The 57,102-nt window shown below is 73.7% G+C and carries 45 protein-coding genes and 2 pseudogenes (1 of these 47 running past the window's edge); 30 read left to right on the forward strand and 17 right to left on the reverse strand.

Annotated elements, in window-relative coordinates; genetic code table 11:
- A protein-coding gene (locus ACGF5C_RS19165) for a protein meaA (RefSeq protein WP_393303320.1) crosses the window boundary here: on the forward strand, positions 1–756 show its final stretch. 1,251 nt of this gene lie to the left of the window's left edge; 756 of the gene's 2,007 nt are visible here — the last part of the coding sequence; its start codon lies off the left edge, out of view; the stop codon is at positions 754–756.
- Between the two features lie 62 nt (positions 757–818).
- Here the strand turns inward: ACGF5C_RS19165 and ACGF5C_RS19170 are convergent, their stop codons facing one another.
- Positions 819–1,118, reverse strand: a complete 300-nt coding sequence (locus ACGF5C_RS19170) for a DUF1540 domain-containing protein (RefSeq protein ID WP_393303322.1) — start codon at positions 1,116–1,118, stop codon at positions 819–821.
- Between the two features lie 62 nt (positions 1,119–1,180).
- Positions 1,181–2,086 (reverse strand): polysaccharide deacetylase family protein, encoded by a 906-nt coding sequence (locus ACGF5C_RS19175; RefSeq protein ID WP_393303324.1) that lies wholly within the window; start codon positions 2,084–2,086, stop codon positions 1,181–1,183.
- An 809-nt stretch (positions 2,087–2,895) separates the two neighbouring features.
- Here ACGF5C_RS19175 and ACGF5C_RS19180 point away from each other — a divergent pair.
- A complete protein-coding gene (locus ACGF5C_RS19180) occupies positions 2,896–3,495 on the forward strand; it encodes a hypothetical protein (RefSeq protein WP_393303326.1) in 600 nt (199 codons plus the stop codon).
- Between the two features lie 144 nt (positions 3,496–3,639).
- On the opposite strand, the gene ACGF5C_RS19185 is transcribed toward ACGF5C_RS19180, so the two are convergent.
- Positions 3,640–4,257 carry a DUF4126 domain-containing protein gene (locus ACGF5C_RS19185; protein ID WP_393303328.1) on the reverse strand — a complete coding sequence of 206 codons (618 nt, stop codon included), beginning with the start codon at positions 4,255–4,257 and terminating at the stop codon, positions 3,640–3,642.
- Positions 4,258–4,328: 71 nt separating this feature from the next.
- On the opposite strand from ACGF5C_RS19185, the gene nucS reads away from it, so the two are divergent.
- The gene (gene nucS, locus ACGF5C_RS19190) at positions 4,329–4,988 is read left to right on the forward strand and encodes an endonuclease NucS (RefSeq protein WP_350678158.1); all 660 of its coding nucleotides are present in this window, start codon (positions 4,329–4,331) and stop codon (positions 4,986–4,988) included.
- 18 nt (positions 4,989–5,006) lie between these two features.
- On the opposite strand, the gene ACGF5C_RS19195 is transcribed toward nucS, so the two are convergent.
- Positions 5,007–6,503 (reverse strand): aldehyde dehydrogenase family protein, encoded by a 1,497-nt coding sequence (locus ACGF5C_RS19195; protein WP_393303330.1) that lies wholly within the window; start codon positions 6,501–6,503, stop codon positions 5,007–5,009.
- Positions 6,504–6,827: 324 nt separating this feature from the next.
- On the opposite strand from ACGF5C_RS19195, the gene ACGF5C_RS19200 reads away from it, so the two are divergent.
- The 7 genes from ACGF5C_RS19200 to ACGF5C_RS19230 all read left to right on the forward strand — a co-directional run bounded on the left by ACGF5C_RS19200 (position 6,828) and on the right by ACGF5C_RS19230 (position 13,323).
- Positions 6,828–7,373 (forward strand): FHA domain-containing protein, encoded by a 546-nt coding sequence (locus ACGF5C_RS19200; RefSeq protein WP_393303332.1) that lies wholly within the window; start codon positions 6,828–6,830, stop codon positions 7,371–7,373.
- A 74-nt stretch (positions 7,374–7,447) separates the two neighbouring features.
- The gene (locus tag ACGF5C_RS19205; protein WP_393303334.1) at positions 7,448–8,515 is read left to right on the forward strand and encodes an alpha/beta fold hydrolase; all 1,068 of its coding nucleotides are present in this window, start codon (positions 7,448–7,450) and stop codon (positions 8,513–8,515) included.
- A 137-nt stretch (positions 8,516–8,652) separates the two neighbouring features.
- Complete coding sequence (locus tag ACGF5C_RS19210) at positions 8,653–10,443, forward strand: 3-hydroxyacyl-CoA dehydrogenase family protein (RefSeq protein ID WP_393303336.1); 1,791 nt, start codon at positions 8,653–8,655, stop codon at positions 10,441–10,443.
- Positions 10,444–10,483: 40 nt separating this feature from the next.
- On the forward strand, positions 10,484–10,978 hold the full coding sequence (locus ACGF5C_RS19215; protein ID WP_393303338.1) for a SigE family RNA polymerase sigma factor: 495 nt from the start codon (positions 10,484–10,486) through the stop codon (positions 10,976–10,978).
- Complete coding sequence (locus tag ACGF5C_RS19220) at positions 10,975–12,054, forward strand: hypothetical protein (RefSeq protein WP_393303340.1); 1,080 nt, start codon at positions 10,975–10,977, stop codon at positions 12,052–12,054. The genes ACGF5C_RS19215 and ACGF5C_RS19220 overlap by 4 nt, the downstream gene beginning before the upstream one ends.
- Positions 12,055–12,120: 66 nt before the next feature.
- Positions 12,121–12,447: a hypothetical protein gene (locus ACGF5C_RS19225; RefSeq protein ID WP_393260973.1), complete on the forward strand. Its 327-nt coding sequence runs from the start codon at positions 12,121–12,123 to the stop codon at positions 12,445–12,447.
- A 66-nt stretch (positions 12,448–12,513) separates the two neighbouring features.
- Positions 12,514–13,323, forward strand: a complete 810-nt coding sequence (locus ACGF5C_RS19230) for an alpha/beta hydrolase (RefSeq protein ID WP_350708697.1) — start codon at positions 12,514–12,516, stop codon at positions 13,321–13,323.
- Between the two features lie 66 nt (positions 13,324–13,389).
- Here the strand turns inward: ACGF5C_RS19230 and ACGF5C_RS19235 are convergent, their stop codons facing one another.
- The 5 genes from ACGF5C_RS19235 to mce all read right to left on the reverse strand — a co-directional run bounded on the left by ACGF5C_RS19235 (position 13,390) and on the right by mce (position 20,899).
- Positions 13,390–14,682: an AI-2E family transporter gene (locus ACGF5C_RS19235; protein ID WP_393303342.1), complete on the reverse strand. Its 1,293-nt coding sequence runs from the start codon at positions 14,680–14,682 to the stop codon at positions 13,390–13,392.
- A 160-nt stretch (positions 14,683–14,842) separates the two neighbouring features.
- Complete coding sequence (locus ACGF5C_RS19240; RefSeq protein WP_393303344.1) at positions 14,843–17,080, reverse strand: hypothetical protein; 2,238 nt, start codon at positions 17,078–17,080, stop codon at positions 14,843–14,845.
- Positions 17,081–17,254: 174 nt separating this feature from the next.
- On the reverse strand, positions 17,255–18,514 hold the full coding sequence (locus ACGF5C_RS19245; protein WP_357703984.1) for a cell division protein DivIVA: 1,260 nt from the start codon (positions 18,512–18,514) through the stop codon (positions 17,255–17,257).
- Positions 18,515–18,791: 277 nt separating this feature from the next.
- Complete coding sequence (ccrA, locus tag ACGF5C_RS19250) at positions 18,792–20,147, reverse strand: crotonyl-CoA carboxylase/reductase (protein ID WP_393303346.1); 1,356 nt, start codon at positions 20,145–20,147, stop codon at positions 18,792–18,794.
- Between the two features lie 281 nt (positions 20,148–20,428).
- Positions 20,429–20,899, reverse strand: a complete 471-nt coding sequence (gene mce, locus ACGF5C_RS19255) for a methylmalonyl-CoA epimerase (RefSeq protein ID WP_393260958.1) — start codon at positions 20,897–20,899, stop codon at positions 20,429–20,431.
- A gap of 62 nt (positions 20,900–20,961) precedes the next feature.
- Between mce and ACGF5C_RS19260 the strand changes: the two genes are divergently transcribed.
- The 6 genes from ACGF5C_RS19260 (at position 20,962) to ACGF5C_RS19285 (ending at position 28,226) form a co-directional block, all read left to right on the forward strand.
- Positions 20,962–22,161: an acetyl-CoA C-acetyltransferase gene (locus ACGF5C_RS19260; protein ID WP_393303348.1), complete on the forward strand. Its 1,200-nt coding sequence runs from the start codon at positions 20,962–20,964 to the stop codon at positions 22,159–22,161.
- Between the two features lie 236 nt (positions 22,162–22,397).
- The gene (gene meaB, locus ACGF5C_RS19265) at positions 22,398–23,333 is read left to right on the forward strand and encodes a methylmalonyl Co-A mutase-associated GTPase MeaB (protein ID WP_393303486.1); all 936 of its coding nucleotides are present in this window, start codon (positions 22,398–22,400) and stop codon (positions 23,331–23,333) included.
- Positions 23,334–23,417: 84 nt separating this feature from the next.
- A complete protein-coding gene (locus tag ACGF5C_RS19270) occupies positions 23,418–23,831 on the forward strand; it encodes an Asp23/Gls24 family envelope stress response protein (protein ID WP_357699960.1) in 414 nt (137 codons plus the stop codon).
- A 109-nt stretch (positions 23,832–23,940) separates the two neighbouring features.
- Complete coding sequence (locus ACGF5C_RS19275) at positions 23,941–25,629, forward strand: methylmalonyl-CoA mutase (protein ID WP_393303350.1); 1,689 nt, start codon at positions 23,941–23,943, stop codon at positions 25,627–25,629.
- A 191-nt stretch (positions 25,630–25,820) separates the two neighbouring features.
- Entirely contained in the window at positions 25,821–26,738 is a 918-nt protein-coding gene (locus ACGF5C_RS19280) for a tetratricopeptide repeat protein (protein ID WP_393303352.1), read from the forward strand.
- 66 nt (positions 26,739–26,804) lie between these two features.
- The gene (locus tag ACGF5C_RS19285) at positions 26,805–28,226 is read left to right on the forward strand and encodes an arginase family protein (protein ID WP_393303354.1); all 1,422 of its coding nucleotides are present in this window, start codon (positions 26,805–26,807) and stop codon (positions 28,224–28,226) included.
- Positions 28,227–28,418: 192 nt separating this feature from the next.
- Here the strand turns inward: ACGF5C_RS19285 and ACGF5C_RS19290 are convergent, their stop codons facing one another.
- Positions 28,419–30,383: a penicillin-binding transpeptidase domain-containing protein gene (locus ACGF5C_RS19290; RefSeq protein ID WP_393303356.1), complete on the reverse strand. Its 1,965-nt coding sequence runs from the start codon at positions 30,381–30,383 to the stop codon at positions 28,419–28,421.
- 286 nt (positions 30,384–30,669) lie between these two features.
- On the opposite strand from ACGF5C_RS19290, the gene ACGF5C_RS19295 reads away from it, so the two are divergent.
- A complete protein-coding gene (locus ACGF5C_RS19295; protein WP_393303358.1) occupies positions 30,670–35,721 on the forward strand; it encodes an NAD-glutamate dehydrogenase in 5,052 nt (1,683 codons plus the stop codon).
- A 198-nt stretch (positions 35,722–35,919) separates the two neighbouring features.
- Here ACGF5C_RS19295 and ACGF5C_RS19300 read toward each other — a convergent pair whose 3' ends face one another.
- Both ACGF5C_RS19300 and ACGF5C_RS19305 read right to left on the reverse strand, forming a co-directional pair.
- Entirely contained in the window at positions 35,920–36,594 is a 675-nt protein-coding gene (locus tag ACGF5C_RS19300) for a class F sortase (protein ID WP_393303360.1), read from the reverse strand.
- Position 36,595: 1 nt separating this feature from the next.
- A complete protein-coding gene (locus ACGF5C_RS19305; protein ID WP_393303362.1) occupies positions 36,596–37,582 on the reverse strand; it encodes a hypothetical protein in 987 nt (328 codons plus the stop codon).
- A gap of 369 nt (positions 37,583–37,951) precedes the next feature.
- On the opposite strand from ACGF5C_RS19305, the pseudogene ACGF5C_RS19310 reads away from it, so the two are divergent.
- A pseudogene (locus tag ACGF5C_RS19310) lies at positions 37,952–38,497 on the forward strand (glycoside hydrolase family 6 protein); the annotation flags it as partial.
- A 90-nt stretch (positions 38,498–38,587) separates the two neighbouring features.
- On the opposite strand, the gene ACGF5C_RS19315 reads toward ACGF5C_RS19310, so the two are convergent.
- From ACGF5C_RS19315 to ACGF5C_RS19325, 3 genes are all read right to left on the reverse strand, one after another.
- Entirely contained in the window at positions 38,588–38,971 is a 384-nt protein-coding gene (locus tag ACGF5C_RS19315; RefSeq protein ID WP_393303364.1) for a hypothetical protein, read from the reverse strand.
- 409 nt (positions 38,972–39,380) lie between these two features.
- Positions 39,381–40,430 (reverse strand): hypothetical protein, encoded by a 1,050-nt coding sequence (locus ACGF5C_RS19320; protein ID WP_393303366.1) that lies wholly within the window; start codon positions 40,428–40,430, stop codon positions 39,381–39,383.
- 10 nt (positions 40,431–40,440) lie between these two features.
- Positions 40,441–41,034, reverse strand: coding sequence for a hypothetical protein (locus ACGF5C_RS19325; protein WP_393303367.1), 594 nt, complete (start codon positions 41,032–41,034; stop codon positions 40,441–40,443).
- A 173-nt stretch (positions 41,035–41,207) separates the two neighbouring features.
- On the opposite strand from ACGF5C_RS19325, the gene ACGF5C_RS19330 reads away from it, so the two are divergent.
- The 9 genes from ACGF5C_RS19330 to ACGF5C_RS19370 all read left to right on the forward strand — a co-directional run bounded on the left by ACGF5C_RS19330 (position 41,208) and on the right by ACGF5C_RS19370 (position 51,958).
- Entirely contained in the window at positions 41,208–41,339 is a 132-nt protein-coding gene (locus tag ACGF5C_RS19330; RefSeq protein ID WP_393303369.1) for a hypothetical protein, read from the forward strand.
- 32 nt (positions 41,340–41,371) lie between these two features.
- Positions 41,372–42,862, forward strand: coding sequence for a catalase (locus ACGF5C_RS19335; RefSeq protein ID WP_393303371.1), 1,491 nt, complete (start codon positions 41,372–41,374; stop codon positions 42,860–42,862).
- A 229-nt stretch (positions 42,863–43,091) separates the two neighbouring features.
- Positions 43,092–45,824, forward strand: coding sequence for a nitrate- and nitrite sensing domain-containing protein (locus ACGF5C_RS19340; protein ID WP_393303373.1), 2,733 nt, complete (start codon positions 43,092–43,094; stop codon positions 45,822–45,824).
- The gene (locus tag ACGF5C_RS19345; RefSeq protein WP_393303375.1) at positions 45,824–46,246 is read left to right on the forward strand and encodes a roadblock/LC7 domain-containing protein; all 423 of its coding nucleotides are present in this window, start codon (positions 45,824–45,826) and stop codon (positions 46,244–46,246) included. Before ACGF5C_RS19340 ends, ACGF5C_RS19345 begins: the two co-directional genes overlap by 1 nt.
- Positions 46,236–46,625, forward strand: coding sequence for a DUF742 domain-containing protein (locus ACGF5C_RS19350; protein ID WP_393303377.1), 390 nt, complete (start codon positions 46,236–46,238; stop codon positions 46,623–46,625). The genes ACGF5C_RS19345 and ACGF5C_RS19350 overlap by 11 nt, the downstream gene beginning before the upstream one ends.
- The gene (locus ACGF5C_RS19355; protein WP_350708658.1) at positions 46,606–47,208 is read left to right on the forward strand and encodes an ATP/GTP-binding protein; all 603 of its coding nucleotides are present in this window, start codon (positions 46,606–46,608) and stop codon (positions 47,206–47,208) included. Before ACGF5C_RS19350 ends, ACGF5C_RS19355 begins: the two co-directional genes overlap by 20 nt.
- Positions 47,209–47,331: 123 nt before the next feature.
- Positions 47,332–48,369, forward strand: a complete 1,038-nt coding sequence (locus tag ACGF5C_RS19360) for a lactonase family protein (RefSeq protein WP_393303379.1) — start codon at positions 47,332–47,334, stop codon at positions 48,367–48,369.
- A gap of 132 nt (positions 48,370–48,501) precedes the next feature.
- Positions 48,502–50,262, forward strand: a complete 1,761-nt coding sequence (locus ACGF5C_RS19365) for a VWA domain-containing protein (protein WP_393303381.1) — start codon at positions 48,502–48,504, stop codon at positions 50,260–50,262.
- 214 nt (positions 50,263–50,476) lie between these two features.
- Complete coding sequence (locus ACGF5C_RS19370; protein ID WP_393303383.1) at positions 50,477–51,958, forward strand: sugar transferase; 1,482 nt, start codon at positions 50,477–50,479, stop codon at positions 51,956–51,958.
- Between the two features lie 15 nt (positions 51,959–51,973).
- On the opposite strand, the gene ACGF5C_RS19375 is transcribed toward ACGF5C_RS19370, so the two are convergent.
- A complete protein-coding gene (locus ACGF5C_RS19375) occupies positions 51,974–53,104 on the reverse strand; it encodes a PP2C family protein-serine/threonine phosphatase (protein WP_393303385.1) in 1,131 nt (376 codons plus the stop codon).
- Between the two features lie 97 nt (positions 53,105–53,201).
- On the opposite strand from ACGF5C_RS19375, the gene ACGF5C_RS19380 reads away from it, so the two are divergent.
- Positions 53,202–53,741, forward strand: a complete 540-nt coding sequence (locus ACGF5C_RS19380) for a MarR family winged helix-turn-helix transcriptional regulator (RefSeq protein ID WP_393303387.1) — start codon at positions 53,202–53,204, stop codon at positions 53,739–53,741.
- Between the two features lie 79 nt (positions 53,742–53,820).
- Here the strand turns inward: ACGF5C_RS19380 and ACGF5C_RS19385 are convergent, their stop codons facing one another.
- On the reverse strand, positions 53,821–55,086 hold the full coding sequence (locus ACGF5C_RS19385; protein WP_393303488.1) for an ROK family protein: 1,266 nt from the start codon (positions 55,084–55,086) through the stop codon (positions 53,821–53,823).
- Between the two features lie 49 nt (positions 55,087–55,135).
- Between ACGF5C_RS19385 and xylA the strand changes: the two genes are divergently transcribed.
- Both xylA and ACGF5C_RS19395 read left to right on the forward strand, forming a co-directional pair.
- Positions 55,136–56,323, forward strand: coding sequence for a xylose isomerase (gene xylA / locus ACGF5C_RS19390; RefSeq protein WP_393303389.1), 1,188 nt, complete (start codon positions 55,136–55,138; stop codon positions 56,321–56,323).
- A gap of 12 nt (positions 56,324–56,335) precedes the next feature.
- A pseudogene (locus tag ACGF5C_RS19395) lies at positions 56,336–57,102 on the forward strand (FGGY family carbohydrate kinase); the annotation flags it as partial.

Raw genomic sequence — 57,102 nt, forward strand, 5'->3', positions numbered from 1 at the left:
CCGCTGACCGCGGCCGGCGCCGAGGCCGTCGAACAGGTCGACCCGGCGGTGGAGGCGGCCGCTGTGGCCTCGGTACGCGAATGGCGGGCCGGGCGGGACGCGGCGGCCGTGGACGCGGCGCTGGCCCGACTGCGCGCGGACGCCGCGACCACCACGAACCTGATGCCGGCGACACTCGAGTGCGTGCGGGCCGGCGTGACCACCGGCGAGTGGGCCGGCGCGCTGCGGCAGGTCTTCGGCGAGTACCGCGCCCCCACCGGCCTGGCCGGCGCCGCCGGGGCCGGCGGGGACGCCACCCTGGCTGCCGTCCGCGAGCGGGTCGCCGCCACCGCCCGCGAGTTGGGCAGCGGCCGGCTGCGGCTGCTGGTCGGCAAGCCCGGCCTGGACGGGCACTCCAACGGCGCGGAGCAGATCGCGGTACGCGCCCGCGACGCCGGCTTCGAGGTGGTCTACCAGGGCATCCGGCTGACCGCCGGGCAGATCGTCGCCGCCGCCGTCGAGGAGGACGTGGACCTGGTCGGCCTGTCGGTGCTCTCCGGCTCGCACCTGGCCGCGGTGCCGGCGGTGCTGGACGGGCTGCGCGCGGCCGGCCGGCCGGACCTGCCCGTGGTGGTCGGCGGGATCATCCCGGCCGGCGACGCCGCACAACTCCGGGCCGCCGGGGTGGCCCGGGTCTTCACGCCGAAGGACTTCGCCCTCACCGGCATCATCGACGACCTGGTCACCGTCGTTCGCGAGGCCAACGGCCTGAGCTGAAAGGAAGGGCCCCCTGTTAACGCTAGGCGTTAACAGGGGGCCCTTCCTTTCACTCTGGGCGGTCAGCGGCTGATGTAGGTCATGCAGTCGGCCATGTCGTTGTCCGGGCCGACCTTGATCGCCGGCGCGTGGCACTCCAACTGGTCGTTGTGCCGGCAGTCGGCCCGCTGGCAGGCGCCGACCTGCGCGATGAGGCCGTCCACGCCGGCCTGGACGGCGGGCATCTCGATGAACGTGTGGCAGTGCGCGTGGTCCATGCTGCCGATCGTGATGGCGAAGGCGTGGCAGTCGCCGGTGTGGTTGTACGCGCAGGCCGTCACCACACACTCCTGGACCCGTGGCATCTCCATCGCTGCGGTCATGCCAACCTCCTCTAGAGTCTTTGCCCCGACTTTAGGCTTTTGGTGGGGTTGGCGAGGCGGATTCAGCCCTGCCCGAGCACCTCCGACAGCGGAGCCGGCTCCAGGCCGCGCTCGGCCAGCCCCGCCAGGATGTGCGGCAGCGCCTCGTCCGTCATCGGCGCGTTCGCCTCCGTCACGTGCAGGACGATCACCGACCCGGGGCGCACCCCGTCCAGCGCCGCCCGCACGACCGGCCGCCACGACTTCGCGAACGGATCGCCGCTCACCACGTCGCCGTCGACCACGGTCACCCCCAGCGGCGCCAGCGCGTCCAGCGCCTTCCGGTCGTGGCACAGCCCCGGGAAGCGGAAGTACCGGGTCTGCCGCCCGCCGTACGCGGCCACCACGTCGAACGTCCGCGCCACGTCGGCCGTCATCTCCCGCTCCGGGATGCGGGGCAGGCCATAGCAGTCCGGGGTGAAGGCCAGGTGCCCGTACGTGTGGTTGGCCAGCTCGAAGCGCGGGTTCGTGGCGAGCCGCCGGGTCACCGCCGGGTACTGCTCGACCCACCTGCCGGTCAGGAAGAACGTGGCCGGCACCCGCTCCCGCTCCAGCAGGTCGATGATCTTCAGGTTCGCGTACGACCGCACCGCGCCGCTGCGCAACTGGTACCGCATCGCGTCCGTCATGTCCGCGTCGAAGGTGAGCGCCACCCTGTTCCCCACACGCGGCCCGTGGTCGACGACGGGCGGCCTCGTGCCGGGCGGGGTCGCGCCCGGGGTCGTCGGGACGGGCGGGGTCGCGCCCGGGGTCGTCGGGACGGGCGTGGGCCCCGACGACGGGGACTGTGGCTGCGCCGCGGGGATCGGGACGATGCCTGCGGCGGTCGGGGTGCGGAGGGGGGCCGGGCCGGCGAGGAGCGCCGCGACGGCGATCACGGCGGCGGCGGTGGCGGCGGCGAGCGGAACGCGGGGGGTCTTCACGGGCACCGGGAGATGATGTCAGCGCTTCGTGTTCTCCGTGTGCCGGGCGTGGGTTGCTTTGCGGTCGTGGTGGGGTGTGGGTTGCGGTGCGTGGTGGTGGGGGTGTGGCCCGCCGTGCCCGGCTCCGGGCGGTCAGGCTTGATCCCTGCGCCAGGCACGGCGGGCCACACCCCGTCGGTGGTCGCGCGTCGTCCGTGCCTGGATGTCGGTTGTGCGGCACGGCTGCCGCGAAGCGTCGGTGAGGCGTCGGCGAGGCGTCACCGTGGGTGGGTCGGGTGCTGTGGGCGCTGTCGAGCTGCCCCAGCTGTGGGGCCACCCATCACACCAGGCTCGGCCGCCTCCGGGCGGCACGTCGTGCCGCGTCTGTGAGGGCAGCTCGACAGGGGCCGGGTGGCGGCACCCGTGGAGTCCGGTTGTGTCCCGTTTGTGAGGGCAGCTCGGCAGGGCTCGGGTGGGCGGTGTCCCGTGGGTCCGGTTCGGGGTGTGACCGGGGGCATCGTGGGGGCGGAATCGTGGCCGGGGCGGGGTCGATACACCCTGCGTACGGCCGAGCAAGGCCGCCCCCGGCGGGCTGGCGTGCAGGCCCCCGGGCCCCGGAATGTTGGTGGGTCGCCGGTCGTTACACATGGTCCCGGCCAATGGAGGGCGACCCCCTCGCCCCGCGCGAATGGCCGGTGCTCCGGTCCTCACGGCCGGTCTGATTCTTCCCGGCGCGTGACGCCGGATCTCCCCCGAGTTTTGTTGAGCGCCGGACGGTGCTTGCGCCCCGCTGACCCCCCTCAGCGTGTGGTGCCAACCCCCGAATGGAGCGTCTGATGAACACGATCATGCGTAAGAGCGTTCTTGGTATCGCTGGTCTGGCTGTTGCCGGTGGTCTGGCCGCCGGTCCGCTGAACCACACCGACACCACCCCGGTCGAGGCGGCGACGCCGATCACCGCTGTGGCGGTGCAGGCTGAGAAGCCGGGTATGGACGGGTCGAAGCTGGTTCCGCATGGTGTGCAGGGTGCGCAGTCGCGGATCGATCTGTCGGATGAGCAGGTTGGTAACGTGAAGGCGATCATTGCGGCGACGAAGAAGGCCGGGATGGACGAGCGGGCCGCGGTGGTGTCGATCGCGACGGCGTTGCAGGAGTCGAAGCTGGAGAACCTGGGTCATCTGGGTGACCGCAACGACCACGACTCGCAGGGTCTGTTCCAGCAGCGCCCGTCGAGCGGTTGGGGCACGGTGGAGCAGATCACCGACCCGGAGTACTCGACGACGGCGTTCCTGAAGGGCCTGAAGCAGGTCGACCGGTGGCAGGACATGCCGCTGACCGAGGCCGCGCAGACGGTGCAGGTGTCGGCGTACCCGGACCACTACGCCCAGTGGGAACAGCAGGCCGCCGACCTGGTCGCCGAACACTGGAACAGCTGACACACAGACATTCACCACAAGGGGGATCGCTGGCCGGCACCCGACACGGGCGCCGGCCAGCGGCACATCTCCACCACACATCGTCACCACCGACGACGGCCGGCACCCCCACGCGGGGTGGCCGGCCGTCGGTGCGTACGAGGGTCAGACGCGGAAGCCGGCGGCCCGGGCCGCCTGACGTTCGCGGCGTCGGTCGGACCGGCGGCGCAGGAACGAGACGACGAAGAGGACCAGCCCGAGCAGGAACGCCAGCACCAGCACCGGCAGGATGATCGCCACCACCGACATGACCACGCTGGTGGCGTCCTCGGCGGTGCTGGCCACCGGGGCGCCGACGCCGGCCGTGGTCGCGTTGACGACCGGTCGGGCGGCGGACTTCAGCAGGTGCACGCCGAGGGCGATCAGCACCCCGGTCACCACCGGGACCCACTGGTGGGAGGAGAAGAAGCTCCCCGGGTCGCTCACCGTCACCGTCTCCGACGACGAGCCCGCGCCGAAGGCCAGGCCACCGGCGGTGGGCCGGACCACGGTCTGCACCACGTCGTTGACATGGTCGACCACGGGCACCTTGTCGGCCACGACCTCGATGACCAGCAGCACCGCCAGGATGGCGAGCACCCAGCCGTTGCCGAGCCACTGCCAGCCGGCGGGCAGGTCGATCAGGCTGGTGTAGCGGGCCAGCAACCCCATGGTGAGCAGGGGGATGTAGGCGTTCAGCCCCGCTGAGGCGGCGAGGCCGGTACCGGTGAGAACTTCGAGCACCGTCTCAGCATCCCACCGCCACGCCAGTGCCGCTCGGTGGCGCGGGCCGGGGCCTCGGCTACCCTCTTCGGGTGCGGTTGGTGATTGCGAAGTGCTCGGTGGACTACGTCGGACGGCTCTCGGCCCACCTGCCGCCGGCCACCCGGTTGCTGATGGTGAAGGCGGACGGGTCGGTGTCGATCCACGCCGACGACCGGGCGTACAAGCCGCTGAACTGGATGAGCCCGCCCTGCCGGTTGGAGGAGGCCCCCGGCGTCTGGCGGGTCGTCAACAAGGCCGGCGAGGAGCTGCGGATCACCCTGGAGGAGGTCTTCCAGGACACCTCGTACGAGCTGGGCGTCGACCCGGGCCTGCGCAAGGACGGCGTGGAGGCGCACCTCCAGGAGTTGCTGGCGGCCAACCCGGAGACGCTCGGCGAGGGGTTCACGCTGGTCCGCCGGGAGTACATGACGGCCATCGGCCCGGTGGACCTGCTCTGCCGGGACGCCAACCAGGGTGCCGTGGCGGTGGAGGTGAAGCGGCGCGGCGAGATCGACGGCGTGGAGCAGCTCACCCGGTACCTGGAGCTGATGAACCGCGACCCGCTGCTCGCGCCCGTCGCCGGGGTGTTCGCCGCGCAGGAGATCAAGCCGCAGGCCAGGGTGCTCGCCACCGACCGGGGCATCCGCTGCGTCGTCGTGGACTACGACAAGCTGCGGGGCATCGAGCGGGACGAACTCACCCTCTTCTGACGCCCTCCGCACCATGGCTCACCGGCCGTACATCGCCTTGATGGCCCTGACGAGCCGGGCGACGTCGGCCGGCGTCCGCTCGAAGGTCGTGGAGGCCAGCAGCGACCGGGCCCGCCGGCGGGTGATCGCCTTGGCGCGGCTGAACTCGCGCAGCCCGTCCTCACCGTGGATGCGACCGAAGCCGGAGTCGCCGACGCCGCCGAACGGCAGCGTGGACATCCCGGCGAAGGTCAGCGTCGAGTTGACCGACGCCATCCCCGAGCGCAGCCGCCGGGCGATCGCCACCGCGCGTCGCCGGCCGAAGACCGAACCCCCCAGGCCGTACGACAGGGCGTTGGCCCGGGCGACGGCCTCGTCGGCGTCGCGGACCCGGTTGACGGTCAGGGTCGGGCCGAAGGTCTCCTCGCGTACGGCGAGTGAGTCCTCCGGGACGTCCACCAGCACGGTCGGGCGCACGTACGGCGGCTGCACCGCGTCGGCGCCGCCCAGCACCGCCCGGCCGCCCCGGGCCAGCGCGTCGTCGATGTGCCGGCGGATCACGTCGAGCTGGCTCGGCATGGTGATCGGGCCGATGTCGGCGTCGTCGGGGCCGACGGTCAACCGGCCGGCCCGCTCGACCACCTTCCCGACGAAGGCGTCGAAGACCGGCTCGACCGCGTAGACCCGCTCGATGCCGATGCAGGTCTGGCCGGCGTTGGTGAGCGCGCCCCAGACGCAGGCCTCGGCGGCGGCGTCCAGGTCGGCGTCGGCGTCGACGATCATCGCGTCCTTGCCGCCCGCCTCCAGCAGCACGGGCGTCAACGACTCGGCGCAGGCCGCCATCACCTTCCTGGCGGTGGCGGACGAGCCGGTGAAGGCCACCTTGCCCACCCCGGAGCGGCAGAGTGCTGCGCCGACGTCGCCGAGCCCGTGCACCGCGGTGAACACCGGGTGCTCCGGCACCACCTCGGCGAACGTGTCGACCAGCCACTGCCCGACGGCGGGGGTGTACTCGCTGGGCTTCAGCACCACCGCGTTCCCGGCCGCGAGCGCGTACGCGACGGAGCCGATCGGGGTGAAGACGGGATAGTTCCACGGCCCGATCACCCCGATTACCCCGTGCGGCTGGTATTCGAGGTGGGCGGAGAACTCGGCCAGGACGAGCCGCGAGCGGACCCGGCGGGGGCCCAGCACCCGGCGGGCGTTGCGGGCCGCCCAGTCGACGTGCTCGACGGCGGTGACGATCTCCACGACGGCGTCGGCCAACGGCTTGCCGCCCTCGGCGTGCACCAGCGCGGCCAGCTCCTCGATCCGCTGGGCGAGCAGGGCCCGCCACCGCAGCAGCCGCGCCCTGCGCTCGGCGAAGCCGAGCCCGGCCCACCACTCGCCGGCCGGGCGGGCGCGGTCGACCGCCCGCGCGACGTCCTCGGCGGTCGCCACCGGCAGGCGACCGACCTCCGCGCCGGTCGCCGGGCTCGTCGACACCAGCCGACCGTCCTCGATGACCGGGGTTCCCGGGACATGCACAGCCGTCATGACGGAAGTCTAGACCCGAGGATTACTCGCCGGTAGGGTGGCGGGCCTGCTGGTTCCGGTCCGCCGGGCCGTCCGTACGGAAGAGGTCACGGCCCCGCCGCCCGGCCTCGTTGAGCGCGGTGGTGCCCGATCTCGTGGACGTGGTCGGGGCGTCCGGCCGGCCGGGACTGTTTTGCGGTCTTTGTCAGCCGGTGGACACCGAACCGGCGAACGGGAGGTGTCCGGCCGGGGGCGTGGAGGTGACCGCCCGGCGGTCGAGGGCGACTACCGTGTGGTGGCAGGCTGGCGCGCAGGGTGACCGTGCGGGTGGGGGGCTGACTGTCCATGGAGGAGCGTCCGGAACTGATGCCGTTGCTGACGGTGGCGGGTGGGACGATGCGGGGGCTGAGTTTCCGGGTCGGTCCGGCGCGGCAGGTGATCGGCCGGGTGCCGACGGCCGACATCGTCGTGCCCGACGCGCACCTGAGCCGCCGGCACGCCGAGGTCTGGCTGACGGGCGAGGGCGCCTGCCTGGCGGACCTGGGCTCGACCAACGGCACCTGGCTGAACGACCGACGGATCACCGGCGTGGAGCAGTTGGCAGACGGGGACGTGATCCGGGTCGGGCGCACCGAGCTGCGCCTCTTCGACCCGGGCGTGGCGCGGACCGATCCGGTGGGGCTCAGCTTCGGCCGGCCGCGCCGCGACCACCGCCCGACGCTGCCGCTGCCGATCGCGACCCCGGCCCTCCCGGGCGCCGACCCCCTCGCGGCCCCCGCCCTTCAGGCGGCCCAGCCGGTGCCGCCGCTGTCGGCCGCGATGCCGGCCCTCCAGGATCCGGGCGCGGTGCCGCCGCTGCCGGTGGGCGTGCTGGGGTCCGCCCCGTCCTGACCTGTCGCCACACACCTCCCGACCAGGGAACATGGCGGGAGGACCCATGGACGCGGCCGGGGCGTCGTGGCAGCATGCCGCGGATGGAGACCGGACAGCATCTCGTGTCGGCGAACGGGATCACCCAGGCGGTGCGGGTGGCCGGGCCGCCGGACGGCGTGCCCGTGCTGCTGATCCACGGCAACTGCTCGTCCGCGGCGTTCTGGGAGCCGCTGGTGCGGCGGCTGCCGGACACCCTCCGGGTGGTCGCGCCCGACCTGCGGGGCTACGGGTATACCGACACCGCCCCGGTGGACGCGACCCGGGGGCTGACCGACTTCTCCGACGACCTCGCCGCGCTGCTGGACGAGCCGTCCCTGTTCGCGCCCGGCGCCCGGCCGGTGGTGGTCGGGCACTCGCTGGGTGGGGGAGTGGCCATGCGGCTGCTGGTCGACCACCCCGACCGGGTGGCCGCGCTGCTGCTCGCCGCGCCGGTCTCGCCGTACGGCTACGGGGGCACGCGCGACCTGGCCGGCACCCCCACCACGCCCGACTTCGCCGGCACCGGGGCGGGCACGGCCAACCAGGAGTTCGTCAAGCGGCTGGCCGCCGGTGACCGGGGCGCGGACAGCCAGGCCAGCCCGCGCAACGTGCTGCGGGCCACCTACGTGGCGGACCCGGCCTCGCTCGGCGACGACGAGGAACTGCTGCTGGACACCCTCCTCACCACCGCGACGGGCGACGACAACTACCCGGGCACGGCGGTGGACTCGGCGAACTGGCCCGGCACCGCCCCGGGCCGGCGCGGCGTGCTCAACGCGCTCTCCCCGGCGTACTTCCGGGTCGCCGACGAACTCGTGGCCGTCGCCGGCAAGCCGCCGGTCACCTGGATCCACGGGGACGCCGACGTGATCGTCTCGGACACCTCGCTGTTCGACCTGGCCCACCTGGGCTCGCTCGGCGCGGTGCCGGGCTGGCCGGGGGCGGACGCCTGCCCGGCGCAGCCGATGGTGGGGCAGACTCGGGCGGTGCTGGAGCGTTACGCGGCGGGCGGCGGCGCGTACCGGGAGGTGCTGTTGCCCGGCTGTGGGCACAGCCCGCACCTGGAGCGGCCGGCCGAGTTCGTCGCCGAGCTGCTCCGGCTGACCGGCGGGGCGGCCTGACGACGGGCGGGCCGACGGGCCGCACCGCTCGTGAAATACCCCACCGCGTCTCGACAACCGAACGTCACGTGGCAGACTCGCGCGCATAACCTTAGTGGCCGTTCACGCGGCTGTGCGGAGCATTGGGGAGGCCGGTCGTGGCGCGCGAGTTCACCAGCGTGGGCGTTGTGGGTCTGGGCACCATGGGTGCCGGCATCGTCGAGGTATTCGCGCGCAACGGCGTCGACGTCGTCGCGGTCGAGATCTCCGAGGGTGCGCTGGAGCGCGGCCGGGCCACCCTGACCGGCTCGACGGACCGGGCCGTGGCCAAGGGCAAGCTCGCCGAGGCGGACCGGGACGCGCTGCTGAGCCGGGTCCACTGGCAGGTCGGGCTGGACGCGCTGCACTCGGTGGACCTCGTCATCGAGGCGGTGCCCGAGCACCTGGACCTCAAGCAGCGGATCTTCGCCGAGCTGGACCGGGTCTGCAAGCCCGAGGCCATCCTGGCCACCAACACCTCGTCGCTGAGCGTCACCGAGATCTCCGTCGCCACCAGCCGGCCCAACCAGGTGATCGGCATCCACTTCTTCAACCCGGCCCCGGTCATGAAGCTCGTCGAGGTGGTCCGGACGGTGGTCACCTCCGCCGACGTGGTCGCCGACGTAGAGGCGCTCTGCGAGCGGCTCGGCAAGGTCGACGTGACCATCAACGACCGCGCCGGCTTCATCGCCAACGCGCTGCTCTTCGGCTACCTCAACCACGCCGTCGGCATGTTCGAGTCGCACTACGCCACGCGCGAGGACATCGACGCGGCCATGAAGCTCGGCTGCGGCCTGCCGATGGGCCCGCTGGCGCTGATGGACCTGATCGGCCTGGACACCGCGTACGAGATCCTGGACACCATGTACCGGCGCGGCGGCCGGGACCGCCGGCACGCCCCGGTGCCGTTGATCAAGCAGATGGTCACCGCCGGGCTGCTCGGCCGCAAGTCCGGCCGGGGCTTCTACACCTACGAGCGGCCGGGCTCCCCGAAGGTCGTACCGGACGAGCGGACGCCCGTGGCCGCGGAGCCGGCGCTGGCCGACGGCGCGCGCGCCATCGCGAAGGTGGGCGTGGTGGGCTCCGGGACGATGGCCACCGGGATCATCGAGGTCTTCGCCAAGGCCGGCTACGAGGTCGTCTCGGTGACCCGGGGCGCGGAGAAGTCCGCGAAGGTCTGCGAGGCGGTCAAGACCTCGCTCAACAAGGGCGTGGTGCGCGGCAAGGTCAGCGAGGCCGACCGGGACGCCACGCTCGGCCGGATCAACTGGTCGGCCACCCTGGAGCACCTGGCGGACGTCGACCTCGTGGTCGAGGCCGTGGTGGAGGAGCTGAGCGTCAAGAAGGCCCTCTTCGCCAGCCTCGACGAGATCTGCAAGCCGGGCGTCGTGCTCGCCACCACCACCTCGTCGCTGCCGGTGATCGACGTCGCGATGGCCACCCAGCGGCCCGCCGACGTGGTCGGGTTGCACTTCTTCAACCCGGCCCCCGTCATGCCGCTGGTCGAGATCGTGCAGACCATCCGGACCTCGGCCGAGACGACCGCCACCGCCCGCGCCGTCTGCGCCGCGCTGGGCAAGACGGGCGTGGTCTGCGGCGACCGGTCCGGCTTCGTCGTCAACGCGCTGCTCTTCCCGTACCTCAACGACGCGGTCAAGATGCTGGAGGCCAGTTACTCCACCGCCGACGACATCGACTACGCGATGAAGCTGGGCTGCGGCTACCCGATGGGCCCGTTCGAGCTGCTCGACGTGGTCGGCCTGGACGTCTCGCTGGCCATCCAGCGGGAGCTCTACCTGGAGCTGCGCGAGCCGGGCTTCGCGCCCGCGCCCCTGCTGGAGCACCTGGTCACGGCCGGCTACCTGGGCCGCAAGAGCGGCCGGGGCTTCCGCGACCACACCCGTCGCTGAGCGGGTCAACGCCCGGCGCCGGTGACGGCGTCTGCATGGTGTGACCTTCGAGGAGTACGTCGGCAGCCGCGGCCCGGCCCTGTTGCGCCTGGCCCGGCTGCTGACCGGGGACGCGCACCGGGCCGAGGACCTGACCCAGGACGTGCTGGCCCGGGCGTACGTGCACTGGCGGAAGATCGCCCGGGCGGACCGGCCCGACGTCTACGTACGCCGAATGCTGGTGAACGCGAACGCCTCCTGGTGGCGTCGCTGCTCCAGCCGCGAGCTGACCGTGGACACGTTCGCCGAGCGGGCCCACCGCGGCGACCTCGGCGGCGAGTCGGCCGACCGCGACGAGATGTGGCGGTTGATCCGGGCGCTGCCCGACCGGCAGCGTGCCGTGCTGGTGCTGCGCTACTACGAGGATCTGGACGACGCCACGATCGCCCAGATCCTCGGCTGCTCGCAGGTCACCGTCCGCACCCACGCGATGCGGGCGCTCGCCCACCTACGGGAGCGCTGTGGCCTTCCGACGACCAACGGGAGCCGGCCGTGACCGACCTCGACGAACGGATCTCCTCGGTGCTGCGGGAGCGCGCCGAGGGGGAGACCGACACGCACCGACTGCTGCGGGCCTCGCGGGCCCGGGGCCGCCGCCGCCAGTTGCGCCGCCGGGCCGCCACCGGCACCGCGCTGGCCCTGGTCGGGGTGCTCGGCTTCGTCGGGGTGACCGGCACTGACCTCGGCGGGCTGACCGGCCGGCTGCCGTGGACGGCCGCCACGCCCGGCGTCACCGCCCCGGTGCCGCCGAGGGCCGACGGGGTGCCAGGCGTCGCCCAGCGACCCGACCTGGTGGGCACCGACCCGGGGATGCTCCACCTCGGCGTCGACCCCAGCCAGGCTCGCTACCTGCGCTGGGCCGTCCACCGCTCGATCCAGGTCGAGTCGATCCAGTTCAGCGTCGGAGGCGGGCAGCCCGTCCTGGTCGAGGTGAGCCGCTCCGCGCAGGCGATCAACCAACGCCCGATCGAGGGCGTTCCCATCCGGCAGGCCGTGGTCCGGCTGACCTTCGACGGCGCCGTCCGGCAGTTCGGGGGTACGGCCGGCGGGCTGGTCAAGGCATGGCAGCCCGTTCCCGGCCTGTACGCCCGGGCGAGCACGCTCGGCGGCGACCAGAGCGCCCTTGCCAGGGCCGTGGATGCCATCCGCTGGGACGAGGCACGACGGTGCGCGGCGCCGCTGCGGCTGAGCACCCTGCCGGCGGGCACGACGATGAGCGCCTGCTCCGTCGACGTCAGCGCCTACCCGGGCGTTCTCAGCGTCGACTTCACCCTCCAGCGGGAGCCGTCGGCGGCCATGTGGGTACGGCTGCTGTACGGGGCGCAGACCGGGGAAAACACGACCGAGAGCAACCGCGCGGTGGGTGGTCGTCCCGCCTACCTCTACCCGGACGGTACGAAGCTGGAACTGCTCGGCATTCCGAGAGCGCACCTGACCGCCGAGTTCCGTTCGCCGTTGCCCGGGACGGACCCGCCCGAGGGCGACCCGGGCTTCACGGTGGCCGACGCGACGAGCGTGCTGGCCGGGGCGCAGGTGGCGAAGGACCTGACCGATCCGGACACCTGGGAGTGACCGGCGTCGCCGGCCGGGCCGCCCGACCCGGGCCGGTCCGGCCGGCGGCCCGTACGCTTGGTGACCGTGAGCCCCCGTCGCAACCGACCCCGCCGCGATGACACCGCGCACCTCGACTCCGACCGGGCCCGCCAGGGCGTCGCCTCGGTGCAGCAGTGGCGCGACGGCGAGTGGCAGGTGCGCGGGATCAGCGGCGGGGCGTCCACCAAGACGTACCGCTGCCCGGGCTGCGACCAGGAGATCCGGCCAGGGGTGGCGCACCTGGTGGCGTGGCCGGCCGACGGGCGGGGCGACCTGACGGACCGGCGGCACTGGCACAGCGGCTGCTGGCGCGCCCGGGACCGGCGCGGGCCGGTCGTCCAGCGCGGTCGCGGCGCCCCCCGGTACGGCTGAGCGATCTGGATCACCCTGTTTCCGCCCCGCCCGGCGGTCCCCGGCCGCACGGGTGAGACTGGACGGGTGAGCACACCGATCCGCGCGTCCACCATCCTGCCCGGGCGCCGCGAGGACATCGAGCTGCACACCGCGGACGGACTGCGGCTGGTCGGCGAGTTGGCCCGACCGCTGGACCGGGAGCCGGTGGGCACTCTCGTCTGCCTGCACCCGCTGCCCACGCACGGCGGGATGATGGACAGCCACGTGTTCCGCAAGGCGGCGTGGCGCCTGCCGGCCCTGGCCGATTTGGCGGTACTCCGCTTCAACACCCGGGGCACCAGCAGCCTGCGCGGCACCAGCGAGGGCGCCTTCGACAACGCGGTCGGCGAGCGCTTCGACGTCGCCGCCGCCATCGAGTACGCCGAGTTCGCCGAGCTGCCGAACATCTGGCTGCTCGGCTGGTCGTTCGGCACCGACCTGACCCTGAAGTACGGCTGCGACCCGGCGGTCACCGGGGCGATCCTGCTTTCCCCGCCGCTGCGCTACTCCACCCCGGCGGACCTCGACCACTGGGCGGCGTCCGGCAAGCCGCTGACCGCCCTGGTGCCGGAGTTCGACGACTACCTGCGCCCCGACGAGGCGCGGGAACGGTTCGCGGCGGTGCCGCAGGCCGAGGTGGTCGGGGTGCCCGGCGCGAAGCACCTCTGGGTCGGCGACGCCGAGACCGTGCTGGACGAGGTGGTCCGTCGGGTCGACCCGGCCGCCGCCGTGCCGCTGCCGACCACCTGGGACGGCCCGGTGGAGACCGGCGACGTCAGCGCGTACGCCGACCGCACGGTGGCCTCCTTCGCCGACCGCCCGGTGCCCGGCCCGCCCGCGGGCCAGGCCGGCTGACCCGCCCGCGGGCCAGGCCGGCTGACCCGCCGCGGGCCGGGCCGGTCGTCGTGGTCCCGGCCGGGGTCAACGGGACTCCTGCCGGGGCAGGATCACCTCCCGCAGGATGAGCTGGAACGCGGCCACCGCCGGGATCGCGATCAGCGCGCCCACCAGGCCCAGCAGGGACACGCCGAGTAGCGCGGCGACCAGGGCGGCCACCTCGTTGACCGCCACCGACCGGCGCATGACCTTGGGATAGATCAGGTAGTTCTCCACCTGCTGGTAGATCAGGAAGAACACCACGCAGGCGATGCCGACCGGCAGGTCGGTGGCGAAGCCGACCAGGCTGACGACCACCGCGCCCAGCGTGGCGCCGATCTGCGGAATGAGGTCGGTCACCGCGACCACCACGGCCAGTGTGAACGGGTACGGCAGCCCGACGACCAGCGCGAAGACGAACGTGGTCGCCCCGGCCAGCACGGCGATGCTGAGCGCGCCCACCATGTACGCGCCGACCTTGGCCAGGATCTCGTCGCCGATCAGCCGCACCCGCTCCCGGCGGGACCGGGGCACCAGCGAGTAGCCCAGGTCGCGGAGCCGGTCGAAGTAGACCAGGAAGTAGATCGTCAGCACCAGCACGGTCAGCCCCCGGAACACCGTGCCGAAGACCATCTGGGCCCCGCCGAGCACCCCGCCGAGCGCCCGCCCGATCGTGGCCGGGTTCGCCGCCTTCTGCAGCCGCTCCATCAGGTCGTACCGCTCCACCAGTTCGTTGACCGTCCGGTTGCGGCGCAACTCCTCCAGGTAGCTCGGCAACTGGTCCACGAACTGTCCGGTCTGCGTGACGATCGGCGGCACCAGGGCGAACACGCCGCCGCAGAGGAGCAGCACGACCGTCAGCGCGACCGTCGCCACCGCCGCGCCGTGCGGCAGCCCCCAGGACCGCAGCCGGACCACGGCGGGGTGCAGGCCCACGGCGAGGAAGAGCGCGATGACCACCAGGACGAGGATTCCTGCCGCGTTGCGCAGGCCCAGATAGAGGGCGTACGCGAGCAGCACCCCGGCCGCACCTGTGAAGCCGACCAGGAAGCTGCTGCGCCGCAGCGGTCGCCCCGGCGTGCCGAACCGCCCCGGACCGACGGCCGGCGGCCCGTCGCCGCCCGGCGCCGACGCCACGCCCTCGGGCACCGCCCGGGCCCGCTCCCGCTTCGGCTCGGCGGCCCGTTCCCATCCGGGCTCCGCCGTCCTTCTTGGCTCGGCGGCCCGGCTCCGTCCCGGGTCGGCGGCCTGCTCCGGCTCGGCGGCCGTCCCGGCCGGGTCCGGGGTGGCCCCGGGCTCCCGGTCGGCGCCCGACGCCGCAGGTCCGTCCTGTGCCATCCGGACCTCCCTGATCGACTTCCGCCGGCGCCTGCCGGCCCCCGGGCGCGGGGACCCAGGCCCGGGGGCTCCGATCAGGAGCGTAGTGGTCGTCAGGGCGCCGGGCCGACTCGTCCGTCCCCCCGGGTCGCGTCGGCCCGGCCACCGGCCGGGCGGGTGGTCAGTCCTTCTCGACGACGACCTTGCTCGGCCTGGCGCTGCGCTCGTCGGTGGTCGGCTTCGTCGGCCGCTTGCCGTTCTCGCCGGTGCTGGTGATCTTCGTCGAGGTGGCGCCCCGGCTGGCCTCACCCGGCACCGCCGCCACGGTCGGCTCCCCCTCCACGCCGGCGCTGGCGGTGCCGCCGTCGACGGTGGTCACGGACGCGACCTTGCCGCTCTCCGGCTGCCCGGCGTCCGCCGGCTCGATCCGGCCCTTGGCAGGCTGGCCGGCCTCTGCCGGCTCGACCTTGCCCACGCCGGGCCCGCCGTCCACGGCCGGGCCAGCCTCCTTGCCCCCGGCCCCACCCGCCGACGCCGCTCCCGCGCCGGCCGGCGTGGCCTCCTTCTTCGGGGCGGTGTCCTTACTGGCCCCGCCCGGCCCCGCCGGCGTCCCGTCGCTCCGGGACACGGACGCCCCGTCCGCCCCGGCGGGCGTCGAGCCGGCGGCGGTCGACGCCTTCCCGCCGTTCGCCGCAGCGGTGCCGGTCCCGGCGCGCCCGCTGTCGGCCACCGGGCCGGCCGCGGCGGTGGCCGTCCCGCCCGGTCCGTCGGCCGCACCGACCAGCCCCAACCGCAGCTCGGCCACCTGCCGCTGCAGCTCGTCGGACTCCTGCCGCGACTTCCACGTCTCCTGCCGCAGGTCGGCGAGCTGCTGCTGGGCCTGCGCGATCTCCAGCATCACCTGGGCGAGCTGCTGACGGCTCGCGGCGGCCTCCTGCTGGGTGGCGGCGAGGTGCTGCTGGGTGGTGGCCAGGTGCTGCTGCGTCGTCGCCGCGTACTCCTCGAACTGGCGACGCGAGGTCGCCACGTGCTCGTCGGCCTTGCGGCGCTTCTCGGCCGCCTCCGACTCGGCCCGGCCGAGCAGCGTCGCCGCCTCCTCCTCGGCCTGGCGGCGCATCGCCAGCGCGTCCCGTTCGGCGGCCTGCCGGACGGCGGCGGCGCCCTGCTCGATCTCGTTCTTCCGGCTGGTGTACTCCGACTCCAGCGTGGCGCGGCGCGACTCGAACCCGGTCTCCAGCTCGTCGTGCCGGCTCTTGTGCTGCTGCTCCAGTCCGGCGAGGCGGGTCTTGTACTGCTTCTCCAGGTCGTCGCGGCGCTTGGTGAACTCCTGCTCGGCGGTCGTCCGGCGTTGGGTCAGCTCGCGGTCCGCCGCCTCGCGGCGGCTGTTGACCTCCTGCTCCACCCCGGCCCGCCAGGCACCCAGCTCCTGCTGCGTCTGCGCCCGAGCCTGCTGCACGTACGCCTCGGTCTCCGTGCGCATCCGCTGCACGTACGCCTCGGTTTCGGCGCGGCTGCGCTTGGCCGCCTCGGCCGCCTGGGTGGTGAGCCGCTCCGCCTCCTGCCGGGCCTTGTCGCGGGTGGCCCGGCCGGCCTGGGCGGCGTCGTCGATGATTTGCTTGGCGTCCCGCTGGGCCTTGGCATGGGTGGCCCGGCCCGCCTCGGTGGCCTGGTCGACCAGGCGCTTGGACTCCTGCTGGGCCTTGGCGTGGACCTCCTTGGCGGCCTCGCGGAGCTGGGTGGCCTCCTGCTGGGCCCTGGCGTGTACCTCCTTGGCGGCCTCGCGGAGCTTGGTCGCCTCCTGCTGGGCCCGGTGGTGGATCTCCTTGGCCGCGCCCCGCAGCTGGGTGGCCTCCTGCTGGGCCTTCGCCAGCGCCTCCTGGGCGGCCTTGCCCAGCCGCGCGGCCTCCTCCTTGGCGCTCCGGACCGCGGCGTCCGCCTCGGCCTTGCGGGCCGCGCTGTGCCGCTCCTCCTCCGCCCGGCGGGCGGCCAGCGCGATCTCGAAGTCCTTGAGCGCGGTGGCGGCCTGCTCGCGCGCCTCCTCGATGATGTGCTCGGCGGCGGCCCGGCGCGCCTCGATCTCCTGGTTGGCGGCGACCAGGACCGCGTCGGCCTGCTCCTCGGCGAGGGTGAGGATCTGCTCCACCCGCGGGCCGAGGTGCCGGAAGGAGACGTTCTCCAGCGCGCCGGACGACTTGCGCGCCTGGGCGAGGTCCCGCTGGAGCACCTCCACCTGGCCGGCAAGCTTGTGGATCTGTGTGTAGGCCTGCTCCCGCTCGGCCGCGAGGGCCGCGATCTCGTGCTCCGCACGAGCGACGTACCGGTCGACCTGTCGTTTCTCGTACCCCCGCAGAGCGGACTCGAAGCTGGGCTCCGTGGTCACATCCCCGCCGAGAGCGAACAGTTCCTCGCCGTGCGACATGCCCCCATCCTCACACGCATCCGGCTCTGCTGGGGCGATACGGACGCCCCGGATGGGACCTACTTCACTGCGGCCACGCCCGGGCAATTCCCTGACGGGCAAACGCATACGGCGCGGGGCACACCGGTCACCCGGTGTCACCCCGCGCCGTCGTCATGCCCCCGGTCGGGTCGGTCAGTTGGACGTCTCGGCGGCCACCCGCTCGTCCGCGCCGTCGGCCTTCTTCGCCTCGGGCTTGGCCGGCGTGGCCTGGGCGGCCGGCACGCCCGGCACGATGCCGGCGAGGCCGGAGAGCATCTGGCCGAGCTGGGAGGTGACGGCGTCCTTCTGCCGGGTGAGGTCCTCCACCTCGCGGCGAGCCGCCTGGGTGGTCAGCTCGGCCTCGGTGCGCGCCTCGGTGAGCAGCCGCTTCGCCTCGGCCTTCGCCTCGCTGAGCGTCTTCTCGGCCAGCGCCTTGGCCTTGTCGACCGTCTCGTTGGCGGTGCGCTCCGACTCGACCCGGCGGGCCTCGGCGCGCTGCTCGATCTCCTTGGCCCGCTCCTGCGCCGCGTGGGCCCGCTGCTCCGCCTCGCTGACCAGCTTCTGGGTCTGCGCGACCTGCGCCGCGTGCCGCTCCGACTCCTCGCGCTCGGCCTTCTCCCGGCGCTCGGCGAGCTGGAGCTCCAGGGCCTGGAGGTCCTTGTCGCGCTTGTCCCGCGCGTCGGTGAGCAGCTTGGTCGCCTCGGCGCGCTTCTCCTCGGCCTCCCGCGCGGCCTTCGCCCGCTGCTGGGTGATCTCCCGCTCGGCGGTCGCCCGGAGCGTGGCGACCTCGCGCTCGACGGTGGACTTCAGCTCGGCGACCTCGTGCGCGGTGACCGTGCGCAGCTGCTTGGTCTCGCGGTCGGCGTCGGCGCGCAGCGTGTCGGCCTCGCGCCGGGCCTGGACGCGGACCTCGGCGGCCTCCCGCTCGGCGGCGGTGCGGACGCTGCCGGCCTCCCGCTCGGCGGTGGCCTTCATCGCCGCCGCCTCGGCCCGCGCCTTGTCGGTGATCTCGCGGGCCTCGAGGCGGGCGGCGGAGAGGATGCCCTCCGACTCGCGCTTGGCCTCGTTGCGGTGGTCGTTGGCCTGCTCCTCGGCCAGCCGGAGGATCTGCTCGACGCGGGTGCCGAGGCCGGAGAGGGTGGGCCGGCTGTTCTCCTCGAGCTGCTTGTTGGTGTCGGCGAGCTTCTGCTCCAGCGTGCTCATGCGCTGTTCGGCCTGGCGGAGCCGGCGCTGGGCGTCGTTCATGCGCTGCTCGGCCTCGGCCCGGGCCTGCTCGGACTGGGTCAGCGCGGCCGTCATCCGGCCGATGAAGTCATCGACCTGGTGGGTGTTGTAGCCGCGTAGGCCGACGGTGAAATCGGGCTGGGAGTTCGCGTTATCGAAGAACGCAAGAGGGGAGGACTGCTGGGGCATTGGGACATACTCGCAGACTCCCCAGGGTGCTTCGCAAGAGCGGTCCCGAGCTTTCGCGTCCTCTTTACATGGTCAACTGCGGGAGCCCCGGGAGGCGGGACCAATCGGCGATCTTGGCAGGTCCCGGGCGGGTCGGACGGCACGGAGAGTGACTACGGAAAAGGGCCGCGGGAGATCGCCGCGGCCCTTTGTCGCGCATGGCCGGGTCGCTCGAATGAGCGCCCCGCGTGGGTGGCGGAAAACGATCGTCGTTCGCCCCCAATGGTCGTCGGTGTGGTCAGTGGCCGCGGAACCGGTTGATCGCGTCCTCGTGCCGGGAGCGCAGCTCGCGGTCGCGCACGCCGAGCCCGTCGGAGGGGGCGAGGCAGCGGACGCCGACCTTGCCCTGGTGCGCGTTGCGGTGCACCTCGTACGCGGCCTGGCCGGTCTGCTCCAGCGCGTAGGTCTTCGACACGGTGGGGTGGATCTTGCCGAGGGCCACCAGGCGGTTGGCCTCCCACGCCTCTCGGTAGTTGGCGAAGTGGCTGCCGACGATCCGCTTGAGGTGCATCCAGAGGTAGCGGTTGTCGTACTGGTGCTGGTAGCCGCTGGTGGACGCGCAGGTGACGATGGTGCCACCCTTCTTGGCCACGAAGACGCTGGCGCCGAAGGTCTCCCGGCCGGGGTGCTCGAAGACGATGTCCGGGTCGTCGCCGCCGGTCAGCTCGCGGATCCGCTCGCCGAAGCGGCGCCACTCGTCCTGGTCCTGGGTCTCCTCGTCCTTCCAGAAGCGGAAGCCCTCGGCGGCCCGGTCGATCACCAGCTCGGCGCCCATCCTGCGGCACAGTTCCGCCTTGTCCGGGGAGGACACCACACAGACCGGGATCGCTCCGCCGTTGAGCGCCATCTGGGTGGCGTACCCGCCGAGGCCGCCGGAGGCGCCCCAGATCAGCACGACGTCGCCCTGCTTCATGTTCGCCCCGTGGTGGGACACGAGCTGCCGGTACGCCGTCGAGTTGACCAGGCCGGGGCTGGCCGCCTCCTCCCAGCTCAGGTGGCGCGGCTTGGGCATCAGCTGGTTGGCCTTGACCACGGCCAGCTCGGCGAGGCCGCCGAAGTTGGTCTCGAAGCCCCAGATCCGCTGCTGCGGGTCGAGCATGGTGTCGTCGTGCCCGGCCGCGTCCTCCAACTCCACCGACAGGCAGTGCGCGACCACCTCGTCGCCGGCCTTCCAGCGGGTCACCCCGGGCCCGGTGCGCAGCACCACGCCGGCGGCGTCCGAGCCGACCACGTGGTACGGCAGGTCGTGCCGCTTGGTCAGCTCGGAGAGTCGGCCGTAGCGCTGAAGAAACCTGAAGGTCGGCAGGGGCTCGAAGATGCTGGTCCAGACCGTGTTGTAGTTGATCGCACTGGCCAGCACCGCGACGAGCGCCTCGCCCGGCCCGAGTTCCGGCGTCGGCACCTCCTGCACGTGCAGCGCCTTGCGCGGGTCCTTGTCGCGGGTGGCCAGGCCGTCGAACATCCGGGCCTCGTCCGCGCGTACCACGACGCCCCGGTACGACTCCGGCACCGGTAGGCCGGCGATGCCGCCGAGCTCCCGCTCCGGTTGGTCGGATCCCTCCGCCGCCATGATCGCTTCGAGGATGTCCTGCACGTCGACCTCCCGTTCGTCCGCACCCGCGCACGCGGGCCTGGGTGCTGCCATCGTCGGCGCGAGTGCGGCCGGCCGCCATGTCGGCATCCGACACATCCGACTCGGTCGCGCTCCTGTTGGAGCGGGACGTTACTGAACGGTAGCTAGGGCTGGAAGTCCTCTGTGAAAAACTGCATCGGCCGATGCGTGGAGGTGTCCGGGCGGCGGTCGTACCGCGCAGTGCCGCGCTCGACGCCGGTGGTCACCGGCCCCCACGCGGCGACGGGGGCCGGTCGTGGGCGTCAGTGCGCGGCGGGCTCGACCAGCTCGACGAGCACGCCGCCGGCGTCCTTCGGGTGGACGAAGTTGACCCGGGAGTTCGACGTGCCGCGCTTCGGGGTGTCGTAGAGGAGCTTCACGCCCCGCTCGCGCAGCGCCGCGCAGGCGGCGTCGATGTCGGCGACCGTGTACGCCACCTGCTGCACGCCCGGCCCCTTGCGGTCCAGGAACTTCGCGATGGTCGACTCGGGCGTCAACGGGGCCAGCAGTTGCAGGCAGCCGCCCTCGGTGGTCGGGCCGACAGCCAGCATCGCCTCGCGGACGCCCTGCTCGGCGTTGGTCTCGGTGTGCACGCAGCGCATCCCGAAGGTGCGCTGGTAGAAGTCGATCGCGGCGTCGAGGTCGGCCACGGCGACCCCGACGTGGTCGATGCGGAGCAGGCCGATGCCTGTGACATAGTCGGCAGCGGTCTCGGCGGGGGAGTTCTCAGCCATAGCGCTAGTCTGACCGAACAATCGTTAAGGCGTACAGGTCGGCACCCCCTCGGAGGCAGGTTATGGCTTCGGTGATCGTCAGCGGCGCGCGGACCCCCATGGGGCGCCTGCTGGGCAACCTCAAGGACGTCTCCGCGACCAGGCTCGGTGGCGTGGCGATCAAGGCGGCGCTGGAGCGCGCCGGCGTCGCCCCCGAGCAGGTCCAGTACGTGATCATGGGTCAGGTGCTCCAGGCCGGTGCCGGGCAGATCCCGGCCCGCCAGGCGGCGGTCGAGGCGGGCATCCCGATGTCCGTGCCGGCCCTGACCATCAACAAGGTCTGCCTCTCCGGCCTGGACGCGATCGCCCTGGCCGACCAGCTAATCCGGGCCGGCGAGTTCGACATCGTGGTGGCCGGCGGCATGGAGTCGATGACCAACGCCCCGCACCTGCTGCTCGGTCAGCGCGGCGGCTACAAGTACGGCGACGTCGTAATCAAGGACCACATGGCGCTGGACGGGCTCACCGACGCCTGGGACTGCTGCTCGATGGGCGAGTCGACCGAGCGGTTCGGCGCGAAGCACGGCATCAGCCGCGAGGAGCAGGACGCGTTCGCCGCGGCCAGCCACCAGCGGGCCGCCGCCGCGCAGAAGAACGGCCACTTCGCCGACGAGATCACCCCGGTGGTCATCCCGCAGCGCAAGGGCGACCCGCTGGTGATCAGCGAGGACGAGGGCATCCGCCCGGACACCACCGTCGAGGTGCTGGCCAAGCTGCGGCCCTCGTTCACCAAGGACGGCACCATCACCGCCGGCAGCTCCTCGCCGATCTCCGACGGCGCCGCCGCCGTGGTCGTGATGAGCAAGGCCAAGGCCAAGGAGCTGGGCCTGACCTGGCTGGCCGAGATCGGCGCGCACGGCAACGTGGCGGGGCCGGACAACTCCCTGCACTCGCAGCCGTCCAACGCCATCCAGCACGCCCTGAAGAAGGGCGGGCTGAGCGTCTCCGACCTCGACCTCATCGAGATCAACGAGGCGTTCGCCCAGGTCGGCATCCAGTCCACCCGTGACCTCGGCATCAGCCCGGACAAGGTCAACGTCAACGGCGGCGCGATCGCGCTGGGCCACCCGATCGGCATGTCCGGCGCCCGGCTGGTGCTCACCCTGGCCCTGGAGCTCAAGCGCCGGGGCGGCGGCACCGGCGCGGCCGCGCTCTGCGGTGGCGGCGGCCAGGGCGACGCGCTGGTCATCCACGTCCCGGCCCCCGGTGAGAGCGGTCGGTGAGCGCGGCGCGCCGCTGATCCGGTAGCCGCCGAAAGACGAAGGCAGCACAGTGAGCGGGAGGAGTGAGCCGGTCTTGCGAGCCCCGCAGTTGCGAACACAGGCAACACAGTGAGCGGGAGAAGTGAGCCGGTCTTGCGAGCCCCGCAGTCGCGAACAGAGGCAGTGCAGTGAGCGAGATCGTCGACGACGTCCCGGCGGCGGGCGCACCCCCGGTGCGCCGCAGCCGGGACGTGCCGATGCTGGTCGAGCGGGCCCGCGCGGGGGATCCCCGCGCGGTGGCCCGGCTGATCACCCTGGTCGAGTCGGGCGACGAGACGCTGCCGCGGATCGCGGCGGCGCTCGCGCCGTACGCCGGGCAGGCCCAGGTGGTCGGCCTGACCGGCTCGCCCGGGGTGGGCAAGTCCACCACCACCAACGAGCTGGTCCGGGCGCTGCGCGCCCGGGGGCACCGGGTCGGCGTGCTGGCGATCGACCCGTCCAGCCCGTTCACGGGCGGGGCGATCCTCGGCGACCGGGTCCGGATGCAGGACCACGCGACCGACCCGGGCGTCTACATCCGCTCGATGTCCAGCCGGGGGCACCTCGGCGGGCTGTCGGCGGCCACGCCGCAGGCGGTCCGCGTGTTGGAGGGCGCCGGCTGCGACGTGGTGCTGGTGGAGACCGTCGGCGTCGGGCAGGCCGAGGTGGAGGTCGCCTCGCTGGCCGACACCACGCTGGTGCTGCTCGCCCCGGGCATGGGCGACGCGATCCAGGCGGTCAAGGCCGGCATCCTGGAGATCGCCGACGTCTTCGTGGTCAACAAGGCGGACCGGGACGGCGCCGACGCGACGGTGCGCGACATCCAGGGCATGATCGCCCTGGGCGAGCGCGGGCCGGGCCAGTGGCGGCCGCAGGTGGTGCGTGCGATCGCCGCGCGGGGCGAGGGGATCGACGACATCGCCGCCGCCATCGACAAGCACCGGGGCTGGCTGGTCGAGCACGGCGAGCTGCGCCGCCGCCAGGAGGCGCGGGCCGCCGCCGAGATCGAGGCGATCGCGCTGGGCGCGCTCCGCGCCCGGATCGGCTCCCTGCGCGACGGTACGGAGCTGCCGGCGCTCGCCGCGAGAGTGGCCGAGGGTGCCCTCGACCCGTACGCGGCGGCCGACGAGCTGCTCGCCCAGCTCGGCTCCTGAGGCGTCCCCTCCGGGACCCGCCGACCTAGTACGCTCGCACCGCTCCACGGACCCGTGGGGCGGTGCGCGGCGAGTGGGGGGACGATGGGCGACGAGGCGACCCAGGAGCTGTCGGTGACGCCGGACGCGGTGGCGGGCGGGAGCACGCACGTCTCCGACGAGGTGGTGGAGAAGATCGCGGTGGCCGCCACCCGGTCGGTGCCCGGGGTGGCCGAGCTGGGCGGCGACGTGGCCCGGTTCTTCAACGCGGTGCTCGACAAGGTCGGGCTGGACCAGGTCGGCGACGCCCGGCGGGGCTGCTCGGCCCACGTCACGAACGGCGCGGCCGTGGTCAACCTGGTCATCGTGATCGAGGCGGGCCGGCCGGTGCCGCAGGTGACCGACGCCGTCCGGGCGAAGGTGACCGAGGCGGTCGAGGCGTACGGGCTGCGGGTCGACGAGATCAACATCCGGGTCGACGACGTGACGCTGGGGGAGCCCGCCGCGCCGACCGCCTGACTGGTACGGGCAGCTCAGGTTACCGGCCGGTACGAGTATCCTTAGCGATCGTTCAGGCTGGGCTCTACACTCGACGTGCAGGTCGAGGACTCGAGGAGGAGCCCCGCGGATGAACGCCGACGAGATCGCAGCCGGACGGGCACGCTGGCAGGCCCGCTACGACGCCGCGCGCAAGCGGGACGCCGACTTCACCACGCTCTCCGGGATGCCCGTCGACCCGGTCTACGGGCCGCCGGAGGGCGTCGCCTACCCGGGCTTCGAGCGGATCGGCTGGCCGGGCGAGTACCCGTACACCCGGGGCCTGTACCCGACCGGCTACCGCGGGCGGACCTGGACCATCCGGCAGTTCGCCGGCTTCGGCAACGCCCGGCAGACCAACGAGCGCTACAAGATGATCCTCGGCGCGGGCGGCGGCGGCCTCTCGGTCGCCTTCGACATGCCCACCCTCATGGGCCGGGACTCGGACGACCCGCAGTCGCTCGGCGAGGTGGGCCACTGCGGCGTCGCGGTGGACAGCGCCGCCGACATGGAGACGCTCTTCGGCGGCATCGACCTGGCCGGCGTGACCACCTCGATGACCATCTCCGGGCCGGCCGTGCCCGTGTTCTGCATGTACCTGGTGGCCGCCGAGCGGCAGGGCGCCGACCTGTCCCGGCTGGACGGCACGCTGCAGACCGACATCTTCAAGGAGTACATCGCGCAGAAGGAGTGGCTCTTCGACCCGGAGCCGCACCTGCGCCTGATCGGCGACCTGATGGAGTACTGCGCCCGGGAGATCCCGCGCTACAAGCCGCTCTCGGTCTCCGGCTACCACATCCGGGAGGCCGGCGCGACGGCCGCGCAGGAGTTGGCGTACACGCTCGCCGACGGGTTCGGCTACGTCGAGTTGGGGCTCTCGCGCGGGCTGGACGTCAACGTCTTCGCCCCAGGCCTGAGCTTCTTCTTCGACTCGCACGTCGACTTCTTCGAGGAGATCGCCAAGTTCCGGGCCGCCCGCCGGATCTGGGCCCGCTGGCTGCGCGACGTCTACGGCGCGACCAGCGAGAAGGCGCTCTGGCTGCGGTTCCACACCCAGACCGCCGGGGTGTCGCTGACCGCCCAGCAGCCGGTCAACAACGTCGTGCGGACGGCCGTCGAAGCGCTCGCCGCGGTGCTCGGCGGGACCAACTCCCTGCACACCAACGCGCTGGACGAGACCCTCGCGCTGCCCACCGACGAGTCCGCCGAGATCGCCCTGCGTACGCAGCAGGTGCTGATGGAGGAGACCGGGGTGACCAACGTGGCCGACCCGCTCGGCGGGTCGTGGTACGTGGAGGCGCTCACCGACAAGATCGAGGCCGAGGCGGAGGCGATCTTCGCCCGGATCCGGCAACTCGGCGGGGAGGGACCGCACCAGATCGGTCCGATGACCTCCGGCATCCTGCGCGGCATCGAGGACGGCTGGTTCACCGGCCACATCGCCGAGTCGGCCTTCGTCTACCAGCAGGCGCTGGAGAAGGGCGACAAGAAGATCGTCGGCGTCAACTGCCACACCGGCACGGTCGCCAAGGACCTGGAGATCCTGCGCATCTCGCACGAGGTGGAGCTGGAGCAGCGCCGGGTGCTGGCCGAGCGCAAGGCCGGCCGGGACGACTCCGCCGTCAAGGCGGCGATCGAGCGGATGGTCGCCGTCGGTCGGACCGACGGGAACATGATCCCGGCCATGCTGGACGCCGTCCGCGCCGAGGCCACCCTCGGCGAGATCTGCGACGCCCTGCGCGCCGAGTGGGGCATCTACCGCGAACCCGCCCGCTTCTGACCCACCCCACCCCCTTACCCCGCGATCTTGCACTTTCCGCCCTGGCAAAAGCCGCATAGGCCGTGTGCCGGGGGTCGAAAGTGCAAGATCGCGGAGGGCTGGGTGGGCGGGCGGGAGCAGGCGTGACAGTTGCAACTGTCGCCGTCGCGGTTGATCTGAGTTCGGCGGGTCGCGTGCGAGACTAGGTAACCATGAGCGACCCACGGATCACCTCGTCGATCTTCACCCGCGGCGCGGTCGACCTCAGCGCGCTGCGCACCCCCGCACCGGCCCCCGCCCGCCCCACCGCCCCCGCCCAGCCCGGCCCCTCGGGAGGCCTGCCCGGCACCGCCGGCGGCGGCGTCAGCGTCATCGACGTCAGCGAGGCGACATTCCAGTCCGAGGTTCTCGAACGCTCGCTCACCACACCGGTGATCGTGGACTTCTGGGCCGAGTGGTGCGAGCCGTGCAAGCAGCTCTCGCCGGTGCTGGAGCGGTTGGCTGCGGAGGGCGGCGGCGCCTGGGTGCTCGCCAAGATCGACGTGGACGCCAACCCGCGGATCGCCCAGATGTTCCGGGTGCAGGGCATCCCGATGGTCTACGCGGTGGTCGGCGGCCAGCCGATCGACGCCTTCTCGGGCGTGGTGCCCGAGGCGCAGTTGCGGCAGTGGATCCAGGCGGTGCTCAAGGCCGGTGGCGTGACCGTCGCCGAGCCGGAGGACCCACGCCTCGACGAGGCCGACGACGCCCTGATGAGCGGCGACCTGGATGCGGCCGAGCAGGCGTACAAGAAGATCCTCGCCGAGTCCCCGGCGGACGCCGCAGCGGAGGCGGGCCTCGCCCAGGTCGGGCTGGCCCGCCGGGTGGCGGGGGCAGACCCGGGCGCGGCGATCGCCGCCGCCCAGGCCAACCCCGACGACGTCGAGGCCCAACTCCTGGCCGCCGACATCGAGGTGCTCAGCGGTCAGGCCGAGGCGGCGTACGCCCGCCTGGTGGGCCTGGTCCGCCGCACCGCCGGCGACGACCGCGAGAAGGTACGCCAGCACCTGGTCGGCCTCTTCGCGGTCGCCGGGCCGGAGGACCCGGCGGTCGCCTCGGCCCGCCGGGCGTTGGCCAGCGCCCTGTTCTGAGCACGTAGCACGCCAGCGCGGGCCGGCGTTCCGGCCGGCCCGCCCGACACCTGAGGACGGGAGCCCATGATGCGCCGGATCGCCGTCCTCGACGCGCCCAGCAACCTCGGCCTGCGCCCACCCACGCCCACCTCGGTGCCGGGCTGTGTCAAGGCCCCGGGCGCGCTGCGCGACCAGGGGCTGCTCGCCCGGCTGCGGGCCCGCGACGCCGGCTGCCTCACCCCGCCCCGCTACGACCCCGGCGACTGGCGACCCGGCGACGGGGTGTGCCACGCCCGGGAGATCGCCGACTACTCGGCGGCGCTCGCCGAGCGGATCGGCGCCATCATCGACCGCGGGGAGTTCCCGCTGGTCCTCGGGGGCGACTGCTCGATCCTGCTCGGCTCGGCGCTGGCCATGCACCGGCTCGGCGAGGCGGTCGGCGGCCGTATCGGGCTGGTCTTCGTCGACGGCCACTCCGACTTCCGGCATCCTGGCAACGCCTCCTACGTGGGCGCGGCGGCGGGGGAGGACCTCGCCCTGGTCACCGGGCGAGGGCAGGCCGACCTGGCCGCCATCGAGGGACGCCGGCCGTACTTCCGGGACATCGACGTGGTGGTGCTCGGCATCCGCGCGCAGGACGAGTACCGCCTCGACCTCCAGGCCGCCGGGATCACCACCCGTCCGGTGCCGGCGCTGCGCGCCGAGGGCGCGGCGCGTACCGCCCAGTGGGCGCACGAGCAGCTCGCCGACTGCGCCGGCTACTGGGTGCACATCGACGTGGACGTGCTGGACCCGGCCGTGATGCCGGCCGTGGACGCCCCCGACCCGGGCGGCATCGCCTTCGCCGAGCTGGAGATCCTGCTCGCCGGGCTGGTCGACACCCCGCACTGCCTCGGCGTCGAGCTGACCGTCTTCGACCCCGACTACGACCCGGACGGCGCGTACGCGGCCGAGATCGTCAACACCGTGGTGGCCGGGCTGCGCCCCGTCTCCGCCCCGGGCGCGTTGCCGCCCCGGCTGCTGCCGGACTCGTCGGCGGCTACCGCCCCCACGGTCCGCGCCTCGTCGGCCGGCAGTTCCTCGGTAGGTGCCTCGCCGGCCGGCAACTCGTCGGTCCGCGCCGTGCCGGTACCCTCGGCCCGGCGGGGCAACGGCCGTCCGGAGCCCCCGATCACGCCCTCGCCCGTTCCCGCTTCTGCCGCCGTCCCCGCCCCCGAGGACGACGATGACGACCGTCACCTGGGCGGCGTCGAGGCGCGCGCCGAGGACGTTCCGCAGGCTCTTCTCGGCCCGGTCGGGGCGGTTGATGCGGTCGGGGCGGTCGCCCCGGTGGCCGACGGCACCGGTCCCGGGGGTCCCGGCCTGGCCGCGCCGGAACCGGTCGGTCCGCCCGCCTCCGCCGGGCCTGGCCTGTTGCGCCGGGCACCGCTCGCGGGCCCGGGCCCGGAGGATTCGCCGCCCGCGACCGACGACGGCACCTCGCCGTCCACCGCCGGCATCGCCTGACGACCGTCGGGGTCTCCGGCAGAGCCGGGCCACCGGTTCGTTCGGTTAGTCCGGTTCGGTTGATCCGGCGGCCCGGTCGTGCGTCGTCCGATCCGGTTGATCCAGGGCAGCCGGGTCGGTGTCGGTCCCGGAGTGTGTCGATGGCTGCCCCATCCGTAGGGGCAGCTCGACAGCGTCGAGTGTCGTCGCGCGTCAGCGGGCTAGGGCGCGCAGGAAACGCTCGGCGGCGGGGACGGCGGTGGCGGTGCTGGCGCCGCCCTGCTCGACGAAGACCGCGAACGCGACGTCACCCTGCCAGCCGACGAACCAGGCGTGCGTGTGCGCCGGGTTGTTGTCGTACTCGGCGGTGCCGGTCTTGCCGTGCACCGGCGCGCCCGGCACGTCCTTCAGCGCGGTGCCGGAGCCCGCCGTCACCACCTCGCGCATCATCGCCTTGACCGCCTCGACCGACTCCGGCTTGAGCTGCGGGCCGGGGGCGGCCGGCTGCGCCGGGGCCGGGTCAAGCACCAGTTTCGGCTGTTCGAAGCGCCCCCGGGCGACCGCCGCGGTGGCGGACGCCATGGCCAGCGGGCTGACGACCGTGGTGCCCTGTCCGATCGCGGCGGCGGCCTGCTCGGTCGCGCCGCCGTTCGCGGAGACCTTGCCCGTGAAGGCGTCGAGGCCGACGTCCCACTGCCCCTCCAGCCCGAGCGACCGGCCGGCGACGGCCAGCCCGTCGGGGCCGAGCTTCGGCGCCAGCGCCGCGAACGCCGTGTTGCAGGACTTGGCGAAGTCGGTGCGGAACGGCACCGCCCCCAGCTCGAAGTTGTCGGAGTTCTTGAACGGCCGGCCGTCCACCGTGAACGTCTTCGGGCAGGCCACCGTGGTGTCCGGCGTCACCGCGCCGAGGTCGAGCAGGCCGAGCGCGCTGACCATCTTGAACGTGGAGCCCGGCGGGACCTGGGCGGTGAAGGCCAGGTTCTCCCCGGCCGCGCCGGGACCGTTGGCGGCGGCGAGCACGGCACCGTCGCTGATCCGCACCGCCACCAGCGCCGCCCGGCGCTTCTCGGCGCGCAGGGCGGCGTCGGCCGCGTTCTGGGTGGCCACGTCGAGCGTGGTCTTCAGCGGCTGCCCCGGCTGCGGCTCGCGGCGGAACACCTCGGTGCCGGTGGGGACCAGCGTGCCGTCCGGGCCGGGGCGCTCGGTGATCACGGTCAGCCCGGGTGCGCCGCGCAGCCGCTCGTCGTAGCGGCCCTGGAGGCCGCCGTGGCCGACCAGGTCGCCGGCCGCGTACCGGTCGGGGTGCTTCGCCAGGTCGTCGGCCTGGGCCGGGTCGACCGAGCCGAGCACCGCCCGGGCGAACTCGCGGGTGGGCGCGAGGTCGAGCTTGTCGCTGCGGAACTTGGTGCCCGGCAGGTCGTAGATGCGGGTCTTGATCTGCCGGTACGCCTCCTCGCGCAGGGTGACCACCTCGACGAACGCGCCCGGGTCGGCGTCGGCGAGCCGCTTGGGCAGGCCGGAGAGGTCCACCGGCGGGGTGATCGCCGGCCGGATCGCCCGGAAGGCCGCGTCCAGCTTCCGGGTCAGGCCCGCCACGTCGGTGACCTCGCTCGGTTGCAGCCCCACCCGCACCACGGGCCGGGGCGCCACGATCGGCTGGCCGGCGGCGTCGAGCACCGCGGCCCGGGGACCGGGGTCCCGACGCAGCCCGAGCCGGTCGCCCCGGCTGAGCTGCTCCTGCACCAGCTGCGGCTCCCAGATCACCCGCCACTCGTCGTCGCCGCCGCGGCTGAGCCGCACCTGCCGGTCGTACGCCCAGCGGGTCTGGCCCGGGAGGCTCCACTCGACCTTGACCACCGCCGTCGCGACGTCCGCCGTGATCTTCGCGTCGCCCTGGCGGGTCAGCGCCGGCGGCGTGGCCGCCAGCTCGCCGGAGAGCTCCTTGATCTCGTGGGACACGTCGGCGGCCGGCACCTTCGCGCCCGCCGGGTCCACGAACCCGACGGCCTGGAGGTCGCCGGAGCGCCAGCCGGCCAGGAACGCGTCGACGCTGCGCTCCGGCCCGTCGTTGTCCGAGCAGGCGGTGAGCGCGCCGGCCGCGAGCGCCGTCACGGCGAGCAGCGCGAGCGACGGGCGGAGCCGGTTGCGAGGGTGACGGCTGGGGTACGAGGGGTGCATGGAGCAGTCCTCCGATCTCGGAACTGCCGTCACGCTAGTACGGCCGCGCCGTCCGCATCGTCCCCAGGCGGCTGTGACGTGCGTAAAGACGGGCCTGCGACGGGGTGATGAACAACCGGTGGCGGGGTAACCCCCGACCGGCCAACCTCGTATCCGCAACGGGTGAAAGGACAAAGTCCGGAACCGGACGTCCGCACCGTGGTCCGCCGACGAAGGCGCGGAACGGCAGGCCTAGGCTGGGCGGCAGAGTGACCCACAACGCGGTGGGTCGAGGGGAGTGGCACCGATGGACCGGCGTCCGGCGATCAAACCGGGACCCGACCTCCGGCAGGATGACACCAGCCGGGACGACAGCTTCGATTCGGCAACCGACGGGGACGGCTTCGGCCGGCCCGACACAGGGGTGACCGGGATGACCGGTACGAGTTTCGACACCATCTACGACCTGGGCCTGCCCGCTGACGCGCTGGCCGACGACGTGGAGGACAACGAGCTCGACGAGCCGGTACCCAACGCGGAGCGCCTGGTGGCCCAGGCCGTGGCGCTCGCCGGCGACGACCACGACGTGGCGACCCTGGTCAGCCGCTTCTGGCGGTTCGCGCCGGACGAGGAGCTGATCGGCTTTACCGCCGAGGAGATGCTCGACGCGGCGCGCGCGCACCGGGACCTGGCCGAGCAGCGGGTGCCGGGCGAGTTGAAGCTCCGCATCCACGAGCCCGACGCCGACCAGCACCACACGGTCATCGAGATCGTGACCGACGACATGCCCTTCCTGGTCGACTCGGTGACCGCCCTGCTCAACGCGCGCCACCTGGACGTGCACCTGCTGGTGCACCCGCTGGTGGTGGTGCGGCGCGAGCCGCTGGGCCGGCTGGTCGAGGTCTCCGCCGACGTCGAGCCCGACGACGCGCTCGCCGGCGACCTGGTCGAGAGCTGGATGCACATCGAGATCGACCCGGTCCGGGACGCCGCCGAACGGGAGAAGCTGCGCCGCGAGCTCCAGCGCGTGCTGACCGACGTGCGGGAGGCGGTCGAGGACTGGCCGAAGATGCGCCAGCGGGCCCTCGCCCTCGCCGACGAGCTGGCCGCCGCGCGGACGTCGGACAACCGGCCGCCGGTGCCGGAGAAGGACATCACCGACTCGGTGGAGTTGCTCCGCTGGCTCGCCCACGACCACTTCACGTTCCTCGGCTACCGGGAGTACCGCCTGGCCGACGCCGGCGACGGGGGTCAGGCGCTGGAGGCCGTGCTCGGCACCGGGCTGGGCATCCTGCGCCAGGACTCCCCGGAGGCCCGGCCGCTGTCGTCGATGACGCCGGAGGCGCACGAGAAGGTCACCGAGAAGCGCCTGCTGATCATCACCAAGGCGAACTCGCGGGCGACCGTGCACCGCTCCGCCTACCTCGACTACATCGGCTTCAAGATCTTCAACGAGGCCGGCGAGGTGGTCGGCGAGCGGCGCTTCCTGGGCCTGTTCTCCACGGCCGCGTACCGCACCAGCGTGTGCGAGCTGCCGGTGGTCCGCCGCAAGGTGGCCGAGGTGCTGGACCGCTCCGGCCTGAGCCAGCGCAGCCACTCCGGCAAGGACCTGCTGCAGATCCTGGAGACCTACCCGCGCGACGAGCTGTTCCAGATCAAGACCGACGACCTCTACCACGCGGTGATCGGCGTGCTGCGGATGGCCGGTCGCCGGCAGCTGCGGGTGTTCCTGCGCCGGGACGCGTACGGGCGGTTCATCTCCTGCCTGATCTACCTGCCCCGGGACCGGTTCACCACGCAGAACCGGCTGCGCATGCAGGACATCCTGCTCCGCGAGCTGCACGGCGTCGGGGTCGACTACACGACCCGGGTCACCGAGTCGATGCTCGCCCGGGTGCACTTCACCGTCCGGACCGACCCGACCAAGCCCCCGAGCGACATCGACGCCGACCTGCTCGCCGAGGAGCTGGCCGACGCCACCCGGCTGTGGGACGACGACTACCGGCTGGTGTTGGAGCGCAAGCTCGGCGACGAGCAGGCCAAGCACCTGTTCAGCCGGTACGCCGACGCCTTCCCGGAGGGCTACAAGGACGGCCACACGCCGTACGAGGCGATGAAGGACCTGGCCAAGCTGGAGCTGCTGGAGGAGCCCGGCCAGCTGGAGATGCACCTGTTCCGCAAGCAGGCAGCGCCGCGGGCCGGCGGGCGGGGCCCGGACGTCGACGAGGCGATGGACGTCCGCTTCAAGGTCTACCGGTACGGCGAGCCGATGATGCTCTCCGCCGTGCTGCCGGTGCTGCACTCCCTGGGCGTCCGGGTGGTCGACGAGCACCCGTACGAGGTGGACCGGATCGACGGCCGCGTCTACCTCTACGACTTCGGGCTGCGGCTGCCGGAGGGGCACCAGGAGCTGGCCGAGGTGCGCCCGCATGTGGAGAACGCCTTCGCGGCGGCGTGGCGGGGCGAGGCCGAGGTCGACGGCTTCAACGAGCTGGTGCTGCGTTCCGGCCTCACCTGGCGGCAGGTGGTGGTGCTGCGGGCGTACGCGAAGTACCTGCGCCAGACCGGCGCGGTCTTCTCGCAGGAGTACATGGAGTCGACCTTCATCGCGTACCCGAGGATCGTCGCGCTGCTGGTGGAGCTCTTCGAGGTCCGGTTCGCGCCGGGCGCGATGGGTCACGAGGAGCGGGAGCGGCGCAGCGAGAAGCTGGTCGCGGAGATCCGGGGCGCGCTGGACGACGTCGTCAGCCTCGACCAGGACCGGATCCTGCGCGCCTACCTGACGCTGATCCAGGCCACCCTGCGCACCAGCTTCTACCAGAAGCGCGAGGACGGACGGCCGAAGTCGTACGTGGCGTTCAAGCTGGACCCGCAGGCGATCCCCGACCTGCCGGCGCCCCGGCCGAAGTTCGAGGTCTTCGTGTACTCGCCGCGCTTCGAGGGCGTGCACCTGCGGTTCGGGCCGGTGGCCCGGGGCGGGCTGCGCTGGTCCGACCGCCGGGAGGACTTCCGCACCGAGGTGCTCGGCCTGGTCAAGGCGCAGATGGTGAAGAACGCCGTGATCGTGCCGGTCGGCGCGAAGGGCGGCTTCGTGCTCAAGCAGAAGCCGGGGGACCGCGACGAGGCGGTCGTCTGCTACAAGGAGTTCATCTCGGCGCTGCTGGACGTCGCGGACAACATCGTCAGCGGCGAGATCGTGCCGCCGGAGGACGTGGTCCGGCACGACGGCGACGACCCGTACATGGTGGTCGCGGCGGACAAGGGCACGGCGACGTTCTCGGACATCGCCAACGAGATCTCCACGGCGCACAACTTCTGGCTCGGCGACGCGTTCGCCTCCGGCGGCTCCGCCGGGTACGACCACAAGAAGATGGGCATCACCGCCCGGGGCGCCTGGGAGTCGGTGAAGCGGCACTTCCGCGAGATGGGCCACGACACCCAGACCCAGGACTTCACCGTCGTGGGCGTGGGCGACATGTCCGGCGACGTGTTCGGCAACGGGATGCTGTTGTCGGAGCACATCCGGCTGGTGGCCGCGTTCGACCACCGGCACATCTTCCTCGACCCGGACCCGGACGCCGCCACCTCGTACGCGGAGCGGAAGCGGTTGTTCGAGCTGCCCCGCTCGTCGTGGGAGGACTACGGCCGGGAGCTGATCTCGGCCGGCGGCGGTGTGTACCCGCGTACCGCCAAGTCGGTGCCGATCTCGCCGCAGGTCCGCGAGCGGCTCGGCCTGGACGCCGAGGTGGAGCAGCTCTCGCCGCAGGAGCTGATGAAGGCGATCCTGACCGCGCCGGTCGACCTGTTCTGGAACGGCGGCATCGGCACGTACGTGAAGGCCTCCAGCCAGACCAACGCGGAGGTGGGCGACAAGTCCAACGACGCGATCCGGGTGGACGGCCGGAACCTGCGCTGCCGGGTGGCCGGCGAGGGCGGCAACCTGGGCTGGACCCAGCTCGGCCGGATCGAGTACGCCCAGACCGGCGGCCGGATCTACACGGACTTCATCGACAACGCGGCCGGGGTGGACTGCTCCGACCACGAGGTGAACATCAAGATCCTGCTGAACACGGCGGTCGCCGACGGCGCGCTGACCCTCCCCGAGCGGGACGAGCTGCTCGCCGACATGACCGACGAGGTCGCCGAGCTGGTGCTGCGGGACAACTACGACCAGGCCCGGGCGATCAACAACGCGCAGGCGCAGGCCGCCTCGCTGCTGCCGGTGCACCGGCGGATGATCACCGAGCTGGAGCGTTCCGGGGCGCTGGACCGGTCCCTGGAGGCGCTGCCTCCGGACGACGAGCTGGCGGTGCGGACCGAGTCCGGGCTGACCGCGCCGGAGTTCGCGGTGCTGCTGGCGTACGTCAAGATCGTCCTGGAGACGGAGATCCTCGCCGAGGGGCTCGCGGACGAGGAGTGGACGACCGACGTCCTGGTCAACTACTTCCCGACGCCGATGCGCGAGCGGTTCGCCGACCGGATGGGCCAGCACCGGCTGCGCCGGGACATCGTGACCACCGTCCTGGTCAACGAGGCGATCAACCGGGGCGGCATCACGTTCGTCTTCCGGGTGGTCGAGGAGACGGCCGCCTCGGCGGCGGACGTGATCCGGGCGTACGTGGTGGTCCGCGAGGTGTTCGGGCTGCGCGAGCTGTGGGACGCCGTGGAGGCCCTGGACAACAAGGTCGACCCGGAGCTGCAGACGAGCGTCTACCTGGACACCCGGCGGCTGCTGGACCGGGCGGTGCGGTGGTTGGTGACCAACCGCCGCTCGCCGATCGACGTGCCGGCGGAGATCGCCCGGTTGCGCGACGGCGTGGCCCGGCTCCTGCCCGACCTGGAGGAGCGCTTCTACGGCAGCGAGCGGGAGTCGCTGGCGGCCCACATCGACTCGCTGACCGAGCGAGGGCTGCCGCGCGACCTGGCCGAGCAGACGACCCGGCTGATGTACAGCTTCGGCCTGCTCGACGTGGTGGAGACGGCGGCGAGCAGCGGGCGCGACGTCGGCGAGGTGGCCTCGGTCTACTTCGTGCTCTCCGACCGCTTCCGGGTCGACTCGCTGCTGTCGAAGATCTCCCTGCTGCCGCGGGAGGACCGCTGGCAGACGCTGGCCCGGATGGCGCTGCGCTACGACCTGTACGCCGCGCTGGCCGCGCTGACCGCCGAGGTGCTCGACTCCACCCCCGGCACCCTGCCGCCGCAGGAGCGGGTGCAGGAATGGGAGCAGTCGAACGCCACGTCGATCCACCGGGCCGAGCGGGCGATGGGGGAGTTCGACGAGTCCCGGGCGGACCTCGCCGCCCTGTCGGTGCTGCTGCGCCAGATCCGCACCCTGGTGCGGACCTCCGCCGCCGCCTGACGCCGGACACGCCACGCGGTCCGGCCGGTCGGTTCCCCGACCGGCCGGACCGCGTCGTCGTCTTCCGGGGCGTGCCCCGCTGCCGTGCCGCGGGAGCGGCGGCCACGACGTGGTCGATGCCGCCGCCACCGCCCGGCGGTGGTGGATGCCGCCACCGCCCGGCCGGGACCGTGCGCCCGCCGGCCGCGGGGCCCTGGATCAGGCGGTCATGGAGGCGAAGACGACCACGTTGTCCGGGTAGCTGCGCGCCGCCTCGTCGAAGACGCCGCCGCAGGTGACCACCCGCAGGCCGGGCCCGTCGCTGGGGCCGTAGACCTGCTCCGTCGGGAACTCGGTCTTCGGGTACGCCTTCACCGACTCGACCGTGAACGTGACCTGCTGCCCGTCCTTGCGGGTGACGGTGATCGTGTCACCGGGTTGCAGGGCGCCGAGGGAGAAGAAGACCGCCGGTCCGATCTCCGCCGAGTCGACGTGCCCGACGATGACCGCGTTGCCGACCTCCCCCGGGCTGGGTCCCGGCTCGTACCAGCCGGCGCGCTGCGCCTGCTCTAGCGGGGGCACCTGGACGGTGCCGTCCGGGTTGGTGCTGAGCGACATGATCGGGGCGTCGACCCCGATCCGGGGGATGCTGATCGTGGTGGGGGTGGAACGGGCCAGCCCCGTGGCGGCCCCGCCGGCGACGTCCGGGTCCGCGCCGTCGGCCGCCGGCCCGGAGGCGGCCTGCGCCAGGGGCTGCGGCGGGCGGGGAGCGGGCGCGGTCCTGACCGACGCGCCGATCATGCCGGCGCCCACCATGGCGACCAGGACGATGGCGACCGCGCCGGCGGCGCGCCACGGTTTCCCGTGACGGCCGCCGGCCCATCTCGCCGTCATGTCAGACCAGCGACTCATCGGTCCGACGCCGACGCATCAGCACCAGGCCGCCCAGGGCGGCCGCGCCGAGCAGGCTGGCCCCACCGGCGGCCAGGCCCCGGTCGGTCCCGGCGCCGGCACCGCCGTCGCCGCCGTCGACCCCGCCGCGCGGCAGGACGACGAGCTCACCCTCGCCGCACGAGCCCTTGAGCTCGTAGCGGCCCGGCTTGGCGTCCTCGGAGACCTCGGCCTCGCCGTAGTAGACGAAGTCACGCTTGTGCTCCCAGCGGTCCTTGTCCTTGTCGTCCTTCCGGGACTCCTCGTCGGACCAGTCCTTCTTCTCGTGGTCCTTCTTCCGGTCGCCCTCGTCCGAGCCGTACCCCTCGTGGTCCTTGCGGTCCTCCTCGCGGCCGCTGTCGCCACGGTCCGAGCCCCAGCTGTCCGAGCCGTACTGGTCGTGGTCCTTGCGGTCCTCGCCCTCGCGGCCACCCTCGGCGTCCTGGCCGTGCTCGTAGCCCTTCCAGCCGCCCTCGTCGGCGGCGCCGCCGCCCTGGCCGCCGCCGGTCGACGGCTGCGGCTTGGCGGTCTCGTCCTTGCCTTCGTGGTCCTTGCCCTTGTCGTGGTCCTTGCCCTTGTCGTGCTCCTTGCCCTTGTCGTGCTCCTTGCCTTCGTGGTCCTTGCGCTTGTCGTGGTCCTTGCCCTTGTCGTGGTCCTTGCCCTTGTCGTGGTCGCCGGAACCCTCCTCCCCGCGCCAGCCGTCGCGGTCCTCGGCCGGCTTGAGCTTGACCTTGCCCGTGACCTTGGACCACACGTAGGCGTGCTCCTGGCGCTCCGAGCAGACCTCGAGCAGCTTGACCGTGTCGCCCGCCTTGACGACGTGGGGCTTGGCGTAGACCTTGCCCTCGTCGTGGTGGCCGTCCGCGAACGCGATACCCGGCGTGAACACGAGCAGGGAGGCACCACCGAGGGCAGCGCCCGCAACGACCTTCCCGAGCATCTTGTTTGCCATGACCTGCGTCACTCCATCCCTGTTGTCCTGGGCTCGGTGGCAACCGAGCTACGAACGACGTTAGGCCGTTTCACGAGCTATGCAGGGAAAGATTCGTGTTTTAACCTATGTAGGGCATGCGGGCGACAGGCGTGATATGCCCGTTTTCGTACCCTATGTGGCTCGCCGTGCCACTCCCACCCGCCGGGCACCGCGACGGCTGCATCGTGCCGGTCGGGGCCCTCGGTGGGTATCGTCCCGGCGACCCCGCCGCCCACCAACCCCGTCGCCGACCACCCGGCCCCCGCCCGGCCAGCGGGTGGACGACTCCTACCTGAACGCCCAGGGGTACGTGAACCGGAGTCGAAGGCCAAGGCGGAGTCGGTGCGGCCGAACCTGGTGACCAACACCTCCGGCCAGCCCGGCGGCACCGCCATGTGCGACACGGTCAAGACCAACGGCGCCTACGTCAACGGCATCGGGTACGCCCTGGCGAAGCTGGGTGCGATCGGCAACGTCCACAACCACATCGACGCCGCCCAGCACGGCTGGATCGGCTGGACAGCAACTTCGGCCCGACCGCTGGAGAGCGCTGCGGTCGCCTGTGGCAGCACTGTGGACAAGGCGCGCGGCGGCATGCTGGACCGACGGCTCCCGCAACGGCTGGGGCGGCTCCGCCCGCCCACCGGCCCGGTCGCGACGACCAGTGTGGACACCCACGTCAACGGCGGCCGGGTGCCGGGGCGAGTCGGACGGCGCCAGCAGGGAGATCCCGAACAACGCGGGTAAGGGCTTCGACCGGATGTGCGACCCGACCGACCCCGGCGACGCCCGCAACGGCAACAACCCCAGCGGGGCCCTGCCGGACGCCCGATCTCGGGGGACTGGTTCCCCGCGCAGTTCACGCAGCTCGTGCAGAACGCGTACCCGCCGCTGGCAGTAGGTGAGGCGCTCCGGCGGCGGGGTTCCCCGGGCCCCCGGCCCGACCGCTCGACGGTCGGGCCGGGGGTTCGTCGCGTACGGCGGTCAGGGGACCGTCCTCTCGATCGCCGCCCGGCCCAGCTCGGCCAGGTCCCGGCGGGCCCGCTCGATGTTCTCCGGCGTCAGATCCTGGCCCCGGGCCGCCACCAGGTCCTCCGGCTCCCAGGGCTGCTCCGCGCCGGTGCGGATGTTGTCCGGCGCCGCCCCCGTGCCGGTGCCGGTGGCCCCGGTGCCGGCGGCGTACGGGTCACCGATCAGCTCGTCGGTCGGCGCGCCGCCCCGCGGCTGGTCACCGGGCTCCGCGAAGGACGGAGTGTCCCGGTCGGCGCCGCCGCCGGTCATCAGCTGGGGGATGCCGGTGTCGTCCTCGACCGCCGCGGCCACCTCGGGGCTCTCCTCCAGCGGTCGGTCACGGTCACGATCCGTCATGTGGCTGCCCTCCTGCCGCCAGGTGGTTTCCTGATCCTCCCGGCGTACCCCGCGTGGCGGCGCCCATGCCCGGATGCGGGCCGGGCGGTTCAGCGCGCGTCTCGTCGGGGGTCTCCGGCGGCTCGGCCGGGTAGCGCCACTGCCGCAGCCAACACGCCGAACGCGGGCATGCCGAGGCCGGCATAGGGGTTGATCCGGACACCCCGCGCCTTCTCGACCCGGCGGAGGGCGCCGTCGAAGACGCCGACGAGGGCGACGCGTGCAGCGTGAACAGGCCACCGATCACCCGCCGGATGTCGAACGGCCTGCCCGGCCGTCGCGCCGGGCAGGCTGCCGACGCGGGCCCGCGCCGGCACGAGCGCACCGCCACGCGCCCCCGGGCCGGTCCGCCCGGGGCCCGTGGGAGCGGTCAGCGTCCGAGCACGCGGTCGAGGAAGTCGCGGTAGTGGCGGACCGCCATCCGCAGCTGCTCGGTGTCGGCCGAGCCGGCGTCCTGCCAGCCGCCCAGCTTGTTCTTCTGCGCGGACAGCGCCGAGGCGAGCGCCTGGATCGCCTCGTCGACCAGCGACTGTGCCTCCCCGGCCGCCGCGCGGGGGTCGTCCACGAACCGCAGCTGGACGTCCCGCCAGCGGTCCCGGAAACCCTGCGCCGCCGCGGAGTCGAAGAGCGTGGCCGGCTCGGCGGCGACGGTCGACCCCGCCGGTCGGGACGTCCCGGCCGACTCCAGCGAGCCGGCGGCGGCACCCGTGCGCCCGGCCGACGCGTGCTCGGCGTCGGGGTCGACCATGGCGGGGGTGGCGCTGCCGTACCCGGGCCCGCCGGCCGCGGCGGTCCCCGGGGCGTCCGTCCCGCCGGTCAGGTCGGACCGGCGCTCGGGGCCACCGTCGGTGACGTCCGGCGGCAGCACGGTCGTGCCGCCCCGTGACCCGCCGGGCTCGTCGGGTCGGCCCTCGCCACGCTCGCCGGCACCGCGGAACTCGGCGGTCGGGTCGGCCCGGCGCCCCTCCCGGGCGCCGTCCACGGCCCCGTCGCCCGGACGCGCGGTCGACTCCGTACGCGGGTCGACCTCGTCCTCCGGGCGGGGGCTGGCCAGGGCGGACGCGGCCACCGCGTCGCCGACGGTGGTGGCGCCGAAGGCCGTCGGCAGCGGACCCGGCTCGTGGAACTCCGGACGCCCGCCGTCGGCGTCCCGGCCGCCGGAGCGTGCCGCGCCGGCACCCTGGTCGCGGGACCGTGCCGCGTCGGCGTCCCGATCGCCGGACCGCTCGTCGCCGGCCGTCCCGCGGCGCGGGGCCCGCTCGCCGGCGACCGCCGGGTCGTCGAACGTGCCCCGGTCGTCGAGGGCGTCCTCGGGCACCTCGGCGCGGCCGGCCTGGTCGCCGGGTGGCGGCACCGGCACCGGCGTGGAGCGGACGGCCTCGGGGTGCTCGTTGCCCACCCGCTGCTCTTCCTGTCGCATCGCGGTCTCCTCAGCGGCTCGTGACGTCGTGCTGGCTGTCCGGACTGCGCTGCTCGGGCGGCCGGTGCCCGACCGGCTCCTCGCCGAGCAGGTCGGCGAAGAGGGCGCGGTAGTGGACCACGGCCTGGCGGAGCTCCTCGGTGCTGGCCTCGCCGCGCGAGTTGCGCAGGTGGATCTCGTGGGCGTCGCGGTAGTGGCCCAGCGTGCGGGCGTGTTCCACCGAGAGGTGGGCGATCTGGTCGGAGAAGTCGCCGGTCGGGTAGCCCCGTTCGGCGATGAGCCGGGTGACCAGTTTGTCCGCGTCGCCCACGGTCTCGGCCGGGGAGTCCACGAAGCGGACCTGGATCTCCTCCCAGGCGGCGGCGTACCGGGCGCGGGACTCGGGGGCGAGGGGGGTGAGCGTGAGCTCGGCGTGGCGGCGCTCCCGCTCGCGCAGCTCCCGCTCGGCGGCGGTACGGCTGTCCCGTTCGGCGACGGCGCGGTCGTACTCGGGACCGAACCGCGACCGCAGCGCCCGACGACGGGCGTACGACCGGGCGGCCACGGCCAGCGCCGCGATCACCAGCACGACGAGAACTATGACGATTACCTGCGTGGGCGACATGGCTCCTCCTTCGGCAGTGGTATTCCCTCCGCTCCGTGATCGCCAATCCCGTTCCGCGGCACTTTCCTGACGAACCCGACCGGGCGGCATCCCCCGTACCGACATGACGAGTCGCACAGAGCGATCGCCCCCGAAAACTTGACTCATTCCAGAAAAGGCGCTTGGGTGGGGTGATGCCGGTCGAGACCGACGTCGAACGCCTCCGGGCCGCCGGGTTGCGGGTCACGCAGCCCGGCGGGCCGGCCCGCTACGGGCTGGCCGGGGACGACCACGACCACCTGGTCCGACGGGAGCACCGCCGGTGACGCCAGCCGTCACACCGATCAGGAGGAGCGCCATGAGCGACCCGCAGGCCAGCAAGCCGATCCTCACCACCCGTCAGGGTCACCCCGTGCACAACAACCAGCAGCAGCGGACGGTCGGTTCGCGTGGCCCGGCGACGCTGGAGAACTACCACTTCCTCGAGAAGATCAGCCACTTCGACCGGGAGCGCATCCCGGAGCGGGTGGTGCACGCGCGCGGCTTCGTCGCGCACGGCGAGTTCGAGGCGTACGGGACGATCGGTGACCAGCCGGCGTCGAGGTACACCCGGGCCAAGCTGTTCCAGAACAAGGGCAAGAAGACCCCGGTCACCATCCGCTTCTCCACCGTCATCGGCGGCCGGGACTCCTCCGAGGCGGCCCGCGACCCGCGCGGCTTCGCGGTGAAGTTCCGCACCGACGACGGCAACTGGGACCTGGTGGGCAACAACCTCCAGGTCTTCTTCATCCGCGACGCGATCAAGTTCCCCGACGTGATCCACTCGCTGAAGCCGGACCCGGTGACCTTCCGCCAGGAGCCGAACCGGATCTTCGACTTCATGTCGAACACGCCCGAGTCGATGCACATGCTGACCTGGCTCTTCTCCCCGTACGGCATCCCGAAGAACTACCGGACCATGCGCGGGTCCGGGGTGAACACCTACCGGCTGGTCAACGCCGAGGGCGAGGGCGTGCTGGTCAAGTTCCACTGGTTGTCGCAGCAGGGCGAGCACAACCTCACCCAGGCCGAGGCGGACGCCATCCAGGCCACCGACCTGGGCCACGCGTCCAAGGACCTCTACGAGGCGATCGAGCGCGGCGACCACCCGAAGTGGGAACTCAACGTCCAGGTCATGAGCGACGACGAGCACCCGGAGCTGGACTTCGACCCGCTCGACGACACCAAGATCTGGCCGGAGGAGGACTTCCCCTACCTGCCGGTCGGCATGATGACGCTCAACCGCAACATCAGCGACCACCACAACGAGAACGAGCAGATCGCCTTCGGCACCGGCGTGCTGGTCGACGGGATCGACTTCTCCGACGACAAGATGCTGGTCGGGCGCACGTTCTCCTACTCGGACACCCAGCGTTACCGGGTCGGGCCGAACTACCTCCAGCTGCCGGTCAACCGGCCGCGCGAGGACGTGGTCGTCAGCACCAACCAGGGCGGCGGCCAGATGTCGTACGGGGTGGACAACCGGGGCGGCAACCCGCACATCAACTTCGAGCCGTCCTCGGTCGCCGGGCTCCGGGAGGCCGACGAGTCCTACCGGGAGTACCGCCCGTTCGTCTCCGGTCAGGTCATGAAGGCCCCGATCGAGCGGCAGAACAACTACTCCCAGGCGGGCCGCCGCTACCGCGAGATGGCCGACTGGGAGCGCGACGACCTGATCCTCAACCTGACCACGCTGCTGGCGCAGTGCGACAAGCACATCCAGGAGAAGATGGTCTGGCACTTCAGCCAGTGCGACGAGGACTACGGCCGTCGGGTCGCCGAGGGTCTCGGCATCTCCGTCAGCGCCTGACCCGCACCACCCACCGAACGCCCCGCCGGCCCCGGCGGGGCGTTCGTCCGCTGTGGACGTCCGTCCGGTAGGCCCGACGCGACGGACGGTAGTGCATCGGGCGGGATTTACGTATCCTGCCCAAGGCGTCCGTCGGACGGGCCGGCACCGTGGGCCGTGACCGTCCGACCCGGACGCTGCCCGGCCGGCGCCGGCGCCCCCGCAGCCACACCTTCCGGGCGAGGTCTGATTGAAATCCCGCGACTGGCCGATCCGCTCCAAGCTGACCGCGCTGGTCGTCGTCCCGGTGACCGCGCTGCTGGCGCTCTGGATCTTCGCCACGACGCTGACGTTCGGGCCGGCCCTCGACCTGCTCGCCGCCCGGACCCTCCTCTACGACCTCGGCCACCCCGGCGAGACGGTGGTGGCCGAGCTGCAACGGGAGCGCCGGCTCTCGGTGGTGCACCTGGCCGGCGGGGACGTCGCGCCCGGGCTCGCCGAGCAGCGCCAGCGGACCGACCGCGCGGTCGCCGAGCTGCGCCGCCGGGTCGGCGGGGAGGAACTGCGCGACGCCGCCGGCGACCACCTCGACACCCGGGTCGACCGTCTCGTCACCGCGCTGGACGCGCTGCCCGCCGGGCGGGGGTTCATCGACCGGCGTGAGGTCGACCGGGCCGGCGCGGTCGGGCTCTACAGCGGGATGATCTCCTCGGCCTTCCAGGCGTTCTCGGCCATGGCGAACCTGCCCGACGGGGACCTGAACCGCCAGGCGCTCGCCGTCACCGCGCTCGGCCGCTCCCGGGAGCTGCTCGGCCAGACCGACGCCCTGCTGGCCGGGGCGTTCACCGCCGGCCGGTTCGCCGAGGGTGAGCACACCCAGGTCGTGCAGACCATCGCCAACCAGCGGTTCCTCGCCGAGGCGGCGGTCGCGGACCTGCCCGACGCGGAGCGCGCCGCGTTCCAGCGGCTGACCGAGGGGGAGGTCTTCGGCCGGCTGCGGGCGATGCAGGACGCCCTGGTCGGCGCCGGGTCGTCGACCCGGCCGGCGGTGGACCCGGCGCAGTGGCAGGCCAGCTACGAGGCCGTGCAGCAGGCGCTGCGGGAGTTCGAGCTGGCCCAGGCCGACGGGCTCGCCGACCGGTCGGTGCCGACGGCCGTCGGCATCCTCGTCCGGCTCGCCGCCGCCGGGGTGCTCGGCCTGGCCGCCGTCGTGGTCTCGGTCCTGGTGGCGCTGCGGGTCGGTCGTTCCCTCGCGCAGCGGCTCACCGGCGTACGCACGGCCGCGCTGGACATGGCCGAACGCCGGCTGCCCGACGTGGTGGCCCGCCTGCGCCGGGGCGAGCAGGTCGACGTCGCCCGGGAGGCGCCCGCGCTGGAGTACGGCGGCGACGAGATCGGCCAGGTGGCGCGGGCCTTCACCGAGGTGCAGCGGACGGCGGTCCGCTCGGCCGTCGACGAGGTCACCCTGCGCCGGGGGCTCAACGAGGTCTTCCTCAACATCGCCCGCCGCAGCCAGGGGCTGGTGCACCGGCAGCTCGTCCTGCTCGACCGGATGGAGCGGCACACCGAGGACCCGGACGAGCTGGCCGAGCTGTTCCGCGTCGACCACCTCGCCACCCGGCTGCGGCGGCACGCGGAGGGCCTGGTCATCCTGGCCGGCGCCGCCCCCGGGCGGGGCTGGCGCAACCCGGTCGCGATGGTCGACCTGATCCGGGGCGCCATCTCCGAGGTGGAGTCGTACGACCGCGTCGACATCGCCGCGGTGCAGCCCGGCGGCGCACTGGGGCGGGCCGTCGGCGACGTGATCCACCTGCTCGCCGAGCTGATCGAGAACGCCGCGGCGTTCTCCCCGCCGCACACCCGGGTGGAGGTCTCCGGACAGCACGTGGCCAACGGCTACGCCGTCGAGGTCACCGACCGCGGCCTGGGCATGACCGCCGCCGCGCTGGAGGACGCGAACCGGCGGCTGGCCCGGTCCCCCGACTTCGAGCCCGTCGAGACGGCCCGGCTCGGCCACTTCGTGGTGGCCCGGCTCGCCGCCCGGCACGGGGTCCGGGTGCGGCTGCGCCCGTCCGACGGAGGCGGCTTGACCGCCGTCGTGCTCATCCCCGCCGACCTGGTCACCGACGAGCCGTCCCTGCTGCCCGAGGGCGTCGCCCCGCCGGAGCGCGAGTCCGGGGCGACACCGGAGGAACGGCGGATGGCCCGGGCGAGCCGGCTGGGCACGCTGCCCCGGCCCCATTCCGCCCGAGCCGCCGCACCCGGCGCGATGCCGCCTTCCGCAGCCCCGGCCGCCACGGCCACGTTCTCCGCAGCTCCCGCCTCCGCCGCGCCGGACCAGCCCGGCCGCGCCGCCGGCCCGGCCCCGGCCGCGTCCGGCGTCGGGGGCCCGGCCTCAGCCGGCCCGGACCGGGCCGCCTCCGCGTCCCGAGGCCCAGCCCTCGCCGACCCGGTGCCCGGAGGCCCCGCCCCCGCCGGCCGGGTACCCGGAGGCCCCGGCCCCGCCGAGAGCGCCGGGGAGATCGACGGGCTGCCGCGTCGGGTGCGGCGTCACGGGCCGGCCGTCCGGCAGCGGCGGTCGACGCCGGACGCTCCCGGGGGCGGGCCGGCGGTCGGGCACCCCGCGGCGGCCCGGCATCCGGGCGTCGACGGCCCGACGCCGCGGCCACCGGTGATCGAGAGCCCGACCCCGCGCACCCCGGAGGAGGCGCGGCGCGCCATGTCCGCCCTACAGGCAGGCACCGCCCGAGGCCGCGCCGCGGCCGGCGGCGCGACGGCTGATACGGCTGTGGCCGCCGCCCGTGGCCGTGTCGTGGCCGGCGGCGCGACGGCTGACGCGGTGGCCGCCGGCGCCCCGGCGGCCGGTGGCGACACACCGGAGGCCGCGGAGCCGACCCCGACCCCCATTTCGACCCCGATCCCGACGCCGGCCGACCCGCCGGCGGAACCGGACCCCGTGACCGCGACTGAGAGGGACGCCTGATGCTGCATCCGACGAGGCAGAGCGCCGATCTCGACTGGTTGCTCGACGACCTGGTGGAACGGGTGCCGCCCGCCCGCCAGGCGGTGGCGCTGTCGGCCGACGGGCTGCTGCTCGGCTCCTCCACCAACCTGGACCGCGCCGACGCCGAGCACCTGTGCGCGCTGGCGTCCGGCTTCTCGAGCCTGGCCCGGGGCGCGAGCCGACAGGTGGCCGGCGGGGCGGTCCGGCAGACCGTGGTGGAGATGGAGTCGGCGTACCTCTTCGTCACCGCCGCCGGGCAGGGGGCCTGTCTGGCGGTGGTCAGCGACGCGGACGCGGACATCGGCCTGGTGGCGTACGAGATGGCGATGCTGGTCACCCGGGTGGGGGAGTACCTGAGCGCCCCGGCCCGGCCGGCGGCGGGGGCTGCCGATGCGGGCTGAGTCCCCCGGGCCGCAGCACGAGTGGCTCGACGACGACGCCGGCCCCGTCGTGCGGCCGTACACCCTCACCGGCGGGCGGGTCCGGTCGTCCGCGGACGGCTTCGACCTGGTCGCGTACGTGCTGGCCGACCCGGCCGCCGACCCGGCCGCCCACCCGGAGCTGCACCCCGAGCACCGGCGCCTGGTGTCGCTGGCCGCCCGGCCGGTGCCCGTCGCCGAGTTGGCGGCGGAGCTGGACCTCGCGGTGGGCGTGGTCCGCGTCCTGCTCGGCGACCTGCTGGCCCGGGGACTGGTCGCGGTGCACCAGCCGACGGCCGCCGCCTACCTGCCCGACGACGACATCCTCAAGGCGGTGGTCAGTGGACTCCGTGCGCTGTGACGAGGCCGGTTCCGCTCCCCGGATCCCGCTCGCGCTGAAGATCCTCATCGCTGGGGGCTTCGGCGCCGGCAAGACGACGCTGGTGAGCGCGCTCAGCGAGGTCCGGCCGTTGCAGACCGAGGAGATCCTGACCGGGGCCGGGGTCGACACCGACGACCTGTCCGGCGTCGAGGCGAAGTCGACCACGACGGTGGCGATGGACTTCGGCCGGATCACGATCAACGACGACCTCCAGGTCTACCTGTTCGGCACCCCGGGCCAGGACCGCTTCTGGTTCCTCTGGGACGAGTTGGCCTTCGGGGCGCTCGGCGCGGTGGTGCTCGCGGACACCCGTCGCCTGGCGGACTGCTTCCCGTCGATCGACTACTTCGAGCAGCGGGGCATCCCGTTCGTGGTGGGGGTGAACTGTTTCGACGGCGCCCGGCGGTTCAGCCTGGAGACCGTACGCCAGGCGCTGGACCTCGACCCCGACGTGCCGCTGGTGCTCTGCGACGCGCGGGACCGGCAGTCCGGCAAGGAGGTGCTGATCGCCCTCGTCGAGCACGTGGCCCGGCAGCGCGGCGAGCCGGTGCCGGCGGCCTGAGCCCGCCGGCGCGGCCGGTCCCGTCGACCGGCCGCGATTCGGCGCGGCTTTCGGGGGCAAGAAGCCGGCACAGGGGGAAGCCTCTGGTTGGATCGACGGAGGAATCGGCGGAGGGTGGAACCGGTGACGGAGCAGGGAGCGGTCGTCCACATCGGCGGCTACACGGCACACGGCGGGGGCCGGGGCACCGGCATCGTCGCGGCGCGGCGGGACCCGGACTCCGGCGAGCTGTCCCCGCTCGGCACCGTCGCGGTCACCCCGGCGCCCTCCTTCCTCGCCCGGCACCCGCGGCTGCCGGTGCTGTACGCGGTCAACGAGCTACCCGACGGCGAGGTCAGCGCCTTCCGGGTGGCCGCCGACGGCGACCTCACCCCGCTCGGCACCCGGTCCACCGGGGGCGCGGAGCCCTGCCACCTGGCGGTCGTCCCGGACGGCGGCCACCTCGTCGTGGCCAACTACGGCGGCGGCAGCGTGGCGGTGTTCCCGCTCGGCCCCGACGGGGTGCCCGGCGAGCGCAGCGACCTGGTGCGGCACGAGGGGCACGGGCCGGACCCGGAGCGTCAGGCCGCCGCCCACGCCCACATGGTCAACCCCGACCCGGGCCGGGGCCCGCTGCTCGCGGTCGACCTCGGCACCGACTCGATCTACCGCTACGACCTGGACGCCGCCTCCGGTCGGCTGGTGCCCCGGGCGCCCCGGGTGCGGGCGGCCGCCGGCTCCGGCCCCCGGCACCTGGCCCGGCACCCGGACGGCCGGCGGTGCTGGGTGGCGGGGGAACTGGACGCCTCGGTGACCGCGTACGAGCTGACCGCCGAGGGTGCGCTGCACCAGCGGGGCCGGGTCGACGCCAGCGACCGGCCCGGGCACGTCCAGCCGTCGGAGATCGCGGTCGGCCCGGACGGCCGCTTCCTCTACGTGGCCAACCGCGGGGTGGGTACGGTCGCGGTCTTCGCCCTGGCCGGCGAGCTGCCGGAGCTCGTCGCCGAGGTGGACACGGGCGGGGAGTGGCCGCGGCACTTCGCCCGGGCGGGGGAGCACCTCTACGTGGCCGACGAGCGGGCCGACATGGTCCGGGTCTTCCGGGTGGACGCGGCCACCGGTGTCCCGGCCCCGGTCGGGGAGCCGGTGGCGGTGCTCAGCCCCACCTGCGTCCTGCCCTGACCAGGCCAGATAAACGTGGCGAGGCGAGACCGTTACTCATCGTCGACAATTTGGTGGTCAACTGTATATTCTGCGTAACTTTCGTCCGAACGGTTGTGGCAGCCGCCGAGGCGGGTACGCAGTATGGTCAGCGTGTCAGCAGGCCGCCACCGCAGGCGTTCCAACGTTCACGCAGCTACCGCCGCTGCTGCCGTCGGCGTGCTCGCCGTGACGGCCGGCGGCTGGTTCGGCTACCAGCAGCTGGCGCAACCGGACTGCTCCGGCAGGATCGAGCTGTCCGTCGCCGTCGCCGACGAACTCGCTCCCGCCGTCGACGCGGCGGCCGCGCGGTGGGTCGAGGACGGGGCCGCGGTCGGCGGGACCTGCATCGCGGTGAAGGTCTCGGCCGCCGACCCGGTCGACGTGGCCGCGACGGTCGCCGCCAAGCACGGTGTCACGCTGGCCGGCGTCGGGCAGGCCAGTGGCACGGCGGTCAGCCCGGACGTCTGGGTGCCCGACTCCTCCACCTGGCTGCTGCGGCTCAAGACCGGCGGCGCCACCGCCTTCGACCCCGGCAACGGCGCGTCCATCGCCCGCAGCCCGGTGGTCGTGGCGATGCCGGTGCCGATCGCCTCGCGGCTGGGCTGGCCGCAGAAGAAGTTCAGCTGGACCCAGCTCCTCCAACAGGTCCAGAGCGACAAACCGCTGCGTACCGGCATCGTCGAGCCGACCCGCGACGCGGCGGGGCTGTCGGGCCTGCTCTCGCTGACCGCCGCCGCCAGCGCCACCGGCGGCGCGGACGCCGAGAAGGACAAGGTCGCCGCGCTGCGGGCGCTGGCCACCGACCGCTCGGCGCTGCGGCCGGACCTGCTCGCCCGGTTTCCCACCGCGCCGGACGCGACGACGATCGCCAGCAGCCTCGGCGCGGCGGCGCTGTCCGAAGAGGACGTGATTCAGTACAACAGCAAGAAGCCGCCGGTGCCGCTGGCCGCGCTCTACCTGGAGCCGGCGCCCGCGCCGCTGGACTACCCGTACGCGGTGCTGCCCGGCATCGAGCCGGCCAAGGCGTCGGCGGCGCGGGTGCTCTACGAGGTGCTCACCACGGCCGACTTCCGCGACAGGCTGGCGGCCCAGGCGCTGCGGGCGCCGGACGGCAACTGGGGCGCGGGCTTCGACGCCCCGCAGGGGGCACCCAGCCCGGCCGGCGGCGTGTCGGCCCCGCCGGCGACCGGCGGCACTGCGGCGACCGGCGGGCTCGACCCGCAGAACATGGACCGGGCGCTCTCCAGCTGGTCGATCGCCACCCAGTCCGGCCGGATGCTCGCCGTCATCGACGTCTCCGGCTCCATGAAGGAGAAGGTGGCCAACGCCGGCAACGCGACCCGGCAGCAGGTCACCGTGGAGGCGGCCCGGCGCGGGCTGAACCTCTTCGACGACTCCTGGTCCATCGGCCTCTGGACGTTCTCCACCGAGCTGGTCGGCTCCCGCGACCACCAGGAGTTGGTCGCCATCGGGCCGCTGTCGCGGCAGCGCGGCAAGCTGGAGCAGGCGCTCGGCTCGATCCGGTCCTCCAGCGGCAGCACCGGCCTCTACGACACCATGCTCGCTGCCTACCAGAAGGTGCAGGACAACTGGGAGCCGGGCCGGGTCAACTCGATCGTGCTGTTCACCGACGGTAAGAACGAGGACTCCGACGGCATCACCCAGCAGCAGCTGCTGGCCGAACTCAACAAGATCAAGGACCCGGAGCGGCCGGTGCAGGTCGTGATCATCGGTATCGGCGGCGACGTCAGCAAGGCCGAGCTGAAGTCGATCACCGACGTGACCGGCGGCGGCGCCTTCGTCACCGAGGACCCGACCAAGATCGGCGAAATCTTCCTCCAGGCGGTCGCGCTGCGCAAAGCCCCGGCCTGAGTGACGAAGCAGTGCGTGCGGGGCCCGTCGTACCGTTGGATCCGGTACCGCGGGCCCTTTCCCGCCACCGGGTCCGTCGGGAAAAGTGACGGCAATACGTCGGAAGCAATCGGCCACCCTGGTTGTCGGGGCAGGATGTCGTAGTGCTCCGCGGCCGGCCCGCGACGGGCCGGTCGACGACCGGGGCCGTCGGCATGCGAAGTGGGGAGGGCCGGTGACCTCGGCGACGCTGTTGACCCCCGCCCGAGCGGCGTCGCCTGACCAGCCGTGGTCCGGGCAGGCGGCCCGCACCGACGAGCGCGCCTACGTCCGCTCCCTGGTGGTGCTGGACACCACCATCCTGACCGTCGCCGTGCTCATCGGGTACGCGGCCCGCTTCGGCGGCGACACCCCGGGCGGTTCGAAGGTCCCTTACGTCGTGGTGGCTCCCGGGCTCGTCGTCGCCTGGCTGATCTCGCTCCGGGTGCTGCGCTGCTACGACGACCGGGTCCTCGGGTACGGCGCGGACGAGTACCGGCGGGTCAGCGCCGCCAGCCTGCGCCTCGCCGGTGGCATCGCGATCGTCGGCTACATCGCGGACGTCGGCGTCTCCCGGGGCTTCCTGGGCATCTCGTTCGCGGTCGGCGCCGTCGGTCTGGAGGTGGCCCGGTTCGCCGCGCGCAAGCGGCTGCACCGGGCGCGGTCCCGGGGCGCGGGCTGGTCGCGCAAGGTGCTGGTGGTCGGCGACACCGCGCACGTGCTGGAGCTGGTGCACACCCTGCGCCGCGAGCCGTACGCGGGCTACCAGGTGGTCGGCGCGTGCATCCCCGACGCGCTGCTCGCCCCGGTCGCCCAGCGGCTGGGCGACGTGCCGGTGGTCGGCTCGTTCCGGGGCATTCCCGAGGCCGCCACCGCCATCGGCGCGGACACGGTCGCGGTGACCGCCTCCGGCGAGCTGACCGCCACCCGGCTGCGGCGGCTGGGCTGGCAACTGGAGGGCACCGGCGTCGACCTGGTGGTGGCGCCCGCGCTGACCGACGTCGCCGGCCCGCGCATCCACACCCGGCCGGTCGCCGGCCTGCCGCTGATCCACGTCGAGGCACCAGAGTTCCGTGGCGCCCGCAAGCTGATCAAGGGCTTCGTCGACCGGGCGGCCTCCTCGCTGGCCCTGACGCTGCTGCTGCCGCTGCTGGCCGCCATTGCGCTGGCGATCAAGCTCGACAGCCGGGGGCCGGTGCTGTTCCGCCAGACCCGCGTCGGGCAGGGCGGCCGGGAGTTCGGCGTCTACAAGTTCCGCACCATGGTGGTGAACGCCGACGCCCTGCTGGCGGAGCTGGCCTCCCGCAACGAGACCGACGGTCTGATGTTCAAGATGCGCGACGACCCGCGGGTGACCCGGATCGGTCGGCTGCTGCGCAAGTGGTCGCTGGACGAGCTGCCGCAACTGGTCAACGTCCTGTTCGGGCAGATGAGCCTGGTCGGCCCCCGCCCGCCGCTGCCATCCGAGGTGGCCCGCTACGACGGGGACGTGGCCCGCCGGCTGCTGGTCAAGCCCGGCATGACGGGGCTCTGGCAGGTCAGCGGCCGGTCCGACCTCAGCTGGGAGGACGGCATCCGGCTCGACCTCTACTACGTGGAGAACTGGTCGCTCGCGGCCGACCTGACGATCCTCTGGAAGACCTTCGGTGCCGTGGTCAACAGTCGCGGGGCGTACTGACCCGACCCGGTGGGGTCAGTCCTGCGGGCCGGTCCAGTCCAGGCACACCACGACCGCGTCGTCGACCAGGTCATCGGCGACGAACGCGCGCAGGTCGCCGATCAGCGAGCGCACCGCGTCCAGCGGCTCCATCGGCCCGGTCCGGCGCAGGAACCGGTCCAGCGCGGTCTCGCCGTACCGGACGTCCTGCCCGGTGGCGTCGACGACGCCGTCGCTGACCACGAAGAGCCGGTCGCCCCGGCACAGCTCGAACCGCTGCTCGTGGTAGTCGGTGGCCTCGAACATGCCGAGCGGGAACTGCGCCTCCAGCGGCAGCTGGTGGATCTCCCCGTCGCGCAGCAGCACGAGGCGGGGCGATCCGGCGTCGACCACGGTCAGCACCCCCGAGCGCAGGTCGAGGTCCATCAGCAGCGCCGCGAGGTGCTGGTCGCCGCGGTGCAGGTCGTAGATCGCCTGGTCGGCGAGGGCCGCCTGGTCGGCGAGGCCGAGCCCGGCCCGGCGGGCGTTGCGCAGCGCGTACGTGGCGAGCGAGGTGAGCATCGCGGCGGCCACCCCCTCGCCCGTGCCGTTGATGGTGGACAGCCAGACGCGCTCCCCGTCGTCGGACCAGTCGAAGCTGTCGCCGCGCACCGCGTACGCCGGTTCGAGCTGCCCGGCGAGGCTGAACGAGGGCCGGATCCGGCTGCGGCCGGGCAGCATCTCCCACTGCATCTCGGCGGCGAGGGTGAGTCTCCTGCTGCGCCGCGCGGCCCGGTAGACGTCCGTGCCGGCGCTGACCGCGGCGATCTCGTGGGCCAGCGCGGTGGCCGTCTCCGCCAGCTCGTGGAGCGTCCCCGGGTCGCCGGGGGCCGGCGCCACCCGCAGCACCCCCCGGCGTTCCCCGCGCATCGACACCGGCAGGTACGCGGTGTCGTCGGCGACGATCGGGGTCTGGTGGTCGAAGCAGCGCCAGGCGGGGTGCCCCGGGCCGGTGACCGGCTCCCCGTCACCGAGCGGCAGCAGCGCCGACAGCCGGTAGTCGACCTGGAGGAGCTGCACCCGGGTGGTCCCGTAGGCCCCGGCCAGGGTGTCGGCGACCCGGTCCAGCAGGAGATCGGCGGGCGCCTCGTTGAGGGCGCGCCGTACCCGGTTGACCGGTTCGCTCATCCTTCGCTCCTTGGTCGCGAGCCCGCACCAGCGGTTTCGGAGTAGTCTCGGGCGCACCATGGCGGAAGTGCACGGTCCCCAGGGGCCCCAGACAAGTATGGCTGCCGAGCTCGACGCGGTGGCCGATGCCCTGCTGGCGGTCTGGGAGGCCGCGCGGGAGCGCACGACCAGCCGTGTGTCCGGCGCCCAGCTGCGCGCGATCATGCTGGTCGAGCAGCACGACGGGATCAACCTCCGCCGCCTGGCGACCGGGCTCGACATGCTGCTCTCCTCCGCCAGCCGGCTATGTGACCGGCTGGTCGCCGCCGGCATGCTGGAACGCGAGCCCGGCCGCCTCGACCGGCGGGAGATCTCGCTGCACCTCACCCCGGAGGCCCACCGGCTCCTCGCCGAGCTGCGTGACGACCGGCGCCAGCAGCTCGCGGCGATCCTCGGCGACATGACCCCCGAGGGGCGGCAGGCCCTGCTGCGGGGCATGCGGGAGTTCGACGAGGCGGCGCGTCGCCGCCACGCGTCCGTCCAGTCCGTCGAGCCGGCCGGCCCCTGGTCCGACGTGGGCGGCCCGGCGGAGCCTCCGGTCGGCCTACCGACGCAGGAGTGGCCCGGCGACGAGCCGAGGGTGGCCCGGACGGCCTGACCCGCCGACGACCCGGACCGTCAGCCCGCCGTCTGGCCCGGTGCAGGGGCAGCCCGACGCCCATCGGAGGAGGCCGGGCTCAGGGCTGCCGGGTCAGCCAGCCGGCGGGTCGGGCGAGGATCCGGCGGACCACCGAACCAGCCCCGCCGACGGCCGCCGCCGCACCGCCGAGCGCCGCCGGGCGGACGGTGACCGGCGACCAGGCGGCGGTGAGCACCCGGCGGGAGACCTCGGCGAGCACCGGCGGGCGGAGCCAGGGCGCCAGCGGGGCGTATCCGCCGCCGAGCACCACGGTGTCCAGGTCCAGCAGGTTGACCACCCCGGCCACGGCGACCCCGAGCGCGGTACCGGCGTCGGCCAGGGCGTGCAGCGCCGCCGGGTCGCCCGCCCCGGCCAGCTCCGCGAGCCGGGTCGTCGCGGTGTCCGCCGGGAGGTCCGCGCCGGCCAGGCCGGCCGCCGCGAGGATGGCCTCCTGACCGGCGTACGTCTCCAGGCAGCCCCGGGCCCCGCACCGGCACGGCCGGCCGTCGGGGTGGACCGGGACGTGGCCGATCTCGCCGCTCCAGCCGCGGGTGCCCCGGAACAGGGTGCCGTCCAGGACGATCCCGGCGCCGATGCCGACCTCGCCGGAGATGTGCAGGAAGCTGGCCGGGCCGGCCGGTCCGGCGTGCAGTTCGCCCAGCGCGGCGAGGTTGGCCTCGTTGTCGACCAGCAGCGGTGGCACACCGTCCACGTGCGCGGTCAGCGGCGGATGCCCGGCGAGGAGGGCGGGAACGGGCACGTCGCGCCAGCCCAGGTTCGGCGCGAGGCGGACCAGCCCGGCGTCGTCGACCAGGCCGGGCACCGCGAGGGCCGCGCCGGCCAGGGTGAGTCCCTCGCGGGCCGCCTCGGCGCGGGCGTGGGCGGCCAGGTCGGCCAGCCGGGTGACGGCCTCGGCGGGGGAGAGCGGCCGGAGGTCGGCGCGGAGCACCGTGTGGTGGCGGACCCGGCCGGCGAGGTCGACCACGCAGGCGGCCAGGTAGTCGACGTTGACCTCCAGGCCAAGCCCGGCCGGGCCGTCGGCGGCGAGCACCAGGCCCCGGGACGGCCGCCCCGCGCCGGTCCGCGGCGTCGGCTCCGCCTCGCGCACCAGCCGGCCGGCGAGCAGGTCCTCCACCACGGCCGAGACGGTGGCCCGGGTCAGGCCGGTCCTGGCGGCCAACTCGGCCCGGGACGGCGGGCGGTCGGCGGCGGCGATCCGGCCGAGCACCACGGCGAGGTTCCACTCGCGCAGGCTGCCCTGCCGGACCGCCCCGGCCGGGGCGTCGGGTCGGGGCACTCCTTGACACTGCCACAGGCCGATCAAATAATTCAACCACTGAACAAATAGCGGACGACATCCCCGGAGGCCTGCCATGGCGCCCCGTCCCACCCCCGCCGACAAGTTCTCCTTCGGCCTCTGGACGGTGGGCTGGCAGGCCCGCGACCCGTTCGGCGACGCCACCCGGCCCGAGCTGGACCCGGTCGAGGCGGTGCACCGGCTCGCCGCGCTCGGGGCGTACGGGATCACCTTCCACGACGACGACCTGGTGCCCTTCGGCGCGGACGCCGCGACCCGCGACCGGCACGTCGCCCGGTTCCGCAAGGCGCTCGACGAGACCGGCCTGGTGGTGCCCATGGTGACCACCAACCTGTTCACCCACCCGGTGTTCAAGGACGGCGGATTCACCAGCAACGACCGCGACGTCCGGCGCTACGCGCTGCGCAAGGTGCTGCGCAACGTCGACCTCGCCGCCGACCTCGGCGCCCGCACCTTCGTGATGTGGGGCGGCCGGGAGGGCGCCGAGTACGACCTCGCCAAGGACGTCCGGGCCGCCCTGGACCGCTACCGGGAGGCCGTCGACCTGCTCTGCCAGTACGTCGTCGACCGCGGCTACGACCTGCGGTTCGCCCTCGAGCCCAAGCCGAACGAGCCGCGCGGCGACATCCTCCTGCCCACCGTCGGGCACGCCCTCGCCTTCATCTCCACCCTGGCTCACCCCGAGCTGGTCGGGCTCAACCCCGAGGTCGGGCACGAGCAGATGGCCGGCCTGAACTTCGCCCACGGCATCGCCCAGGCGCTCTGGCAGGGCAAGCTGTTCCACATCGACCTCAACGGCCAGCGCGGCGTCAAGTACGACCAGGACCTGGTCTTCGGCCACGGCGACCTGCTCAACGCGTTCGCCCTGGTCGACCTGCTGGAGCACGGCGGCCCCGGCGGCGCGGCCGCCTACGACGGCCCCCGGCACTTCGACTACAAGCCCTCGCGCACCGAGGACACGGCCGGCGTCTGGGCGTCGGCGGAGGCGAACATGCGGACGTACCTTTTGCTCAAGGAGCGGGCGGCGGCCTTCCGAGCGGATCCGGAGGTGGCCGAGGCGCTGGCGGCCAGCCGGGTCGCCGACCTCGGCACGCCGACGCTGGCGCCGGGAGAGGGCCACGCCGACCTGCTCGCCGACCGTTCCGCGTTCGAGGAGTTCGACGTCGACGGGGCCGCCGGGCGGGGCTTCGGCTTCGTCCGGCTCAACCAGCTCGCCGTCGAGCACCTGCTCGGCGCGCGCTGAGGACCGCCGGAGATGCCGCTCGTCGCCGGGGTCGACTCCTCGACCCAGTCCTGCAAGGTCGTCGTCCGGGACGCGGAGACCGGTGCCCTGCTCCGGCAGGGCCGGGCACCGCACCCGGACGGCACCGAGGTCGACCCGTCGGCGTGGTGGTCCGCGCTGGCCGCGGCGGTCGACGCCGCAGGCGGGCTGGCCGACGTCGCGGCGGTCTCCGTCGCCGGCCAGCAGCACGGCATGGTCTGCCTCGACGAGGCGGGCGCCGTCGTCCGGCCCGCGCTGCTGTGGAACGACACCCGCTCCGCCGGGGCCGCCGCCGAGCTGGTCGAGGAGGCCGGCGGCGGGGCGGCCGGCCGCCGGTTCTGGGCGGACGCGGTCGGCAGCGTGCCGGTGGCCAGCTTCACCGCCACCAAGCTGCGCTGGCTGGCCCGGCACGAGCCGGAGCACGCGGCCCGGGTGGCGGCCGTCTGCCTGCCGCACGACTGGCTGACCTGGCAGCTGGCCGGCGCGCCCGGCCTGGCGGCGCTGCGCACCGACCGGGGCGACGCCAGCGGCACCGGCTACTGGTCCCCGGCCACCGGCGACTACCGGCTCGACCTGCTGGAGCGCGCCTTCGGCCGGCGCCCGCACGTGCCGGCCGTGCTCGGCCCGGCGGAACCGGCCGGCGCGCTGCGCCCCGACGCCTTCCGGGCCGGCGCGCTGCGCCCCGACGCCTTCCGGGCCGGCGCGCTGCGCCCCGACGCCTTCCGGGCCGGCGCGCTGCGCCCCGACGCCTTCCGGGCCGG

The organism is Micromonospora sp. NPDC047620, from assembly GCF_043205005.1.
Lineage (GTDB): Bacteria > Actinomycetota > Actinomycetes > Mycobacteriales > Micromonosporaceae > Micromonospora.

Excerpts from the sequence above, each read along its gene's own strand:
- xylA (WP_393303389.1), top strand. The coding sequence starts at position 55,136 with ATGGCGCCCCGTCCCACCCCCGCCGACAAGTTCTCCTTCGGCCTCTGG.
- ACGF5C_RS19240 (WP_393303344.1), bottom strand. The coding sequence starts at position 17,080 with ATGTCGCACGGCGAGGAACTGTTCGCTCTCGGCGGGGATGTGACCACG.
- ACGF5C_RS19380 (WP_393303387.1), top strand. The coding sequence starts at position 53,202 with ATGGCTGCCGAGCTCGACGCGGTGGCCGATGCCCTGCTGGCGGTCTGG.
- ACGF5C_RS19300 (WP_393303360.1), bottom strand. The coding sequence starts at position 36,594 with ATGACGGCGAGATGGGCCGGCGGCCGTCACGGGAAACCGTGGCGCGCC.
- ACGF5C_RS19320 (WP_393303366.1), bottom strand. The coding sequence starts at position 40,430 with ATGCGACAGGAAGAGCAGCGGGTGGGCAACGAGCACCCCGAGGCCGTC.
- ACGF5C_RS19315 (WP_393303364.1), bottom strand. The coding sequence starts at position 38,971 with ATGACGGATCGTGACCGTGACCGACCGCTGGAGGAGAGCCCCGAGGTG.
- ACGF5C_RS19280 (WP_393303352.1), top strand. The coding sequence starts at position 25,821 with ATGAGCGACCCACGGATCACCTCGTCGATCTTCACCCGCGGCGCGGTC.
- ACGF5C_RS19205 (WP_393303334.1), top strand. The coding sequence starts at position 7,448 with ATGCCGCGGATGGAGACCGGACAGCATCTCGTGTCGGCGAACGGGATC.
- meaB (WP_393303486.1), top strand. The coding sequence starts at position 22,398 with ATGCTGGTCGAGCGGGCCCGCGCGGGGGATCCCCGCGCGGTGGCCCGG.
- ACGF5C_RS19335 (WP_393303371.1), top strand. The coding sequence starts at position 41,372 with ATGAGCGACCCGCAGGCCAGCAAGCCGATCCTCACCACCCGTCAGGGT.
- ACGF5C_RS19295 (WP_393303358.1), top strand. The coding sequence starts at position 30,670 with ATGGACCGGCGTCCGGCGATCAAACCGGGACCCGACCTCCGGCAGGAT.
- ACGF5C_RS19290 (WP_393303356.1), bottom strand. The coding sequence starts at position 30,383 with ATGCACCCCTCGTACCCCAGCCGTCACCCTCGCAACCGGCTCCGCCCG.
- ACGF5C_RS19270 (WP_357699960.1), top strand. The coding sequence starts at position 23,418 with ATGGGCGACGAGGCGACCCAGGAGCTGTCGGTGACGCCGGACGCGGTG.
- ACGF5C_RS19375 (WP_393303385.1), bottom strand. The coding sequence starts at position 53,104 with ATGAGCGAACCGGTCAACCGGGTACGGCGCGCCCTCAACGAGGCGCCC.
- ACGF5C_RS19235 (WP_393303342.1), bottom strand. The coding sequence starts at position 14,682 with ATGGCACAGGACGGACCTGCGGCGTCGGGCGCCGACCGGGAGCCCGGG.
- ACGF5C_RS19275 (WP_393303350.1), top strand. The coding sequence starts at position 23,941 with ATGAACGCCGACGAGATCGCAGCCGGACGGGCACGCTGGCAGGCCCGC.
- ACGF5C_RS19350 (WP_393303377.1), top strand. The coding sequence starts at position 46,236 with ATGCGGGCTGAGTCCCCCGGGCCGCAGCACGAGTGGCTCGACGACGAC.
- ACGF5C_RS19305 (WP_393303362.1), bottom strand. The coding sequence starts at position 37,582 with ATGGCAAACAAGATGCTCGGGAAGGTCGTTGCGGGCGCTGCCCTCGGT.
- ACGF5C_RS19260 (WP_393303348.1), top strand. The coding sequence starts at position 20,962 with ATGGCTTCGGTGATCGTCAGCGGCGCGCGGACCCCCATGGGGCGCCTG.
- ACGF5C_RS19245 (WP_357703984.1), bottom strand. The coding sequence starts at position 18,514 with ATGCCCCAGCAGTCCTCCCCTCTTGCGTTCTTCGATAACGCGAACTCC.
- ACGF5C_RS19195 (WP_393303330.1), bottom strand. The coding sequence starts at position 6,503 with ATGACGGCTGTGCATGTCCCGGGAACCCCGGTCATCGAGGACGGTCGG.
- mce (WP_393260958.1), bottom strand. The coding sequence starts at position 20,899 with ATGGCTGAGAACTCCCCCGCCGAGACCGCTGCCGACTATGTCACAGGC.
- ACGF5C_RS19180 (WP_393303326.1), top strand. The coding sequence starts at position 2,896 with ATGAACACGATCATGCGTAAGAGCGTTCTTGGTATCGCTGGTCTGGCT.
- ACGF5C_RS19285 (WP_393303354.1), top strand. The coding sequence starts at position 26,805 with ATGATGCGCCGGATCGCCGTCCTCGACGCGCCCAGCAACCTCGGCCTG.
- ACGF5C_RS19345 (WP_393303375.1), top strand. The coding sequence starts at position 45,824 with ATGCTGCATCCGACGAGGCAGAGCGCCGATCTCGACTGGTTGCTCGAC.
- ACGF5C_RS19330 (WP_393303369.1), top strand. The coding sequence starts at position 41,208 with ATGCCGGTCGAGACCGACGTCGAACGCCTCCGGGCCGCCGGGTTGCGG.
- ACGF5C_RS19200 (WP_393303332.1), top strand. The coding sequence starts at position 6,828 with ATGGAGGAGCGTCCGGAACTGATGCCGTTGCTGACGGTGGCGGGTGGG.
- ACGF5C_RS19325 (WP_393303367.1), bottom strand. The coding sequence starts at position 41,034 with ATGTCGCCCACGCAGGTAATCGTCATAGTTCTCGTCGTGCTGGTGATC.
- ACGF5C_RS19170 (WP_393303322.1), bottom strand. The coding sequence starts at position 1,118 with ATGACCGCAGCGATGGAGATGCCACGGGTCCAGGAGTGTGTGGTGACG.